General features: G+C 72.1%; 51 protein-coding genes (2 of these 51 only partly in view). 33 read left to right on the forward strand and 18 right to left on the reverse strand.

Features of this window, described 5'->3' with window-relative positions; genetic code table 11:
• Positions 1-1,055, reverse strand: the start of a protein-coding gene (locus tag ACFQRI_RS18205; protein WP_380670125.1) for a Tex family protein. Its footprint begins 1,360 nt before the window's first position; the window shows 1,055 of its 2,415 coding nt (coding positions 1-1,055); it begins with the start codon at positions 1,053-1,055; its stop codon lies off the left edge, out of view.
• A gap of 136 nt (positions 1,056-1,191) precedes the next feature.
• On the opposite strand from ACFQRI_RS18205, the gene ACFQRI_RS18210 reads away from it, so the two are divergent.
• The 5 genes from ACFQRI_RS18210 (at position 1,192) to ACFQRI_RS18230 (ending at position 9,713) form a co-directional block, all read left to right on the forward strand.
• The gene (locus ACFQRI_RS18210; RefSeq protein WP_380670127.1) at positions 1,192-2,193 is read left to right on the forward strand and encodes a Bug family tripartite tricarboxylate transporter substrate binding protein; all 1,002 of its coding nucleotides are present in this window, start codon (positions 1,192-1,194) and stop codon (positions 2,191-2,193) included.
• Positions 2,194-2,198: 5 nt separating this feature from the next.
• Positions 2,199-2,672 (forward strand): tripartite tricarboxylate transporter TctB family protein, encoded by a 474-nt coding sequence (locus tag ACFQRI_RS18215; protein ID WP_380670129.1) that lies wholly within the window; start codon positions 2,199-2,201, stop codon positions 2,670-2,672.
• Complete coding sequence (locus ACFQRI_RS18220) at positions 2,673-4,169, forward strand: tripartite tricarboxylate transporter permease (protein WP_380670131.1); 1,497 nt, start codon at positions 2,673-2,675, stop codon at positions 4,167-4,169. It abuts the gene before it with no gap.
• A 196-nt stretch (positions 4,170-4,365) separates the two neighbouring features.
• Positions 4,366-5,562: a GH25 family lysozyme gene (locus ACFQRI_RS18225; protein ID WP_380670133.1), complete on the forward strand. Its 1,197-nt coding sequence runs from the start codon at positions 4,366-4,368 to the stop codon at positions 5,560-5,562.
• Positions 5,563-5,720: 158 nt separating this feature from the next.
• Positions 5,721-9,713: a tetratricopeptide repeat protein gene (locus ACFQRI_RS18230; RefSeq protein WP_380670135.1), complete on the forward strand. Its 3,993-nt coding sequence runs from the start codon at positions 5,721-5,723 to the stop codon at positions 9,711-9,713.
• A 120-nt stretch (positions 9,714-9,833) separates the two neighbouring features.
• Here ACFQRI_RS18230 and ACFQRI_RS18235 read toward each other — a convergent pair whose 3' ends face one another.
• On the reverse strand, positions 9,834-10,100 hold the full coding sequence (locus ACFQRI_RS18235) for a hypothetical protein (RefSeq protein ID WP_380670136.1): 267 nt from the start codon (positions 10,098-10,100) through the stop codon (positions 9,834-9,836).
• A gap of 323 nt (positions 10,101-10,423) precedes the next feature.
• Between ACFQRI_RS18235 and ACFQRI_RS18240 the strand changes: the two genes are divergently transcribed.
• From ACFQRI_RS18240 to ACFQRI_RS18250, 3 genes are all read left to right on the forward strand, one after another.
• Positions 10,424-10,882 (forward strand): MaoC family dehydratase N-terminal domain-containing protein, encoded by a 459-nt coding sequence (locus tag ACFQRI_RS18240; RefSeq protein WP_380670138.1) that lies wholly within the window; start codon positions 10,424-10,426, stop codon positions 10,880-10,882.
• A gap of 2 nt (positions 10,883-10,884) precedes the next feature.
• Entirely contained in the window at positions 10,885-11,313 is a 429-nt protein-coding gene (locus tag ACFQRI_RS18245) for a MaoC family dehydratase (protein WP_380670140.1), read from the forward strand.
• A gap of 115 nt (positions 11,314-11,428) precedes the next feature.
• On the forward strand, positions 11,429-12,475 hold the full coding sequence (locus tag ACFQRI_RS18250) for an MBL fold metallo-hydrolase (protein WP_380670142.1): 1,047 nt from the start codon (positions 11,429-11,431) through the stop codon (positions 12,473-12,475).
• Positions 12,476-12,506: 31 nt separating this feature from the next.
• On the opposite strand, the gene kstR (ACFQRI_RS18255) is transcribed toward ACFQRI_RS18250, so the two are convergent.
• Complete coding sequence (kstR, locus tag ACFQRI_RS18255; protein WP_380670144.1) at positions 12,507-13,115, reverse strand: cholesterol catabolism transcriptional regulator KstR; 609 nt, start codon at positions 13,113-13,115, stop codon at positions 12,507-12,509.
• Between the two features lie 157 nt (positions 13,116-13,272).
• Between kstR (ACFQRI_RS18255) and ACFQRI_RS18260 the strand changes: the two genes are divergently transcribed.
• The 3 genes from ACFQRI_RS18260 to ACFQRI_RS18270 are packed head-to-tail and all read left to right on the forward strand — an operon-like array spanning position 13,273 to position 16,245.
• Positions 13,273-14,529, forward strand: coding sequence for a glycosyltransferase family 4 protein (locus ACFQRI_RS18260; RefSeq protein WP_380670146.1), 1,257 nt, complete (start codon positions 13,273-13,275; stop codon positions 14,527-14,529).
• Between the two features lie 2 nt (positions 14,530-14,531).
• Positions 14,532-15,245 (forward strand): class I SAM-dependent methyltransferase, encoded by a 714-nt coding sequence (locus tag ACFQRI_RS18265; RefSeq protein WP_380670321.1) that lies wholly within the window; start codon positions 14,532-14,534, stop codon positions 15,243-15,245.
• Positions 15,232-16,245, forward strand: a complete 1,014-nt coding sequence (locus ACFQRI_RS18270) for a prenyltransferase/squalene oxidase repeat-containing protein (RefSeq protein ID WP_380670148.1) — start codon at positions 15,232-15,234, stop codon at positions 16,243-16,245. Before ACFQRI_RS18265 ends, ACFQRI_RS18270 begins: the two co-directional genes overlap by 14 nt.
• Positions 16,246-16,310: 65 nt before the next feature.
• Here ACFQRI_RS18270 and ACFQRI_RS18275 read toward each other — a convergent pair whose 3' ends face one another.
• Complete coding sequence (locus ACFQRI_RS18275; protein WP_380670150.1) at positions 16,311-16,991, reverse strand: class I SAM-dependent methyltransferase; 681 nt, start codon at positions 16,989-16,991, stop codon at positions 16,311-16,313.
• Between the two features lie 94 nt (positions 16,992-17,085).
• Here ACFQRI_RS18275 and ACFQRI_RS18280 point away from each other — a divergent pair, with 94 nt between their 5' ends.
• From ACFQRI_RS18280 to ACFQRI_RS18305, 6 genes are all read left to right on the forward strand, one after another.
• Entirely contained in the window at positions 17,086-19,203 is a 2,118-nt protein-coding gene (locus ACFQRI_RS18280; RefSeq protein ID WP_380670152.1) for an acyl-CoA dehydrogenase, read from the forward strand.
• Between the two features lie 104 nt (positions 19,204-19,307).
• On the forward strand, positions 19,308-20,360 hold the full coding sequence (locus ACFQRI_RS18285; protein ID WP_380670154.1) for an acyl-CoA dehydrogenase family protein: 1,053 nt from the start codon (positions 19,308-19,310) through the stop codon (positions 20,358-20,360).
• Between the two features lie 3 nt (positions 20,361-20,363).
• Positions 20,364-21,536 (forward strand): acyl-CoA dehydrogenase family protein, encoded by a 1,173-nt coding sequence (locus tag ACFQRI_RS18290; protein ID WP_380670156.1) that lies wholly within the window; start codon positions 20,364-20,366, stop codon positions 21,534-21,536.
• A gap of 14 nt (positions 21,537-21,550) precedes the next feature.
• Positions 21,551-22,504 (forward strand): bifunctional MaoC family dehydratase N-terminal/OB-fold nucleic acid binding domain-containing protein, encoded by a 954-nt coding sequence (locus ACFQRI_RS18295; RefSeq protein ID WP_380670158.1) that lies wholly within the window; start codon positions 21,551-21,553, stop codon positions 22,502-22,504.
• On the forward strand, positions 22,501-22,914 hold the full coding sequence (locus ACFQRI_RS18300) for a hotdog family protein (protein ID WP_380670160.1): 414 nt from the start codon (positions 22,501-22,503) through the stop codon (positions 22,912-22,914). Before ACFQRI_RS18295 ends, ACFQRI_RS18300 begins: the two co-directional genes overlap by 4 nt.
• Entirely contained in the window at positions 22,911-24,074 is a 1,164-nt protein-coding gene (locus ACFQRI_RS18305) for a lipid-transfer protein (protein ID WP_380670162.1), read from the forward strand. The genes ACFQRI_RS18300 and ACFQRI_RS18305 overlap by 4 nt, the downstream gene beginning before the upstream one ends.
• A 53-nt stretch (positions 24,075-24,127) precedes the next feature.
• On the opposite strand, the gene ACFQRI_RS18310 is transcribed toward ACFQRI_RS18305, so the two are convergent.
• Positions 24,128-25,153, reverse strand: coding sequence for a 2Fe-2S iron-sulfur cluster-binding protein (locus tag ACFQRI_RS18310; protein WP_380670164.1), 1,026 nt, complete (start codon positions 25,151-25,153; stop codon positions 24,128-24,130).
• A gap of 176 nt (positions 25,154-25,329) precedes the next feature.
• Here ACFQRI_RS18310 and ACFQRI_RS18315 point away from each other — a divergent pair, with 176 nt between their 5' ends.
• Genes ACFQRI_RS18315 through hsaB form a run of 7 tightly spaced genes read left to right on the forward strand, consistent with a single transcriptional unit; the run spans position 25,330 to position 31,594 of the window.
• The gene (locus tag ACFQRI_RS18315) at positions 25,330-26,121 is read left to right on the forward strand and encodes a 2-keto-4-pentenoate hydratase (protein ID WP_380670166.1); all 792 of its coding nucleotides are present in this window, start codon (positions 25,330-25,332) and stop codon (positions 26,119-26,121) included.
• On the forward strand, positions 26,118-27,023 hold the full coding sequence (locus ACFQRI_RS18320; RefSeq protein ID WP_380670168.1) for an acetaldehyde dehydrogenase (acetylating): 906 nt from the start codon (positions 26,118-26,120) through the stop codon (positions 27,021-27,023). The genes ACFQRI_RS18315 and ACFQRI_RS18320 overlap by 4 nt, the downstream gene beginning before the upstream one ends.
• Entirely contained in the window at positions 27,020-28,078 is a 1,059-nt protein-coding gene (gene dmpG, locus ACFQRI_RS18325; protein ID WP_380670170.1) for a 4-hydroxy-2-oxovalerate aldolase, read from the forward strand. The genes ACFQRI_RS18320 and dmpG overlap by 4 nt, the downstream gene beginning before the upstream one ends.
• On the forward strand, positions 28,075-29,247 hold the full coding sequence (gene hsaA / locus ACFQRI_RS18330) for a 3-hydroxy-9,10-secoandrosta-1,3,5(10)-triene-9,17-dione monooxygenase oxygenase subunit (protein ID WP_380670172.1): 1,173 nt from the start codon (positions 28,075-28,077) through the stop codon (positions 29,245-29,247). The genes dmpG and hsaA overlap by 4 nt, the downstream gene beginning before the upstream one ends.
• Positions 29,247-30,086, forward strand: coding sequence for a 4,5:9,10-diseco-3-hydroxy-5,9,17-trioxoandrosta-1(10),2-diene-4-oate hydrolase (gene hsaD, locus ACFQRI_RS18335; RefSeq protein WP_380670174.1), 840 nt, complete (start codon positions 29,247-29,249; stop codon positions 30,084-30,086). Before hsaA ends, hsaD begins: the two co-directional genes overlap by 1 nt.
• Before the next feature lie 18 nt (positions 30,087-30,104).
• On the forward strand, positions 30,105-31,010 hold the full coding sequence (gene hsaC / locus ACFQRI_RS18340) for an iron-dependent extradiol dioxygenase HsaC (RefSeq protein ID WP_380670177.1): 906 nt from the start codon (positions 30,105-30,107) through the stop codon (positions 31,008-31,010).
• A gap of 32 nt (positions 31,011-31,042) precedes the next feature.
• Positions 31,043-31,594: a 3-hydroxy-9,10-secoandrosta-1,3,5(10)-triene-9,17-dione monooxygenase reductase subunit gene (gene hsaB, locus ACFQRI_RS18345; protein WP_380670179.1), complete on the forward strand. Its 552-nt coding sequence runs from the start codon at positions 31,043-31,045 to the stop codon at positions 31,592-31,594.
• Positions 31,595-31,716: 122 nt separating this feature from the next.
• Here the strand turns inward: hsaB and ACFQRI_RS18350 are convergent, their stop codons facing one another.
• Positions 31,717-32,847: a steroid 3-ketoacyl-CoA thiolase gene (locus ACFQRI_RS18350; RefSeq protein ID WP_380670181.1), complete on the reverse strand. Its 1,131-nt coding sequence runs from the start codon at positions 32,845-32,847 to the stop codon at positions 31,717-31,719.
• Positions 32,848-33,040: 193 nt separating this feature from the next.
• Between ACFQRI_RS18350 and ACFQRI_RS18355 the strand changes: the two genes are divergently transcribed.
• Positions 33,041-34,267: a cytochrome P450 gene (locus ACFQRI_RS18355; RefSeq protein ID WP_380670183.1), complete on the forward strand. Its 1,227-nt coding sequence runs from the start codon at positions 33,041-33,043 to the stop codon at positions 34,265-34,267.
• Positions 34,268-34,283: 16 nt separating this feature from the next.
• Here the strand turns inward: ACFQRI_RS18355 and ACFQRI_RS18360 are convergent, their stop codons facing one another.
• The 5 genes from ACFQRI_RS18360 to ACFQRI_RS18380 form a co-directional block, all read right to left on the reverse strand.
• Positions 34,284-34,727, reverse strand: coding sequence for a nuclear transport factor 2 family protein (locus ACFQRI_RS18360; RefSeq protein ID WP_380670185.1), 444 nt, complete (start codon positions 34,725-34,727; stop codon positions 34,284-34,286).
• Between the two features lie 80 nt (positions 34,728-34,807).
• Complete coding sequence (locus ACFQRI_RS18365; RefSeq protein WP_380670187.1) at positions 34,808-35,677, reverse strand: TIGR03619 family F420-dependent LLM class oxidoreductase; 870 nt, start codon at positions 35,675-35,677, stop codon at positions 34,808-34,810.
• Complete coding sequence (locus tag ACFQRI_RS18370; protein ID WP_380670189.1) at positions 35,678-36,838, reverse strand: thiolase domain-containing protein; 1,161 nt, start codon at positions 36,836-36,838, stop codon at positions 35,678-35,680.
• Entirely contained in the window at positions 36,838-37,893 is a 1,056-nt protein-coding gene (locus ACFQRI_RS18375; RefSeq protein WP_380670191.1) for a thiolase domain-containing protein, read from the reverse strand. The genes ACFQRI_RS18370 and ACFQRI_RS18375 overlap by 1 nt, the downstream gene beginning before the upstream one ends.
• Before the next feature lie 10 nt (positions 37,894-37,903).
• A complete protein-coding gene (locus ACFQRI_RS18380; protein ID WP_380670323.1) occupies positions 37,904-38,854 on the reverse strand; it encodes a Zn-ribbon domain-containing OB-fold protein in 951 nt (316 codons plus the stop codon).
• 99 nt (positions 38,855-38,953) lie between these two features.
• Between ACFQRI_RS18380 and ACFQRI_RS18385 the strand changes: the two genes are divergently transcribed.
• From ACFQRI_RS18385 to ACFQRI_RS18405, 5 genes are all read left to right on the forward strand, one after another.
• Complete coding sequence (locus ACFQRI_RS18385; RefSeq protein WP_380670193.1) at positions 38,954-39,997, forward strand: LLM class F420-dependent oxidoreductase; 1,044 nt, start codon at positions 38,954-38,956, stop codon at positions 39,995-39,997.
• Positions 39,998-40,092: 95 nt separating this feature from the next.
• Positions 40,093-41,634, forward strand: coding sequence for an acyl-CoA synthetase (locus ACFQRI_RS18390; RefSeq protein ID WP_380670325.1), 1,542 nt, complete (start codon positions 40,093-40,095; stop codon positions 41,632-41,634).
• Between the two features lie 167 nt (positions 41,635-41,801).
• Entirely contained in the window at positions 41,802-43,445 is a 1,644-nt protein-coding gene (locus ACFQRI_RS18395; RefSeq protein WP_380670195.1) for an acyl-CoA synthetase, read from the forward strand.
• A gap of 10 nt (positions 43,446-43,455) precedes the next feature.
• The gene (locus tag ACFQRI_RS18400) at positions 43,456-44,559 is read left to right on the forward strand and encodes an NAD(P)H-dependent flavin oxidoreductase (RefSeq protein ID WP_380670197.1); all 1,104 of its coding nucleotides are present in this window, start codon (positions 43,456-43,458) and stop codon (positions 44,557-44,559) included.
• Positions 44,560-44,576: 17 nt separating this feature from the next.
• Positions 44,577-46,871 (forward strand): acetyl-CoA acetyltransferase, encoded by a 2,295-nt coding sequence (locus tag ACFQRI_RS18405; protein WP_380670199.1) that lies wholly within the window; start codon positions 44,577-44,579, stop codon positions 46,869-46,871.
• Positions 46,872-47,015: 144 nt separating this feature from the next.
• Here ACFQRI_RS18405 and ACFQRI_RS18410 read toward each other — a convergent pair whose 3' ends face one another.
• Both ACFQRI_RS18410 and kstD read right to left on the reverse strand, forming a co-directional pair.
• Positions 47,016-47,816: a crotonase/enoyl-CoA hydratase family protein gene (locus ACFQRI_RS18410; RefSeq protein ID WP_380670201.1), complete on the reverse strand. Its 801-nt coding sequence runs from the start codon at positions 47,814-47,816 to the stop codon at positions 47,016-47,018.
• On the reverse strand, positions 47,816-49,552 hold the full coding sequence (gene kstD, locus ACFQRI_RS18415) for a 3-oxosteroid 1-dehydrogenase (protein ID WP_380670203.1): 1,737 nt from the start codon (positions 49,550-49,552) through the stop codon (positions 47,816-47,818). The genes ACFQRI_RS18410 and kstD overlap by 1 nt, the downstream gene beginning before the upstream one ends.
• Before the next feature lie 129 nt (positions 49,553-49,681).
• On the opposite strand from kstD, the gene ACFQRI_RS18420 reads away from it, so the two are divergent.
• From ACFQRI_RS18420 to ACFQRI_RS18430, 3 genes are read left to right on the forward strand one after another with little or no spacing between them, the layout of a single operon-like run.
• Positions 49,682-51,259: an FAD-binding protein gene (locus ACFQRI_RS18420; RefSeq protein ID WP_380670205.1), complete on the forward strand. Its 1,578-nt coding sequence runs from the start codon at positions 49,682-49,684 to the stop codon at positions 51,257-51,259.
• Positions 51,256-52,110 carry an LLM class F420-dependent oxidoreductase gene (locus tag ACFQRI_RS18425; RefSeq protein WP_380670207.1) on the forward strand — a complete coding sequence of 285 codons (855 nt, stop codon included), beginning with the start codon at positions 51,256-51,258 and terminating at the stop codon, positions 52,108-52,110. Before ACFQRI_RS18420 ends, ACFQRI_RS18425 begins: the two co-directional genes overlap by 4 nt.
• Positions 52,110-52,868, forward strand: a complete 759-nt coding sequence (locus tag ACFQRI_RS18430) for a glucose 1-dehydrogenase (RefSeq protein ID WP_380670209.1) — start codon at positions 52,110-52,112, stop codon at positions 52,866-52,868. Before ACFQRI_RS18425 ends, ACFQRI_RS18430 begins: the two co-directional genes overlap by 1 nt.
• 68 nt (positions 52,869-52,936) lie before the next feature.
• On the opposite strand, the gene kstR (ACFQRI_RS18435) is transcribed toward ACFQRI_RS18430, so the two are convergent.
• The 5 genes from kstR (ACFQRI_RS18435) to ACFQRI_RS18455 all read right to left on the reverse strand — a co-directional run.
• Complete coding sequence (gene kstR, locus ACFQRI_RS18435; RefSeq protein WP_380670211.1) at positions 52,937-53,542, reverse strand: cholesterol catabolism transcriptional regulator KstR; 606 nt, start codon at positions 53,540-53,542, stop codon at positions 52,937-52,939.
• Positions 53,539-53,814 carry a hypothetical protein gene (locus ACFQRI_RS18440; RefSeq protein ID WP_380670213.1) on the reverse strand — a complete coding sequence of 92 codons (276 nt, stop codon included), beginning with the start codon at positions 53,812-53,814 and terminating at the stop codon, positions 53,539-53,541. The genes kstR (ACFQRI_RS18435) and ACFQRI_RS18440 overlap by 4 nt, the downstream gene beginning before the upstream one ends.
• Positions 53,811-54,956, reverse strand: coding sequence for a Rieske 2Fe-2S domain-containing protein (locus ACFQRI_RS18445; protein WP_380670215.1), 1,146 nt, complete (start codon positions 54,954-54,956; stop codon positions 53,811-53,813). The genes ACFQRI_RS18440 and ACFQRI_RS18445 overlap by 4 nt, the downstream gene beginning before the upstream one ends.
• Positions 54,957-55,050: 94 nt before the next feature.
• Positions 55,051-56,145, reverse strand: a complete 1,095-nt coding sequence (locus ACFQRI_RS18450; RefSeq protein ID WP_380670217.1) for an acyl-CoA dehydrogenase family protein — start codon at positions 56,143-56,145, stop codon at positions 55,051-55,053.
• Positions 56,146-56,157: 12 nt separating this feature from the next.
• Positions 56,158-56,423: the 3' end of an acyl-CoA dehydrogenase family protein gene (locus ACFQRI_RS18455; protein ID WP_380670219.1), read on the reverse strand. The gene runs 913 nt beyond the window's last position; the window shows 266 of its 1,179 coding nt (coding positions 914-1,179); its start codon lies off the right edge, out of view; the stop codon is at positions 56,158-56,160.

Below are 56,423 nucleotides of genomic sequence, written 5' to 3' on the forward strand. Positions count from 1 at the left end.
GTGCGGTAGCCCGGGTCCAGGCCGAGGGTCGCGCGGGAACCGGCCGGGGCCGCCAGCAGCAGGTCGCGCAGGTTGGCCGCGAACACCCGCACGGCCTCGTCCTCGGCGTTCTGCCGCAACCGCAACCGCAGGTCCACGCTCAACCGGGTCAGGATCCGGGTGCGCCACGCCCAGCGGACCACCGTGGTCAGCCACGAGTCCGCGGGCCTGCCCTCGTCGGAAATGCCGAACTGCTGGGCGATCCGGGCTTCGTAGGGCGTCGGGCCCTGGACCTCGGTGCCGTCGTCGGGCTCCAGCGAGAGCTCCAGCACCTCCTCGTTCTCCCCGCGCAGCAGCGCCAGCACGCGGTGCGAGGGCAGCTCGGCGAACGGCTCGGAGAACTCGAAGTAGTCGGCGAACTTCGCGCCCTCGGTCTCCTTGCCCTCGCGGACCTTGGAGACCATCCGGCCGCTGGTCCACATCCGCTCGCGCAGCTCGCCGACCAGGTCGGCGTCCTCGGAGAAGCGCTCCACCAGGATCGAGCGCGCGCCGTCGAGCGCGGCCTGGACGTCGGCCACGCCCTTGTCGGCGTCGACGTAGCCCTCGGCGGTGGTCTGCGGATCGTTGCCCGGATCCGACAGCAGCGCGTCGGCCAGCGGCTCCAGCCCCGCCTCGATGGCGACCTGGGCCTTGGTGCGGCGCTTGGGCTTGTACGGGAGGTAGATGTCCTCCAGCCGCGCCTTGGAATCGGCGGCGTTGACCCGCGCCTCCAGCTCGTCGGTGAGCTTGCCCTGCGAGCGGATCGACTCCAGCACCGTGGCGCGCCGCTCCTCAAGCTCGCGCAGGTAGCGCAGCCGCTCCTCGAGCTGCCGCAGCTGGGCGTCGTCGAGAGCCCCGGTCACTTCCTTCCGGTAGCGCGCGATGAACGGCACGGTGGCTCCGCCGTCGAGCAGGTCGACAGCGGACTGCACCTGGCGCTCGCGTACGCCGAGCTCCTCGGCGATCTTCTGATGAACAGTCGTCACGTGGTCGTTCCGCCTTCTTCTCTGCGCTCTTCGCCAGATCCGGACGAGCATTCTGCCCGACTCCCGAGCAGCGCAAGACCGGTGCTCGTCCCCGGCGTGTCGGACGAGTCGGGAAGTGACCCTTGTCTCAACCCGGTGTTGATCTGTATACAAGCGATCAACCGTTCGAGGGAGAACGAGGCGGCTGATGCAGACGAGCAGGCTGACCAAGTGGATCCCGTGGGCCGTCGCGCTGCTGCTCACCGTTGCGGTGGTGGCCACCGCGCCCGCCGACGAGCACGAGGGCTCCGCCGCGAAGCAGATGCTGGGGGACCGCCAGCTTCGCCTGATGGCACCCGCATCGCCAGGGGGCGGCTGGGACCAGACGTCCCGGGAGATGCAGCACGCGCTGCAGGACGACGTCGGCCGCACCGAGGTCTACAACGTCAGCGGGGCCGGGGGCACGATCGGGCTCAGCCAGTTCGTGCGCCACCAGGGCGATCCGACGCAGCTGATGACCACCGGGCTGGTCATGGTCGGGGCGGTCAAGACCAACCGCTCCCCGGTGTCGCTGGACGACACCACACCGCTGATGCGGCTGACCACCGACGCCGAGCTCATCGCGGTGCCCGCGGACTCGCCGATCCGCAGCACGGCCGACCTGGTCGAGGCGATGCGCCGCGACGTGCACGGGGTCTCCATCGCCGGGGGCTCGGCCGGCGGCGCCGAGCACATCCTCGCCGGGATGCTCGCCCAGGCCGTCGGGGCCGACCCCGCCGAGATCTCCTACGTGGCGCACTCCGGAGGCGGCGAGCTGCTGTCCACCGCGCTGTCGGGTCGGGCCGACGTCGCGATCTCCGGGGTCTCCGAGATCCAGCCGCAGGTCGAATCCGGGCAGCTGCGCGCGCTGGCGGTCTCCACCGCCGAACGGGCGCCGACCATGCCCGACGTTCCCACGCTCGAGGAAGGCGGCCTGGACGTGGAGCTGGACAACTGGCGCGGGGTCGTCGCGCCGCGGGGCATCAGCCAGGAGCAGGAGCGGGTGCTCGAACAGGCCCTGCTGCAGATGAGCCGCACGCCGAAGTGGCGCGCGGCGCTGGAGGAGCAGGGATGGACCGACGCGGCGCTGGCGGGCCCCGAGTTCGAGCGCTTCGTGCGCGCCGAGCAGACGAGGGTCGCCCGGGTCCTCGACCGGATCGGACTGGGGTGAGCGCCGTGCCCACGCAAGATCGACGCACCGTGCTGGCCTCGGCCGCCTTCGGGGCGCTGATGCTGCTCGCGGCGGTGGTGGTCCTGGTCGACGCGATGCGGCTGCCGTCCACCGGATCGGCGGTCGGGCCGGCCGCGGTTTCGCTGCTGGTCGGCGTGCTGCTGGGCGTGGTCGGCGCCGGTCTGATGGTCCAGTCGCGGATGCGGCTGCCGCACGCGGTGAGCGGCAGCCCCTGGCAGCCGCGCGCGGGACTGCGGGTGCTGGCCCAGGTCGGTGCGCTGGTGGCCTTCGCGCTGCTGCTGCCGTGGCTGGGCTACGTGGTCAGCACCGCGGGCTTGTTCGTCGCGACCGCGCTGCTGCTCGGAGCGCCGCGCGCTCCGCAGGTCGTGGCCTACGGGTGGGCGCTGGCGGCCGCCGCGTTCCTGGTCTTCGACCGGTTGATCGGGTTGAGTCTGCCCAGCGGACCGTGGGGGTTCTAGGTGGAACAGCTCTCGTTGCTGCTCGACGGCTTCGCCGGGGCGCTGACCCCGACGCACCTGCTGTGGGCGCTGGTCGGCGTGACCATCGGCACCGCGGTCGGCGTGCTGCCCGGCATCGGCCCGGCGCTGACCGTGGCGCTGCTGCTGCCCATCACCTTCCGGCTGGAGGCCTCCAGCGCGCTGATCCTGTTCGCCGGGATCTACTACGGCGGCATGTACGGCGGGTCGACGACCTCGATCCTGCTGAACACGCCGGGGGAGAGCGCCTCGATGGTCACCGCCCTGGAGGGCAACAAGATGGCCCGGGCGGGGCGCGCCGCGGCCGCGCTGGCCACCGCTGCCATCGGCAGCTTCGTGGCGGCCACCATCGGCACCGTCGCGCTGACCTTCCTCGCGCCGCTGGTGGCCGGGTTCGCCACCAGCTTCGGGCCGCCCGAGTACGTGGCGCTGATGGCCGTGGCGTTCGTGACCGTCAGCGCCCTGCTGGGCCCGGACCTGCTCAAGGGCGTGGCCAGCCTGCTGGTCGGGTTGACCGTCGGGCTGGTGGGCCTGGACGCCCAGACCGGCCAGCCCCGGCTGGCCTTCGGGGTGGGCTCGTTGCTGGACGGCATCGACGTGGTCATCGTGGTGATCGCGCTGTTCGCGCTCAGCGAGGGCTTCGGGCACCTGCTCACCGGCACCGGCGGCAGCACCGTGCAGCCGGTGCGCGAGCGGGTGGTGCTCTCCCGCTCGGACCTGCGGCGGTCCTGGCCCGCGTGGCTGCGCGGGACCCTGTTCGGCTTCCCGATCGGCAGCCTGCCCGCGGGCGGCGCCGAGGTGCCGACGTTCCTGAGCTACACGGTGGAGAAGCGGCTCAGCAAGCACCGGCAGGAGTTCGGCCGCGGTGCCATCGAGGGAGTGGCCGGACCGGAGGCGGCCAACAACGCCGCCTCGGCCGGAGTGCTGGTGCCGCTGCTGACGCTGGGCCTGCCGACCTCGGCCACCGCGGCGGTGATCCTCACCGCCTTCCAGTCCTACGGGCTGCAACCCGGCCCGGAGCTGTTCGAGGAGTCCGGTCCGCTGGTGTGGACGCTGATCGCCAGCCTCTACATCGGCAACGTGATGCTGCTGGTGCTCAACCTGCCGCTGGTGCGGCTGTGGGCGAAGCTGCTGACCATCCCCGCCTACGGCATCTACGCCGGAGTGCTGGTCTTCGCCGCGCTGGGCACCTACGCCGCGGGCGGCACGACGGTGGACCTGCTGGTGCTGTGCGGATTGGGGCTGGTGGGGCTGCTGATGCGCCAGGCCGACGTCCCGGTGGCACCCGCGGTGGTGGGGCTGATCCTGGGGCCGCTGGCCGAGCAGCAGCTGCGCCGCGCGCTGACCATCTCCGAGGGCGACCCGTCGGTGCTGGTCTCCAGCCCGATCTCGATCGTGCTGTGGGTGGTGGTGGCGGTCGCCTTCGTGCTGTCCCTGGTCGGTCCGCTGCGCCGCACGCTCACCCGCAACGCCACGTGAGATCCTGGGTCCCCGGAAGTGGTGGGGGTTTGACGGGCCATTTACCCGCTGTGGTTAGGATCCACCCAGTCACCCTATTGGGTTACCGTACGTGATGGTCGGTTTGTCGGGCTGTGCACCCTGGGTGCGAATCTAGGTAGTCGCCTACGTACAAACCGCGATGTAGCGGCACGCTCCGTCGCGGAGTGTGGGGCTCGTGAAACCCGAGACCCCCGACGAACCCCGTACCCCCGAAAACGACGATCACGCCGCATCCCCGAAGCACGCGGCGACCGACCGCGGGTGGCACGCCACCGCGCAGCGGGCCGACGAGGCCCTGCGCGCCGGTGTGGATCGCGTGCGGCCGGTGACCGACCGCGTCGGCCAGTGGCTCGCACCCGTGCTCCAGCGCCTGGTGCAGTGGCTCTCGCCGCTGTTCGAGCGCATCGGTCGAGCACCCGCGGTGCGGCGCTTCCGGGAGAGGGTCGCGCCGCACGTGGCCGCCATCCAGGACAAGCTGCCCGAGGGCAGCCGGTCCCGCTCGATGCAGGTCGGTGCCGGCGTCGCCGCGGTCGGCGTCGTCGGGCTGATCATCGGCGGCGTGGCCACCAGCGGTGGCGAGCAGACCTCCTACGAGGAGGCCGCCATGGCCGCGCCGATGAAGAGCGCGCAGCACGCCGCTCCCGAGCAGCCCGACGCGCCGAAGACCCCGGCCGAGACCAACTCCCCGGCCGAGAACAAGGCCGAGGCCGAGAAGCCGGAGGCGCCGGCACCGCTGGGGCCGCCGGTCGAGGGCATCGACGTGTCCAACCACAACGGCCCGATCGACTGGAAGCAGGTCGCCGCTTCCGGCAAGAAGTTCACCTTCGTGCTGGCCAGCGACGGCATCGACTTCACCAGCCCGACCTACGACGAGCAGTACCACGGCGCCAAGGACGCCGGTCTGATCGCCGGCGCCTACCACTTCGCCCGCCCGGGCGACTCCTCCGGCGTCGACCAGGCCAACCGGTTCCTGGACGTCGCCGACTACAAGAACGACGGCAAGACGCTGCCCCCGGTGCTCGACCTGGAGGTCGACCCGAACAGCGGCGGCTGCTACGGCATGAGCGTCGAGCAGATGCACAAGTGGACCGACGAGTTCAACAACACCGTCGAGGAGCGCACCGGCCAGAAGCCCATCATCTACGCGAACCCCTCGTTCTGGTCGCAGTGCATGGGCAGCACCGACGCCTACTCCGACCACGCCCTGTGGCTGGCCTCCTACGAGGTCGACAGCCCCTCGGTTCCGTCCGGCTTCGGCGACTGGAACTTCTGGCAGTACACCGACAAGGGCTCGGTGCCCGGCATCAGCGGCAGCACCGACCTGAACCAGTTCAAGCAGGGTCAGGCCCGGCTCGAGCAGCTGGCCAGCTGACCAGCCGGTTCAACGACCTGGGAGCGGGTCGTCCGCGACAGCGGGCGGCCCGCTCCTTCGCGCGTGCGGGCGAAAGGCGCTTGCGGCCCGACCACGCCGGGGGCGAGGAAGATATTCTCGCCCCCGGTTCGGCGATCACCAGATCGAAAGGCGCGGCAATGTCACGGTGGGAGAAGCGCATCACCCAGGCACGCCAGCTGCTGCTCGACGGTGACCAGGACGGCGCGGAGCGGGAATTACGCACCGTGCTGCGGGAAGGCGACCTGGCGGCCGCCGCGCAGGCCGGGTTGCAGGTCGCGGCCATGCTGGCCGAGCGCGACGAGCTGACCGAGGCCCGCGAGATCTACCAGCGGGTGGTGGACACCGAGCAGCCCGCGCACGCCCAGTCCGCGGCGATCGCGCTGGGCAACCTGCTGCTGGAGGCCGAGGAGCTGGCCTCCGCGCAGGTGCTGCTGCGGATGGCCGCCGAAGGACCCGAACCCGACGAGGCGGGCCGCGCCGAGGTGCTGCTGGCCCAGGTGCTCACCGAGCGCGGTGACGGCGCCGGGGCGCGCGAGGCCCGCGGCCGCGCGCTGGCCTCCGGTGACCCGGGCGTGGTCGAGGCCGCCCAGCAGCTGAGCCTGCCGCCGGACCGCTCCGAGGGCGCCGAGTACCTGCAGATCGCCTACCAGCGCGCGCTGGCCATGCTGGAGCAGGGCCGCGACGGCGACGCCGAGCCGATCCTGCACAAGCTGCTCGACAGCGGTCATCCGCACTACGGGTCGCTGGGCGCGGCCAAGCTCTACGCGCTGCACGCCGACGAGGCCGCGACCGCGCGCGAGCTCGCCGACCGGATCATCGCGCTGGCCCACCCCGAGCACCTCGCGTGGGGCCACGTGCTGCGCGGCGGGGTGCTCGAAGACCTCGACGAACCCGCGGGCGCCGCCGAGGCCTACGAGCTGGCCGCGCAGGACCCGCGCCCCAAGGTGCGGCTGCACGCGCTGATCCGGCTGTCCATCCAGCTGCGGCGGACGCAGCCGCAGCGGGCCCGCGAGGTCCTGCAGCAGGTCATCGACACCCGCCATCCCGACTACGCCGTCGAAGCGCTCGGCGTGCTCGCCGAGCTGCAGCGCGACGCCGGCGACCCGGCCGCGGCCATCGAGACCTTCGGCCGGGTGGTCGACTCCGGGCACCCGGACAAGGCTCCGCTGGCGGCCTACCACCTCGGCGTCCTGCGCTACGACCAGGACGACCTCGACGGCGCGGCCGAGGCGTTCCGGCGGGCCGCGCGGGCCACCGACGCCAACCTGGCGCACCAGGCCGAGCTCGCTCTGTCCATGATGGACCCCGAGCGGGCCAGCGCCACCGACACCGCGCTGCTGGCCGCCGTCCCCGACGAGCCCGAGCTCGACGCGGGCGAACTGCTCGACCGCGCGCGCAAGGCCGCCGCCGCGGCCGACCTCGCCACCGCCCGCGACGACCACCTGCGGCTGCTCGGCGGCGAGCTGGCCGCGCAGGCCCGCATCTCGCTGGGCCTGGCCGAGGCCGCGCTCGGCGACCGCCAGCGGGGACGGCAGCTGCTGCGCGAGGCCGCGGGCGCCGACGGCTCCGCGCAGGCCCGCTACGCGGCGTTCCTGGACGCCGTGCTCGACGAACCCTCGGCGCCCGCGGTGCTTCCGGTGCTGCTGCGGGTGGAAGCCGGTGAGCCCGCGGCCGATCCGCACGAGCTGGTGGCCGTGGGCGCCGCCGCGTTCACCGGCCGGGCCCCGACCGAGGAGCTCGTCGGGCTGACCGAGTCGGTCGATTCGCTGGTGCGCACCACGGCCGGAGCGCTGCTGGCCGAGCAGCGCGTCCGGAGCGAGCGCTCCGCCGAGGCCCAACCGCTGCTGCAGCGCGTGCTCGACGAGGGCCACCCCGCCCCGCGCCCGTGGGCCGCGATCGCGCTCGGCGAGCTGCTGATGGAGCGCGGCGAGCTCGACGGCACCGTCGCGGCCTTCGAAACCGCCCTGGCCACCCGGCATCCGGCCATCGTCGGCGACGCCTTCGACAAGCTCGCCCTGATCTACCGCACCCTGGAGCGCCACGACGAGCTGCGCGACCTCTACCGGCGGACCGCTTCGGCCGGGCACCCCGAGCACGGTCCGCGCGCGGCGTTCCTGCTCGGCGAGGAACTGGTCGACGCCGACGACCTGGACGCGGCGCTGGAGCTGTTCACCCGCGCCGCGGGTTCGAACTCGACCACCGCCGCGGTCGCGGTGTTCGGCATGCGCGCGGTCCGCCAGGAGCTCGAGGCCGCGCAGGAGAGCTTCCTGGCGCTGGCCGAGGACTCCGAGCAGCGGCGCACGGCCGCGCAGCTGTGCCTGAAGCTGGCGCACCGCTACCTCGGGCGCGGCGTGCCGTCCTCCGCCCGGTGGGCGCTGCGCCTGGTCGGCGAGTCCGGGCCCGCCGAGCTGCGCCAGCAGGGATGGCTGTTCCTCGGCGCGCTGCACGTCGAGCGCGGCGAGCACGAGGCCGCGCTGCGCGCCTGGGAGCAGGCCGTCGAGGGCATCGACCCGGAGGAAGCCGTGGTCGCCAAGGTCAGCATCGCCGACCTGGTCGCCGAAACCGACCCCGACCGCGCGGTCGCGCTGCTGGAGGAGGTCGCCAGCTCGGACGCGCGCAACTCGGCCGACGCCGCGCGGCGGCTGGCCGAGCTGCGACCTCGCGAGGTGCCGTCGCAGCGCGGCGCCGACGCCGAGCCGCCGGAGGGCGAATCCGACTTCGAGCGCGCCGAGCGGCTGCTGCGCTCCGGCCACGCCGAGGCGGCCAAGGCGGTGATCGCCGGGCACTACGACTCGACCCTCCTCGCCGAGTTCTGGCACCTGGTGCGCACAAACCTCGCCTCGGCGACCGAGCTGCTCGCCGAGGCCGGCGAGGAGGACCGCCGGATCTGCTCGGAGCTGGCCCTGGAGCTGGGCAGGCGGCAGGCCGCCGCGGGCAGCCCCGAGGCGCTGGCGCGGTTCCGGCTCGTCGTCGATCACGGGCACCCGGAGGCGATCCCCAAGGCGCACCTCGCGCTGGGCAAGCACGCCGAGAAGCGCGGCGAGCACGCGATGGCGCTGAGCTGGTACCGGCGCGCGATCCACGCCGACGAGCCCGCCGCGGTGGCCCGCGCCGGCGTGCTGATGTCCCAGCTGCTCGCGCGCGTGCACGACCTGCACGGGGCGATCTCGATCGCCCGCCACTCGCACGTCGAGGGGACCGGGACCGCGGCGCTGGAGGCCGGGGTGCTGCTGGGGCACCTCCAGCACCTCGCCGGTGAGCCGGAGGAAGCCCGCCGGACCTGGGACGAGGCCGAGCAGTCCGCCGATTCCGCCGAGCAGTTCGGCACCGCGCTGCACCGCCGCATCCGAGTGGTCGGCGAAACCGCCCCGGAGGCCGAGGCGATGCTGCGGCGCGCCGCCGAGTCCGACGACCCGGCCACCTCGGCCATCGCCCTGCGGCTGCTGGCCGATCGCGCCGAGGACCCGCAGCAGGCCATCGGTCACCTGCGCGCGGCCGCCGAGGCGGACGCGCCCGCGCACGCCGAGGCCGCGCGCGGCCGACTGGCCGAAATCCTGCTGGAGCAGGGGCATTCCGAGGCCGCGGGGGAGCAGTTCGAGCGGGTGCGGCGCAGCGAGGAACCGAGCCTGGCCGCGCGCGGCGAGTTCGGGCTGGGGCTGATCCGCTACGAGTCCGGGGACCTGCCCGGCGCCGTGGTGGCCTTCGTCAAGGCCGCCGGGCACGCGCCGGAGGAAGACCTGGGCGAGGACGCGCTGAACAACGTGCGGGTGGTGCTCGACGACCAGCGCGGCAGCGGTGATCACCAGGGCGCCACCGACACGCTGCGCCGGATGACCGAGGTCGTGCCGGAGGACCACGTCGCCGAGTGGGCCCAGGAAGCGGGCGACGAGCTGCTGGGCGACGGCGATCCGGACGCGGCACTGGTCTACTTGCGCTGCGCGGTGGAGATCGGCGCGCCGGACCCGGTGCCGGACGCGGTGCTGGCGCTGGGGGAGGCGCTGCAGCGGCGCGGCGACGTCTCGGGCGCGCGCCAGGCCTACCAGCGGGTTCTGGGCAGCGGGGAGGAGCGGCTCGCGGCCGTGGCCAACCACCGGCTCAACGAGCTGGCCAGCGGTCGCAGCTTCGCCTAGGAGCTGCTCGCGCACCCCGAGCGGCTTCGGCGGACCCCGGGCGCCGCTCGTCGAGCACGCCGAAGGCGGCTCCGCCGGATTCCCGACCGGGCCGCGGGCCCGATCGGGAATCGCGCAGTGCTAGGCGGAACCGCTGCGGACCAGCGGCTCGGGCAGGGCCAGGACCTCGTCGAGCACCTGGTAGACGTCGCCGGTGGTGCGCCAGAAGGCACCGCCGGCCTCGACGCTGATCTCGCCGCGGCGCGGGACGCGCGCGGCGCGGACCTCGTCCTCGGCGATGAGCTCCACGACGTCGATGACGTCGCCCTTGGGGCGGACGTAGATCAGCGCGTCGAGCTCGCCCGCGTGGTCGCGGACCGGAGGCATCAGCTGGAAGCCGCGGGCCATCAGCTGACGCAGTCTCGCGCTGGCGTCGGGTTGCGTATCGTCCGACGAGAGCATGGCTGCCCCCCAGTGTTCTCCGCCTACTCGAATTTTCCCGTGCGTTTGCACGTGCAGATTGGACGGATGCGGACCTTACCACAGCGGAGAGCAACTAGTCGATCACGCACGGTGATTGCAGCGCCGGTTCGCAGGGCGAACAGAAAACCAAATGCTTGCTTGTTTTTTCGGTTCGGGGCTAGTCTCACCGCGAACTCCCGCATCCAGATCACGTGCGAGGGGCGGAACGGCGAGCACGACCACCATCGAGCGACGCAGGGGAGCGGTGCGTGATCAACCGGGACTACGTGGGATTCGAGTTCCACTCCGACGAGGACTACGAGGTCACCCGCGGCAAGATCCGCGAGTTCGCCGAAGCCATCGGCGATCCCAACCCGGCCTACCGAGATCCGGCCGCTGCCCGCGAGCTGGGGCACCCGGACGTGATCGCACCGCCGACCTTCGCGATCGTGGTCACCGGTGCGGCCTCGCCGAACAACCCGATCATGCGACCGGACTTCGGGCTGAACTACCGGATGGTGGTGCACGGCGAGCAGCGGTTCTCCTACCGGCGGCCGATCCGGGCCGGCGACGTGCTGCGCTCCACCGGGCGGATCGCCGACATCCGCGACGCCGGTCGCAACGAGCTGGTGCGCATCGAGACCGGCATCCGCGACGCCGAAGGCGAGCAGGTCGCCACCGCCGTGAACGTGATCATCTCCCGAGGCACCGCAGCAGGGCAGGAGTGAGCATGGCAGCCACCGTGCGATACGACGACGTCGAGGCGGGCATGAGGATCGGCCCGGTGCGCTATCCGATCGGGCGCCTGACCCTGGTGCGCTACTGCGGCGCTTCGGGTGACTTCAACAGCATTCACTGGAACGAGCGAATCGCCAAGGCGGCGGGACTGCCCGACGTCATCGCGCACGGGATGCTGACCATGGCCGAGGCGGCGCGCCTGGTCACCGACTGGGCCGGCGACCCGGGCGCGGTGGTCGACTACGGCGTGCGCTTCGCCAAGCCGGTCGTCGTCCCCGACGACGACACCGGCGTCGAGGTCGAGGTCGCCGGCGAGCTGACCGACAAGCTCGACGGCAACCGGGTCCGCATCGCCCTGACCGCCGCGGTCGACGGCGCGGAAGTGCTGGCCAAGTCCGAAGCGATCCTCCAGCTCGCCTGACCGCCCCGACCGCAACGGGCCGCACCGCCCCGTCGGACGCCGGAGTGTGATCCACGTCCGGTTCGGCACCCGATGTCGGCGTGGTAGAGGTGGGGAGGGGAAATCCCCGGTCGCGATGGGGCGAACTGCTGGAGGACGAGTGAACGACGCGCGTCACGCTTGGACCGAGCCCGGGGCCTTCGAGGTCGCACCCGGGGTGCACCGGATCCCGCTGCCCCTGCCCAACGACGGCCTGCGCGCGGTCAACGTCTACGCGGTCGAGGACTCCGACGGCCTGGTGCTCATCGACTCCGGCTGGGCGCTGGCCGACGCCCGCGGCCAGCTGGAGGACGCGCTGGGCCGCATCGGTCACGGCTTCGAGGACGTGCAGCGCTTCCTGGTCACCCACGTGCACCGCGACCACTACACCCTCGCGGTCACGCTGCGGCGGACCTTCGGCTCCAAGATCAGCCTCGGCGCCGGCGAGCAGCCCTCGATGGAGCTGCTGCTCAACGGCGGTCAGACCGACCGCGAGGTGCAGCGGCTGCAGCGCTGGGGCGCCGACCAGCTCATGGCCGAGCTCGCCGAGGCCTACGGCGAGGAGCCCGAGAAGCCCAGGAGTCCCTACGAGGCCCCGGACGAGTGGATCGAGGGCAAGGTCGAGATCCCGCTGGGCTCGCGCACCCTGCTCGCCGTGCCCACGCCGGGGCACACCCGCGGGCACGTGGTCTTCATGGACGCCGACGCGCAGGTCCTGTTCTCCGGCGACCACATCCTTCCGCACATCACCCCGTCGATCGGCGTCGAGCCCGCCCGCCCCGAGCTCCCGCTGGGCGACTTCCTCGACTCGCTGCGGCTGATGCAGTCCTACCCGGACCTGCGGATGCTGCCCGCGCACGGCCCGGTCGGCGGCAGCACCCACGCGCGCATCGGCGAACTGCTCGACCACCACGAGCAGCGCCTGGCCCAGACCCTCGAGGTGGTCCGCGACGGCGCGGGCACCGCCTACGAGGCCGCGCTGCGCTTGGGCTGGACCCGCCGCGAGAAGAAGCTGCCCGAGCTCGACCTGTTCAACCGGGTCCTCGCCGTCGGCGAGACCAGCGCCCACCTGGACCTGCTCGTCGAGCGCGGGCAGCTGAGCGCCACCCAGAACGGGGCGGTCACCGAGTACGCCGTGCGATGAAGGAGCTCGCCGCGCGCAACGACGAGCAGTTCTAGTCCTTCAGCAGCAGCCGCACGGTCAGCTCCAGGCGGGTGGTCACATCCGAGGCCGACGCCCGGCGGGTCACCCAGGCGACCAGGTTGGACAGCCACACGTCGCCGATCACCCTGGCGATGGCCTTCTCCTCGTCGGTGGGCTCGTCCTCGGTCATCGCCGCGGTGAACAGCCGCTCGACGAGCTCGGCGACCTGGTCGACCTCGTTGGCCACGGAGGTGTCGGCGAACATGAACGCCCGCGTCATCGCCTCGGTCAGCTGCGGGTTGCGCTGCAGCGCGCGGGTGGTGCGGTTGAGCACGTGCAGCACGCGCTCGTAGGAGTTCTCGCCCGGGATCCGGCTGCGTTCCAGCTTGCTCTGCTCGCGCTCGAACTCCCGGGCCAGGCCCACCACCAGCAGGTGGATCTTCGACGGGAAGTAGCGGTAGAGGGTTCCGAGCGCGACATCGGCCTTCTCGGCGACCGCGCGCATCTGCACCGCCTCGTAGCCGCCCTTGCTGGCCAGCGCGATGGTCGCATCGATGATCCGCTTGCGCCGCTCGGCTTGCGCGGCCGAACCGGACTCGGCGGTTCCGGGCGTCTGCAGAGCACTGCGTGCGCTTGCCATGTGATCGTTCCCCTCGGAAGTTCATCGCAACCACGTGGTGGTCGCCACGCGGTTCATCGCCCCGACCTACTCACGGGTTAAGGTGAGCAGGATTGTCTCGATCGAAACATGTTCCAGTCTATCCAGCCCGCGGCGCCCGGGCAGTGTGAGGTGAATCGTGCGGATCGCGTTGCTGTCCTACCGGAGCAAGCCGCACAGCGGCGGGCAGGGCATATACGTGCGCTACCTCAGCCGCGGTCTCGCCGAGCTCGGCCACCACGTCGAGGTCTTCTCCGGGCGGCCCTACCCGGAGCTCGACCCGGGCGTGGACCTCACCGCGGTGGACAGCCTCGACCTCTACAACGACGCCGCCCCGTTCCGCACCCCGCACCCGCGCGAGATCCGCGACCACGTCGACCTGCTGGAGGTCGGCACCATGTGGACCGCCGGGTTCCCGGAACCGCTGACGTTCAGCCTGCGGGCCGCCAAGCTGCTGCGCGCCCGCGCCCACGAGTTCGACGTCGTGCACGACAACCAGTGCCTCGGCTACGGGCTGCTGTCGCTGCAGCGCGCCGGAATCCCGCTGGTGGCCACCGTGCACCACCCGATCACCCACGACCGCCGCGTGGAGCTGGCCGAAGCGCGCGGCCTGCGCCAGATCACCCTGCGCCGCTGGTACGGGTTCACCCGCATGCAGGCCCGCGTCGCGCGCCGCCTGCCGCACCTGCTGACCGTCTCGAAGAGCTCCGCCGCCGACATCGCCCGCGACTTCGAGGTCGATCCCGCGCAGCTCGACGTGGTGCCGCTGGGCGTGGACGCCGAGGTGTTCGCCCCGCCGCCGGAACCCCGCGCGCCCGGGCGCGTCGTGGCGATGGCCAGCGCCGACACGCCGATGAAGGGCGTGGGCGTGCTGCTCGAAGCGGTGGCCAAGCTGCGCACCGAGCGCGATGTGGAACTGGTCCTGGTCAGCAAGCTCAGCCCCGGCGGACCGACCGAGCAGCGCATCGAGGAGCTCGGCATCGGCGACGTGGTGCGCACCGTCAGCGGCCTGTCCGACACCGAGCTGGCCGAACTGCTCGGCTCGGCCGAGGTCGCCTGCGTTCCCTCGCTCTACGAGGGCTTCTCGCTGCCGACCGTGGAAGCCATGTCCTGCGGCACCCCGCTGGTGGCCAGCCGCGCCGGAGCGATCCCCGAGGTCGCCGGACCCGACGGCGAGTGCGCCGACCTGGTTCCCCCGGGCGACGCCGAGGCGCTGGCCGCCGCGCTGTCCCGCCAGCTCGACTCGCCGCGTCGCCGCGCCGAGCTCGGCGCCAACGGGCGTGCGCGGGTGTTGGACCGCTACAGCTGGAAATCCGTGGCAGCGGCGACCGTCGACTGCTACGCCGAAGCGATCGCGCGCAGCCCGCGCGCGGGGAAGGGAGCAACGCGTTGCTGACGGTGGACTTCGACAAGCTCGGCGTGCAGCCGGGCCAGCGGGTGCTGGACCTGGGCTGCGGGGGCGGGCGGCACGCCTTCGAGCTGTACCGGCTCGGCGCCGACGTGACCGCCTTCGACCAGGACGTCGACGAGCTGGAGAACGTCTCCGCCATGTTCGCCGCGATGAAGGCCGAGGGCGAGGTTCCCGAGGGCGCCCAGGCCCAGACCGTCTCCGGTGACGCGCTGGCGCTGCCCTTCCCCGACGAGCACTTCGACGTCGTCATCGCCTCGGAGATCCTGGAGCACATCCCCTCCGACGAGAAGGCGATGGCCGAGCTGGTGCGCGTGGTCAAGCCGGGCGGGCGCGTGGCGGTCACCGTTCCGCGCGACTGGCCGGAGCGGATCTGCTGGGCCCTGTCCGACGAGTACCACCAGGTCGAGGGCGGGCACGTGCGGATCTACGCGGAATCCGAGCTCATCGGCAAGCTCACCGACGCCGGCCTGCGCTTCGCCTTTCGCCACCACGCGCACGCGCTGCACTCGCCGTACTGGTGGATCAAGTGCGCGGTGGGCACCGACAACGACGACCACCCGCTGGTCAAGGCCTACCACTCGTTCCTGGTGTGGGACATGATGCGCGCGCCGTGGATCTCGCGCACCGCCGAGAAGCTGCTCGACCCGGTGGCGGGCAAGAGCCTCGCGGTGTACCTGGGGAAGCCCCGTGCCCGCGCCTGAGATCCCGGGCATCGTCTCGGCCGAAGCGCTGGTGCAGACCGGCAAGGCCATCGCCGCGGTGCAGCTCCCCTCCGGGGAGATCCCGTGGTTCCCGGGCGGGCACACCGACCCGTGGGACCACGTGGAATCGGCGATGGCCCTGTCGGTCACCGGTTTCCGCGCCGAGGCCGAGCGCGCCTACGACTGGTTGCGCGCCACCCAGCGCTCCGACGGGTCCTGGCCGCTGCAGGTGCGCGACGGCGTCGTGGAGGACGAGGGCGCCGACACGAACTACTGCGCCTACCCGGCCGTGGGGGTGTGGCACCACCTGCTGATCACCGGCGATGCGGCCTTCGCCGAGCGGATGTGGCCGGTGGTGCGCGCCGCGATCGACTTCGTGCTCGGCGCGCAGCACGAGCGCGGTGAGGTCGACTGGGGCATCGGCGAGGGCGGGCCGACCGGGGAGGCGCTGCTGTCCGGTTCGGCCAGCATCCACCAGAGCCTGCGCTGCGCCCTGGCGCTGGCCGAGCACCTGGGGCGGCCGCAGCCGGACTGGGCCGACGCGGTCGGCAGGCTGGGGCGCGCGCTGCGCGAGCACCCCGAGGCGTTCACCCCGAAGACCCGCTACTCGATGGACTGGTACTACCCGGTGCTGGGCGGCGCGGTGCGCGGGGAGGCGGGACGCGAGCGAATCCTGGCCCGCTGGGACGACTTCGTGGTCGACAGGCTCGGGATCCGGTGCGTGGACGACCACCCGTGGGTCACCGGCGCCGAGACCTGCGAGCTGGTGCTGGCGCTGGACGCGCTGGGCGAGTCCGAGCTCGCCCACCAGCAGCTGTCGGCGATGCAGCACCTGCGCGACCCGGACGGCTCCTACTGGACCGGCTACGTGTTCACCGACGACAAGCGCTGGCCGGTGGAGCGCTCCAGCTGGACCGCGGCAGCGGTCGTGCTCGCCGCCGACGCGCTGTCGCGCACCACGCCCGCCAACGGCATCTTCCGCGGCGACGACCTGCCGTAGGCCCTCTTTCATCAGAACTCCCCACGAGCTCCGCGCGTGAGGACTTTTGATGAAAAAGGCAATTCTCACAGCGTCCCGGGAGCGCCGGTGGTGCGCCGGAGCACGCGGAGGGAACCGGTGGTCGAGGTCTCCTCGAAGACGCCGGAGTCGAGCGCTCGGCGGTAGATGCGGTACGGGGCCTGGCCGCCGTCCTCGGGGTTCGGGAAGACGTCGTGGATGACCAGCGCGCCGCCCGGGGCGATCCAGGGCGCCCAGCCCTCGTAGTCGGCGCTGGCCGCGGCGTCGGTGTGCCCGCCGTCGACGAACAGCAGGTTCAGCGGGGTGCGCCAGAACCCGGCGATGTCGGCGGAGCGGCCGACGACCGCGGTGACCTCGTCCTCCAGCCCGGCGCGGGCCAGCGTGCGGCGGAACTCGCCGAGCGTGTCGAGCTTGCCCACCTCGTGATCGACCAGATCCGGGTCGTGGTACTCCCAGCCCGGCTGGTGCTCCTCGGAACCGCGGTGGTGGTCCACGGTGACGATCCGCCCGCCGGTGGCACGCGCGGCGGCTCCCAGGTAGATGCTGGACTTCCCGCAGTAGGTGCCGATCTCCACGCCGACCCCGTCGCCGAGGTGGGACACCGCTGCCCGGTGCAGCGCGAGTCCTTCGTCGACGGGCATGAAACCGGTCGCGGCCTCGGCCAGCCGCAGCAGGTCCGCAGGCATCGACGGGTGGTGCTCGCGGGTGGTCGTCGATTCCTGCGTCACGTGCTTCCTCCAAGAGTTCCGACTGCGCGTTGCAGGTTACCCGCTGAACCGGCTAGCTTTGCTAGAACGTGTTCTAAATCTGCGAGGAGGCGCGATGCCGATCGCGATCACCGAGGAGCAGCGGGCCCTGCGGGAGTCCTTGCGCGACTGGGCCGAAGGCAGGGGAACCGAGGCCGCGCGCAAGCTGGAGACCGGCGAAGCGCCGCGCTGGCACGAGGAGTCCACCTGGGCCGAGCTGGTCGAGATCGGCCTGTTCTCCCTGCTGACCGAGGACGTGGGCACCGTCGCCGACCTGGCCGCCGGCCTGGAGCAGACCGCCGAGTCGCTGGTGCCCGGACCGGTGTGGTCCACCGCGCTCGCCGGGGCGGTGCTGCACCGATCCGGAACCGATGAGGCGCTCGTCACCGCGCTCGCCGAAGGGCGCGCCACCGTCGCGGTCGCGCTCGAACCGGGCGGTCTCGTCGGCACCCGGCAGGAGGACGGTCTCCGGGTCTCGGGCAGCGCCGGCCCAGTTCCGGCGGCGATGGGCGCCACCCATCTGCTGCTGCGCGCGCGCGTGGACGAGCAGCTCCGGTGGTTCGTCGTCGAAGCCGACCGGGCCGAGCGCACCGCGCGCAGCGCGCTGGACCTCACCCGCCCGGCCGCGGACGTGGTGCTGCGCGACGTCCTCGTCGAGGAGGTCGATGCCGAGGTCACCGACCTCGCGATCGCCCTCGCGGCGGCCGAAGCGGCCGGGCTGGCCAACTGGTGCCTGCGCACCGCCGTCGAGCACGCGCGCACCCGCGAGCAGTTCGGTCGGGTCATCGGCTCGTTCCAGGCGATCAAGCACCTCTGCGCCGGGATGCTCTGCCGCAGCGAGCAGATCACCGCGCTGGCCTGGGACGCCGCCCGAGCCGCCCAGGACGCCGACCCCGAGGAGCGCGCGCTGATCGCCTCCGCGGCCGGGGCGGTGGTCTTCGACGGGGCGGTGCAGGTGGCCAAGGACTGCATCCAGGTGCTCGGTGGCATCGGCTTCACCTGGGAGCACGACGCCCACCTGCACCTGCGCCGAGCGACCTCGCTGCGGCAGCTCGTCGGTGGCACCGGGCGCTGGCGCCGCCGCGCCGCCGAGCTCGCCGCCAGCGGCGTGCGGCGCGCGCTCAGCCCCGGCGACCTGCCCGAGCACGAGCGCGCCGAGGTGCGCGGTGCCGTCGAGTCCATCGCAGCGCTGCCCGAGGAGCAGCGGCAGGTGCGGCTGGCCGAGAACGGGCTCCTCGCGCCGCACTGGCCCCGGCCCCACGGGCTCGGCGCCGGCCCGCAGCAGCAGCTGATCATCGACGAGGAGCTCGACCGCGCAGGTGTGCGGCGGCCGGACCTCGTGGTCGGCAACTGGGCGGTGCCCACGCTGCTGGAGCACGGCAGCCAGCAGCAGCGCGAGCGCTTCGCCTGGCCCACGCTGCGCGGGGAGATCACCTGGTGCCAGCTGTTCTCCGAACCCGGAGCCGGCTCCGACCTGGCGGGTCTGCGCACGCGCGCGGAGAAGGTCGACGGCGGTTGGCGGATCAGCGGCCAGAAGGTGTGGACCTCGCTGGCCCAGGAGGCCGACTGGGCGATCTGCCTGGCCCGCACCGACCCGGAAGCGCCCAAGCACCGCGGGATCTCCTACTTCCTGGTCGACATGCGCAGTCCCGGGATCGCGGTGCGCCCGCTGCGGGAGATCACCGGCGAGGCGCGGTTCAACGAGGTGTTCCTCGACGAGGTGTTCGTGCCCGACGAGCTTCTGGTCGGCGAGCCGGGGCAGGGCTGGAAGCTCGCGCGCACGACGCTGGCCAACGAGCGCGTCGCCCTCGGCGGTTCCAGCCTCGGTCGGGACGTCGAGCGGTTGCTCGACGACGTCGCGGGCAGCGACGCGGCCTCCCGGGAGCGCCTCGGGGCGGTGGTGGCCGAAGGGCTGTCGGTGTCGTTGCTGCGGCTGCGGGCCACCCAGCGCAGCCTGCGCGGTCAGGCGCCGGGGGCGGAGTCGAGCGTGGAGAAGCTGCTCGGCGTGCAGCACCGGCAGAACGCGGCCGAGCTCGCCGTGGAGCTCCGCGGCTCGGCGGCCCTGGCGACCGACGGCCCGGCCGCCGAGGCGGTCCACGAGTTCCTGCTCACCCGGGCGCACTCGATCGCGGGCGGCACCACCCAGGTGCTGCTCGACGTCGCCGCCGAACGACTGCTCGGGCTGCCCCGCTAGGGATCGCCCGGGTGCTCGGCGGTTCCTGGCCCTTGCGCGGGCCGCCATCGGGCGGTAGAAGTAGAACAAGTTTCAGAAGTGCTCGGGCTGGTTGAGGGGGCGGGATGGAGTTCGCGCTCGACGAGACGCAGCAGGCCGTGCGGGACCTCGCCGACGAGGTGCTCGGCAGGCAGGCGCAGCAGTTCGAGCCGGATGGTGGAACCGGTTTCGATTTCGCGGCTTGGAAAGCGCTCGGCGAGTCCGGTCTGCTGTCGCTGGCCGCGCCCGAACGGCTCGGCGGCGACGGGCTCGGCCCGCTCGAGACCGGCCTGGTGCTGCGCGCGGTCGGCAGGGCCGGGGCGCGGGTGCCCGCCCTGGCGACGCTCGCCTTCGGCGTGCTGCCCATCGCCCGGCTCGGCACCCGGGAGCAGCAGGACGAGCTGCTCGGCGAGTCCGGCAGGGTGTTCACCGCGGCGCTCAACGAGCCGTCGAACCCGCTGCCTGCCACGCCGGGCGCCGCGGTTCGCGGAAACCGCGTCAGCGGGCGCAAGATCGGAGTCCTGCACGCCGACCTCGCGCGTCGGCTGCTGGTCTCGGCCAGCGGTGCCGACGGCCCGATCGCGCTCCTGGTCGATCCCGGTTCCGACGGGGTGCGGATGCACCGGGCGCCGGGCTCGCTGGGCGACGAGTGGGTCGTCGACCTCGACGACGCGCCCGCCGAAACCCTCGGCGACGGAACGGGACTCGCCGACCTGCACGCCTGCGCCCTGGCCGGGATCTGCTCGCTGGCCGACGGGGCGGTGGCCGCGGCGCTGGACCTCACCGCCGAGCACCTGCGCACGCGCCACCAGTTCGGCAAGCCGCTCGCCGCCTTCCAAGCCGTCGCGCAGCAGGTCGCCGACGTCTACGTGCTCGCCCGCACCCTGCACCTGGCCGCGCTGTCCGGCTGCTGGCGGCTGGCCACCGGGCGCGATGCCGCCGAAGACCTGGACATCGCCGCCTACTGGCTCGCCGAGAAGGCGCCCGCGGCGATGCGCACCTGCCACCACCTGCACGGCGGGCTCGGCCTGGACATCACCTACCCGCTGCACCGGCACCACTCGCAGATCAAGGACCTCGCCCGACTCGTCGGTGGCGCCGGCCACCGGCTCGACGCCGTCGCCGCGCACGGGGGATAGCCGATGTTCATCGAACTCACCGAGGCCCAGCGCGCGCTGCAGGCCGAACTGCGCGACTACTTCGCCGATCTCGTCACGCCCGAGGAGCGCAGCCGGCTCGCCGTCGACCGCCACGACCAGGCCCACCGCGACGTGGTGCGCCGGATGGGCCGGGACGGCTGGATGGGCGTGGGCTGGCCGGTCGCCTACGGCGGCAAGGGGTTCGGCGACGTGGAGAACCACGTCTTCGCCGACGAGGCCTCCCGCGCCGACGTGCAACTGCCCTCGGTGACCCTGCAGACCGTCGGTCCCACGCTGCAGGCGCACGGCACCGAGGAGCAGAAGGCGCACTTCCTGCCGAAGATCCTCGCCGGCGAAGTGCACTTCGCCATCGGCTACACCGAACCCGAGGCCGGAACCGACCTCGCCTCGCTGCGCACCACCGCGGTGCGCGACGGCGACGAGTTCGTGGTCAACGGGCAGAAGATCTTCACCACCGGTGGCCACGACGCCGACCACATCTGGCTGGCCTGCCGCACCGATCCGGAAGCGCCCAAGCACAAGGGCATCTCCATCCTCATCGTCGACACCCGCGACCCCGGCTACTCCTGGACGCCGATCATCACCGCCGACGGCGCCCACCACGTCAACGCCACCTACTACAACGGCGTTCGCGTCCCGGCCTCGATGCTGGTCGGCGAGCTGAACGAGGGCTGGAAGCTGATCACCACCCAGCTCAACCACGAACGCGTCATGCTCGGGCCCGCGGGGCGCATCGGCGGCATGCGCGAACGCGTCCGCGGCTGGGCGGCCGACCGCACCGCGCCCGACGGCACGCCGCTGCTGAGCCTTCCCGACGTGCGCGCGGCGCTCGCCAGGGCGCGCGCCTGCGAGCGCGTCAACGAACTGCTGAACTGGCAGGTCGCGGCCTCCGCCGCGCTCGGACCGGTCGAGGTCGCCGACGCCTCGTCGACCAAGGTGTTCTCCTCGGAAACGCTCCAGGAGATCGGCCAGGAGCTCGAAGAGCTCGTCGGCCGCCACGGCGACCCGGGCGATGCCGCGACCGCCGAGCTGCTGCGCTGGCTGGACGTGCAGGCCAAGCGCAACCTCGTGCTGACCTTCGGCGGCGGGGTCAGCGAGGTGCAGCGCGAGCTCATCGCCACCGCCGGACTCGGACTTCCACGAGTACCGCGTTGACCAGGGGAGCACCAGTGAGCGACGAGGACATCCGCGCCGAAGCGCAGCGCATCGCCGAGAAGGGTCCCAGCGCACCGCGATCCGCCCGCGACCCGGTGAACCAACCGATGATCAACAACTGGGTGGAGGCGCTCGGGGACGCCAACCCGGTCTACACCGACGACGCCGCCGCCGCGGAATCCGTCCACGGTGGACTCGTCGCGCCGCCGGCCATGGTGCAGGTGTGGACCATGGGCGGGTTGCACCCCGACCGCGATCCGGACGACCCGCTGCACGCGATGATGAGCGCGCTCGACGAAGCCGGGTTCGCCGGCGTGGTGGCCACCAACTGCGATCAGGTCTACCACCGGTACCTGCGGCACGGGGAGCGCGTCTCGGTGTCCACCCGGCTGGAATCGGTGGTGGGGCCCAAGCGCACCGGGCTCGGCGAGGGCTGGTTCGTCACCACCCGCAGCACCTGGTGCGTCGGCGAGGAACCGGTCGCCGAGATGATGTTCCGGGTGCTGAAGTTCCGCCCCGGCGCGCAGGGGTCCGAAGCGGACGGCAGCGCCGCCGAGGTCGTCGAGCAGGTGATCCGCCCCGCGATCAACCGCGACACCGCGTACTTCTGGGAGGGCACCGCCGAGGGCGAGCTGCGCATCCAGCGCTGCGGCGGCTGCGGCCTGCTGCGGCACCCGCCGGGGCCGATGTGCCCGGAATGCGGCGCCACCAAGCCCACCCACCTCGTCTCCGACGGGCTCGGCGAGATCTACAGCTACGTGGTGCACCACCGCCCCGCCATCCCCGGCAAGGAGCTCCCGCTGGTCATCGCCCTGGTGGAGCTCGACGAAGGGGTGCGGGTGCTGGCCGAGCTGCGCGGCTGCGAGCCCGAGGACGTGGCCATCGGGCAACGCGTCGAGGTCGGCTACCAGCGCGTCGACGAGGAACTCACCCTGCCGTACTGGAAACCCGTGGGGAGCAGGTCATGACACGAAAAGCCGCCGAGGTGACCGTCGGCGACGCCCTGCCCGAGCAGCGCATCGAGGCCACCCCGACGTTCGTCATCAGCACCGCGCTGGCCACCCGCGACTTCCAGGACGTCCACCACGACCGCGACCTCGCGGTGGCCAAGGGCTCGAAGGACATCTTCGTCAACATCCTGACGACCACCGGCCTGGTGCAGCGCTACGTCACCGACTGGGGCGGCCCGAACGCCCTGGTGCGCGGGGTGTCGGTCGAGCTCGGGGTGCCCTGCTACGCCCACGACACCCTCACCTTGCACGGCCAGGTGCTCGAATACGACGAGCAGCAGTTCGCGGTGGAGGTCCTCGGCCGCAACCGGCTCGGCACGCACGTCACGGCCACCGTCCGCGTGGAGCTGCCGGAGGTGGGCGCATGATCTCCGGCAAGACCGCGATCGCCGGCATCGCGGCCACCGAGTTCTCCAAGGATTCCGGGCGCAGCGAACTGCAGCTGGCCGCCGAGTGCGTTCGCGGCGCCATCGAGGACGCCGGTCTGGAGCCCGCCGAGGTCGACGGGCTGGTCACCTTCACCATGGACACCAACACCGAGACCGCGGTCGCCCGCGAGGTGGGCATCGGCGAGCTGAGCTTCTTCAGCCGCATCGGCTACGGCGGGGGAGCGGCCTGCGCCACGGTCCAGCAGGCCGCGATGGCGGTGGCCACCGGCGTGGCCGAGGTCGTGGTCTGCTACCGGGCGTTCAACGAGCGCTCCGGGCAGCGCTTCGGCCAGTTCAACGCGGGCCTGAGCGGGCAGCCGACCTCCACCGGGCTGGACAACAGCTGGAGCTACCCGGCGGGACTGGGCACCCCCGCCGCGCAGGTGGCCATGTTCGCCCGCCGCTACATGCACGAGTACGGCGCGACCAGCGAGGACTTCGGGCGCGTCGCGGTCGCCGATCGCAAGCACGCCGCGACCAACCCGAACGCCTGGTTCCACCAGCGGCCGATCACCCTGGCCGACCACCAGGACTCGCGCTGGATCACCGAACCGCTGCGGTTGCTGGACTGCTGCCAGGAGAGCGACGGCGGGGTGGCGCTGGTGGTCACCTCGCTGGAACGCGCCCGCGACCTGGCGCACCCGCCCGCGGTGGTGGCCGCGGCGGCGCAGGGCAGCGGCACCGACCAGTTCACGATGACCAGCTACTACCGCGACGAGCTGACCGGCCTGCCCGAGATGGGGCTGGTCGCCCGGCAGCTGTGGCGGCAGGCCGGGGTGGGGCCGCGAGACGTGCAGGTCGGCATCCTCTACGACCACTTCACCCCGTTCGTGCTGGTGCAGCTCGAAGAGCTCGGGTTCTGCGGGCGCGGCGAGGCGCGCGAGTTCATCGCCGACGGCAACATCGAGCTCGGCGGCGGGCTCCCGCTCAACACCCACGGCGGGCAGCTCGGCGAGGCCTACATCCACGGGATGAACGGCATCGCCGAGGCGGTCCGCCAGATCCGGGGGACCGCGGTCAACCAGGTCCGCGGTGCCGAGACCGTCCTGGTCACCGCGGGCACCGGTGTGCCCACCTCGGGCCTGGTGCTGGCGGCCTGACGACCGCGGTCGGGCCGGAAAGCGCGCCTCCCGGGTTTCCCGGCCCGCTGCGGCTACTCGTCGTAGGTGATCTCGACGTCGTCGGTGACCGGGACCGACTGGCAGCCCAGGACGTAGCCCTCGTCGAGGTCCTCCTGCTCGAGGATGTTGTTCTGCAGCATCTTGACCTCGCCGGATCTGACCAGGCAGACGCAGGCGCTGCAGCGCCCCTCGCGGCAGGAGTAGGGCGCGTCGAGGCCCTCGTCGAGCAGCAGGTCCAGCAGCTTGGTCTCCTGCGGCCAGGTCATCTCGTGGTGCTCGCGGTCGAGCTGGAGCCTGAGCCGCGCCGCGGCCGCGGACTCGGCGGCCGGGGTCGGCGGCGCGGGGGCGTGGCGGTCGAAGGGGTTGCCCGCCAGCGAGGTGAACCGCTCGGCGTGGACGCGCTTGCGCGGCACCTCCAGCGCCCGCAGCGCCGCGGTGACCGCGTCCATGAACGCCGGGGGGCCGCAGGTGTAGATCTCCGAGTCGGTGAACGGCCGCAAGGTCGCCGCCAGGGTCTCGGGGCCGGGCAGGCCCTGCAGGGTCTCCAGCCAGTGCACGACGGTGAGCCGCTCGGGGTGCTGCGCGACGAGCTCGCGCAGCTCGTCGCGGAAGATCACCGAGTTCTCGTCCCGGTTGGCGTAGAGCAGCACGATCCGCCCCCGGCCCGCGGCCAGCGCGGACTTGGTGATCGACATGATCGGGGTGATCCCGCTGCCGGCCGCGACCAGCAGCAGTTCGCCGTCGAGGCTCTTCGGGGTGAACTTGCCCGACGGGGGCAGCACGTCGAGCTCCAACCCGGGGCGGGCCTGCGCGCACAGCCACGCCGAGCCCGGCCCGACGCTCTTGACGGTCACCTTGAGCAGCGCGTCGGTGTGCGGCGAGCTCGACAGCGAGTAGCAGCGGGCCATCGACCCGCCGTCCTCGCCGGGCACGCGCACGGTCAGGAACTGCCCGGGCCGGTAGTCCCAGCCCCGCGGCGGCTGGAACACCAGGGATCGGCTGTCCGGGGTCTCGGCGACCACGTCGTGCACTGTCAGGCGGAGTGGGCCGTCGGTCATGGGCTCCTCGCTTCGCTCGACGCGGGATCCGGAACTCCCGCGAACCGACTGAAACATGTTATAGATTTTAGCGCCATCGGCGCTATGATGTAGCCCAGAGCTGGACATCAATCCTCCCGCCAGTCGAGAGGAACCTGTTCCAGTCGTGAGGCGCCGGTGCCTACCCTGGAGGTCGCATGCTCAGCGCCGATCAGCGCACCGAACTGGCCGGTTCGCTGCGGCGGGCCGAACGCGAGCGCTCGCCGATCCCACCGCTGGTTCGCACGAACCCGGACATCGACACCGCCGACGCCTACGAGATCCAGCTGATCAACGTCCGGCGCCGCGGCGAGGAGGTCGTAGGCCACAAGGTCGGCCTGTCCTCACCGGCGATGCAGCAGATGATGGGCGTCGACGAGCCCGACTACGGCCACCTGCTGGCCGGGATGCGGCTCGGCGACGACGAACCCGTCGACACCGAGCTCTACTGCTGCCCGCGCGTGGAGGTCGAGGTCGCCTTCCTGCTGGCCGAGGACGTCCCCCCGGACGTCGACGAGGAAGGAGTCCTCGCCCGCACCCGAGCCCTCGCCCCGGCCATCGAGCTCATCGACAGCCGCATCGCCGACTGGCGGATCAGCATCGCCGACACCATCGCCGACAACGCCTCCTCGGCCGCGTTCGCGCTCGGCCAGCAGCGGGTCGATCCCTCCCGGCTCGACCCGCGCGGCATCGACGCCGAGCTGCACCGCAACGGGGAGGTCGTCGAACGGGGACGCTCCGACGCGGTGCTGGGCAACCCCGCCACCGCCGTGGCCTGGCTGGCGCGCAAGGTCGCCGGCTACGGGGTGCGGCTGCGCGCGGGCAACGTCGTGCTCCCCGGCTCCTGCACCCGCGCGGTCGACCTGCGTCCCGGCGACGAGTTCCGGGCGGACTTCGCCGGTCTCGGCAGCGTCGGGCTCGTCGCCAAACCCCCGAGGGAGGTCCCATGACCGTCAAGGCCGCCATCGTCGGGTCGGGAAACATTGGCACCGACCTGCTCCACAAGCTCAGCCGATCACCCGACGTCGAACCTGCGTGGATGGTCGGCATCGACCCGGCCAGCGACGGGCTGCGCCGCGCAGCCGAACTCGGCGTCGAAGTCGTCGACGAGGGCGTGGAGAAGCTGCTCGACGCCGAAACCCCGGACCTGGTCTTCGAAGCCACCTCCGCCGGGGTGCACCGGGCCAACGCCCCGCGCTACGCCGAGCGCGGCATCCGCGCCATCGACCTGACCCCCGCCGCGCTCGGGCCCTACGTGGTGCCGCCGGTCAACCTCGGCGAGCACCTCGACGCGCCGAACATCAACCTGATCACCTGCGGCGGGCAGGCCACCATCCCCATCGTGCACGCGGTCTCGCGCATCACCGAGGTCGACTACGCCGAGATCGTGGCGTCGGTGGCCTCGGTGTCGGCCGGGCCGGGAACGCGGGCCAACATCGACGAGTTCACCCGCACCACCTCCGCCGGCATCGAGCTGCTCGGCGGCGCCGCGCGCGGCAAGGCCATCATCGTGCTCAACCCGGCCGACCCGCCGATGATCATGCGCGACACCATCTTCTGCGCCATCCCCGAGCACGCCGACACCGAGGCCATCGCGGCCTCCATCACCGAGATGGCCGACGACATCGCCGAATACGTGCCCGGCTACCGGCTGCTGTCCGAGCCGCAGTTCGACCCGCCATCACCCGCCACCGGCGGGCGCGCCCGGGTGGCGGTGTTCGTCGAAGTCGCAGGCGCCGGGGACTTCCTGCCCGAGTACTCGGGCAACCTCGACATCATGACCGCCGCCGCCGTGCGGGTGGGCGAGCAGCTCGCCCGCACCGGCGCACTGGCCGAGGAGGTCGCGCGGTGAGCAACCAGCAGATCCCACCCACCAAGACCTACGGCCCCGACCTCGACCTGCGCATCACCGACACCTCGCTGCGCGACGGCTCGCACCACAAGCGCCACCGGTTCACCACCGCCGAGGTCCGCGACGTCGTCACCGCCCTCGACGGGGCGGGCGTGCCCGTCATCGAGGTCGCCCACGGCGACGGGCTCGGCGGATCGTCGTTCAACTACGGCTTCTCCACCACACCCGAGCAGGAACTCATCACCACCGCCGCCGAAACCGCCCGCGACGCGAAGATCGCCGTGCTCATGCTGCCCGGCGTCGGCGTCACCGACGACATCCTCATCGCCCGCGACAACGGCGCCGGCGTGTGCCGGATCGCCACGCACTGCACCGAAGCCGACGTGTCCGCCCAGCACTTCGGGCTCGCCCGCGAGCACGGCATGGAAACCGTCGGATTCCTCATGATGGCCCACTCCCAACCACCCGAAGTCCTCGCCGCGCAGGCGCGCATCATGGTCGACGCGGGCTGCCAGTGCGTCTACGTCGTCGACTCCGCGGGCGCGCTGGTGCTGGAGCAGGTCTCCCAGCGCGTCGAAGCCATCGAAGCCGAGATCGGCTCGCAGGCGCAGATCGGCTTCCACGGGCACGAGAACCTCGGGGTGGCCGTGGCCAACTCCATCGCCGCCTTCCGCGCCGGAGCCGTGCAGATCGACGGCAGCGCCCGCCGGTTCGGCGCCGGAGCCGGGAACACGCCCGTGGAGGCGCTGGTCGGCGTCTGCGACAAGCTCGGCTACCGCACCGGCGTGGACTTCTTCGCCGCGGCCGACGCCGCCGAGGACGTCGTGCGCCCCGCCATGCCCGAGGAATGCCTGCTCGACCGGTCCGCGCTGACCATGGGCTACGCCGGGGTCTACTCCAGCTTCCTGAAGCACGCCGCCCAGCAGGCCCAGCGCTACGACGTGCCCGAAGCCCAACTGCTGGTCCGCGCCGGGCAGCGCAAGCTCGTCGGCGGCCAGGAGGACCAGCTCATCGACATCGCCCTCGAACTGAGAGCAGAACGGAGCCAGGCATGACCGAGCGGGACAGCACCGAAGTCCTCGACGCGGTGCACAAGCTGCTGCCCGGAATCCGGGACCGCGCGCAGCAGGCCGAGGACGAACGCCGGATCCCGGCCGCCACGATCGCCGAGCTCACCGAGGCCGGTTTCTTCGCGCTGCTGCAGCCCGCCCGCCACGGCGGCTGCGAAGCCGACCCGAGCAGCTTCTACACCGCGGTCAAGCAGCTCGCCGCCGCCTGCGGCTCCACCGGATGGGTCGCCTCCATCCTCGGCGTGCACCCGTGGCACCTGGGGCTGTTCGACCAGCGCGCCCAGGACGAGGTGTGGGGCGACGACCCCGACACGCTGATCTCCTCGTCCTACGCGCCCATGGGCAAGGCCCGGGTCACCGACGGCGGGTACCGGCTCACCGGGCGCTGGAGCTTCTCCTCCGGCTGCGACCACGCCAGCTGGGTGTTCCTCGGCGGCCCGGTGCTCAAGGACGACAAGGCGGTCGACTTCTGCACCTACCTGCTGCCGCGCTCGGACTACCAGATCGCCGACGTGTGGGACACCGTCGGACTGCGCGGCACCGGCAGCAACGACGTCATCGTCGAGGACGTGTTCGTCCCGCAGCACCGGGCGCTGAGCTTCCTGGCCATGTCGCAGACCCGGTGCCCCGGACACGAGGTCAACACCGCTCCGCTGTACCGGCTGCCCTGGGGCACCGTGCACCCCTCGACGATCACCGCACCGATCATCGGCATGGCCCAGGGCGCCTACGACGCGCACGTCGAGCACCAGGCGGCCCGCGTGCGCGCCGCCTACGGCGAGCAGACCAAGGACGACCCGTTCGCCAAGGTGCGCATCGCCGAGGCCGCCAGCGAGATCGACGCCGCCTGGCTGCAGCTCACCGGCAACATCGCCGAAGAGCTCGCGCTGCTGCGCGCCGGCGAGGACCTCCCGATGTCGCTGCGCCTGCGGGCCCGCCGCGACCAGGTCCGCGGCACCGCGCGGGCCATCGAAGCCGTCGACCGGCTCTTCGAGAACTCCGGCGGGCGCGCGCTGCAGCGCGGCACGCCGATCCAGCGGTTCTGGCGCGATGCCCACGCCGGCCGCGTGCACGCCGCCAACGACCCCGAGCGCGCCTACACCATGTTCGGCAGCGGCGAGTTCGGCCTACCGGTGAAGGATTCGATGGTCTGATGATCACCAGCCAGGACGTGAAACTGCCCTCCGGCCTGCGCCTGCACTACCACGAGGCGGGCCGGGACAACGAGCGAACCGTCGTCATGCTGCACGGCGGCGGGCCCGGCGCGGCGGCCTGGAGCAACTTCAGCCGCAACATCGAGGTCTTCGCCGAGGACTTCCACGTGCTGGCCGTCGACCAGCCGGGATTCGGCAAGTCCGACAAGCCCGCCGAGCACGGCCAGTACTTCACCCACAGCGCCACCGCGCTGCACGAGCTCTTCGACGAGCTCGGCGTCGGCAAGGCCGACCTGCTGGGAAACTCGCTCGGCGGCGGCACCGCGGTGCGGTTCGCGCTGAACTTCCCCGATCGCGCCGGGCGGTTGGTGCTCATGGGCCCCGGCGGGTTGAGCCTGAACGTCTTCGCGCCCGACCCCACCGAGGGCGTGCAGCGGCTGGCCGGCTTCGGCGCGGCCCCGAGCAAGGAATCGCTGGCGGCCTTCCTGCGCACCATGGTGCACGACCAGTCGCTGATCACCGACGAGCTCGTCGAGGAGCGCTACGCGGCGGCCAGCACGCCCGAGTCGCTGGCCGCGATGAAGGCCATGGGCCGCTCGTTCGCCCAGGCCGAGACCTTCGAGGAAGGGCTGCTGTGGCGGGAGGCCCACCGGTTGCGCCAGCGGGTGCTGCTGATCTGGGGCCGCGAGGACCGCGTCAACCCGCTCGACGGGGCGCTGGTCGCGCTCAAGCTCATCCCGCGCGCGCAGCTGCACGTCTTCGGCCGCTGCGGGCACTGGGCGCAGCTGGAGAAGTTCGCCGAGTTCAACCGAATCACCAGGGATTTCCTGCTGGACTGACCGAGGGAGATGGTTGCCATGGGTATTCGCTCGCTCGGATACCTGCGCATCGAGGCCACCGACATCGACGCCTGGCGGGTGTTCGCGCTCAAGGTCCTGGGCATGGTCGAGGGCAGCGGTGCCGACCCGGACGCGCTCTACCTGCGCATGGACGACTTCCCGGCGCGGCTGGTGATCGTGCCGGGCGAGACCGACCGGCTGGCGGCCGCGGGCTGGGAAGCGGCCAACGAGGCCGAGCTGCAGGAGGTGCGCGACGCGCTGAGCGCCAACGGCATCCCGTTCAAGGAGGGCACCGCCGCGGAGGTCGCCGACCGGCGGGTCGCCGAGCTGATCCGCTTCGCCGACCCCTCCGGCAACGAGCTGGAGGTCTTCCACGGCGCTGCGCTGCAGCACCGCCGCGTGGTCAGCCCCTACGGGCACCGGTTCGTCACCGGCGAGCAGGGCCTGGGCCACGTGGTGCTGTCCACCCACGACGACGAGGCCGCGCTGCGCTTCTACCGCGACGTGCTGGGCTTCCGGCTGCGCGACTCCATGCGGATGGCCCCGGAGCTGGTCGGCAGGCCCGCCGACGGCGAGCCGGCGTGGCTGCGGTTCTTCGGCTGCAACCCGCGGCACCACAGCCTGGCGTTCCTGCCGATGCCCACGCCCAGCGGCATCGTGCACCTGATGGTCGAGGTCGAGGACGTCGACGACGTCGGGCTGACCCTGGACCGCGCGCAGCGGCGCGGGGTGCCGCTGTCGGCCACGCTGGGCAGGCACGTCAACGACCTGATGCTGTCGTTCTACGTCAAAACCCCCGGCGGCTTCGACGTGGAGTTCGGCTGCGAGGGCCGCCAGGTGGACGACTCGGACTGGATCGCCAGGGAATCCACCGCGGTCAGCCTCTGGGGCCACGACTTCTCGGTGGGGCACCACGCGCAGTAGGGCGGAACGACGAGGGCCGGAGGAGGTCTCGCATGGATCAGGTGGTGGCCGCGCAGGACATCGACAGCCGCACGTTCCGCCGCACGCTCGGGCACTTCTGCACCGGCGTGACCGTGGTGACCGGAACCGACGGGCAGCGCCCGGTCGGCTTCGCCTGCCAATCGTTCGCGGCGCTGTCGCTGGACCCGCCGCTGGTGCTGTTCTGCCCGGGGCGCTGGTCGCGCACCTGGCCGCTGATCGAGCGCTCCGGCGTGTTCGGCGTCAACGTGCTCACCGCCGCGCAGCGAGACGTCAGCTCGGTGTTCGGCCGCAGCGGCGAGGACAAGTTCGCCGGCCTGAGCTGGAGGCGCGGGCCGGCGGGCGCGCCGATCCTCGACGGCGTGCTCACCTGGCTGGAGTGCGCCGTGGAGTCGGTGCACGACGGCGGGGACCACGACGTCGTCATCGGCCGGGTCCACGCGCTGGGGCCCACCGCCGAAGCCCCACCCCTGCTGTTCCACCAGGGCGCCTACACCACGGTGGCCCCCGACCCGTCCCCGGCTCCCGCGGACTTCCTCACCTGGGACGCCGACGACTGGCTCTGACCACCCAACACGCCGAAACCACCCCACCCCGACCCGGTGAACCTCGAAGAACCATGGAATTCGCCCGGCGGAAGAGCAGGTATTTCCGCCCGGCGAATTCCATGGTTCTTCGTCGGGGTGGGTCAGAGGCGTTCGAGGATGGTGGCGGTGGAGAGGGCTCCGCCCGCGCACATGGTGACCAGGGCGGTGCCCGCGTCGGTGCGTTCGAGCTCGTGCAGGGCCGAGGTGAGCAGGCGGGCTCCGGTGCTGCCCACCGGGTGGCCCAGGGCGATGGCGCCGCCGTTGGGGTTGACCCGCGCCATGTCCGGTTCGTGCACCGAGGCCCAGGACAGCACCACCGAGGCGAACGCCTCGTTGACCTCGAAGACGTCGATGTCGCCCGGTTTCATCCCGCTGCGCCGCAGCACCCGCTCGGTGGCCTGCACGGGCCCGTCCAGGTGGTAGTAGGGCTCGGAGCCCACCAGGCACTGCGCCAGGACGCGGGCGCGGGGACGCAGCCCCAGCGCGCGGGCCCGCTCGGCGTCCATCAGCAGCAGCGCGGCGGATCCGTCGGAGATCTGCGAGGACGTGCCCGCGGTGTGCAGGCCCCCGTCGAGAACGGGTTTCAGCCCGCCGAGAGCCTCCAGGCTCGTCTCGCGCAGGCCCTGGTCGCGGGTGACCTCGCCGCCGGCGGTGGGCACCGGGACGATCTCGCGGTCGAAGTGGCCCCGCTGCCAGGCCCGCTGCGCGCGCTGCTGGGAGCGCAGCCCGAAGGCGTCCAAGTCGTCGCGGGTCAGGCCGCGGTGCGCGGCGATGCGGTCGGCGGCCTGGTACTGGTCGGGCAGGTCGATCTGCCAGCTGTCCGGCTTGGGCCGGCCCACGTCGGTGCTCAGGTTGCTGCCGAGCGGTACCCGGCTCATCGCCTCCACCCCGCAGGCGACCCCGGCACCGATGGCGTCGGCGGCGATCAGGCCCGCGATCAGGTGGGTGGCCTGCTGCGCCGATCCGCACTGGGCGTCGATCGAGGTGCAGCCGACCTGCTGGGGCAGCTCGGAGTGCAACCAGGCGGTGCGGGTGATGTTGCCCGCCTGCTCGCCCGCCTGGGTCACGCAGCCGCCGATGACCTGCTCGACCTCGGCCGGGTCGATGCCGGCGCGGTCGAGCAGGCCGCGCTGCGCGGCGCCGAGGACCTCGGCGGCGTGCAGCGCGGACAGCTCGCCGCGACGCTTGCCGATCGGGGTTCGCACCGCCTCGACGATCACCGGAGTGCCCACCTGAACCTCCCTACCACGACTGCCGTCGACTCAAACCTAGAACATGTTCACCTCGACGAACAACCACGCGCGCGTGCTGATCGCGAATTTCCGTGCTCTGGCACGATTCATGCAGGGTTGCAGGGGTTTACCGGGGCGGCATCATGTGGTTCTCTTCACATAGAACTCGTTTCAGTTCTTGCTGGAGGTAGCCGTGGCCTCACCGAGCCTTCCGGACGGTTTCGACTTCACCGACCCGGATCTGCTAGCCGAGCGCGTCCCCCTCGAAGAGTTCGCCGAACTGCGGCGCACCGCTCCGATCTGGTGGAACGAACAACCCTTCCGGATCGGGGGGTTCGAGGACACCGGCTTCTGGGTCGTCAGCAGGCACGCCGACGTCAAGGAGGTCTCGCGCCGCACCGACGTGTTCTCCAGCCGGGAGAACACCGCGATCATCCGGTTCAACGAGGAGATGACCCGGGACAAGATCGAGATGCAGCGCTTCATCATGCTCAACATCGATCCGCCCGAGCACACCAAGATCCGGCGGCTGGTGGCCCGCGGCTTCACCCCGCGGGCGATCAACGGGCTGCGCGAGGTGCTGCACGAGCGCGCCGAGCGCATCGCCACCGGGGCGCTGGAGAGCGGCACCGGCGACTTCGTCACCGACATCGCCTGCGAGCTGCCGCTGCAGGCCATCGCCGAGCTGCTGGGCGTGCCGCAGGAGCACCGCAAGGACCTGTTCGACTGGTCCAACCAGATGGTGGCCTACGACGACCCCGAGTACGAGGTCGAGCCGGAGGCCGCATCGGCGGAGATGCTCGGCTACTTCATGAACGTCGCCGAGCAGAAGCGCAAGTGCCCGATGGACGACATCGTCACCAAGCTCGTGGAAGCCGACGTCGACGGCAGCGAGCTCAGCTCCGACGAGTTCGGGTTCTTCACCATCCTGCTGGCCGTGGCGGGCAACGAGACCACCCGCAACGCCATCAGCCACGGCATGCACGCGTTCATGCAGCACCCCGAGCAGTGGGAGCTCTACAAGCGCGAACGCCCGGAGACCGCCGCCGACGAGATCGTGCGCTGGGCGACTCCGGTGGTGTCGTTCCAGCGCACCGCGATGGCCGACACCGAGCTGGCCGGCCAGGCGATCAAGCGGGGCGAGCGGGTCGGGATGTTCTACAGCTCGGCCAACTTCGACCCGGAGGTCTTCGAGGAACCCGAGAAGTTCGACATCCAGCGCGACCCGAACCCGCACGTGGGCTTCGGCGGCACCGGCGCGCACTACTGCCTGGGCGCGAGCCTGGCCAGGCTGGAGATCGCCCTGATCTTCAACGCCATCGCCGACCGCATGCCCGACATCCGCCAGCTCCAGGAACCGCGCAGGCTGCGCTCCGGCTGGCTCAACGGCATCAAGGAGTACCGCGTGCAGTACGCGTGAACGACGACGGCCACCCTCACCCCGCGGGGGTCAGGGTGGCCATCGCGCGGTCGAACTCCCAGAACGCCCGGATCGCCAGGACGCGACCGGCCTCGTCGACCCGGTAGGAGAACACGCCCTCGGCGGTCATCGCGCTGCCGTCGGGCAGGAACGTCACGATCCGGCCGGTGTTGGCGACCTCGCTGCCGCAGGCGAACGAGTCGTCGATGTGGAACTCGATGCGCCGGGCCTGGGCGATCGCGAGGTCCCAGAACGCCGAGATCCCCTCGCGCCCGCGGTGACCGCTGCCCTCGGGATCGAAAGCCGAAGGGCCGACGGGATCCTCGACCACGGCCTCGGGCGCGAACAGGTCCAGCCAGCCGTCCTTGTCGCCGCGGGCGACCGCGCTGATCGAGGCGAACGCCGCGTCGCGCGCCGGATGCGACTCGCCGGTGGCCTTCCAGAAAACACCTTCACCCATGGTTCTCCTCCTGCGAGAGCTCGTGCCTCTTCTCATCAAAAGTCCATGCGCCAACGCATGGACTTTTGATGAGAAGAGGCTCAGCAGTGCGCGATGACCTCGGTGGCGAACTTCCGGATGGAGTCCTTCTTCGCCTCGATCGGGGCGTCGAAGCCGTGGCCGTCGAACATCCAGGGCACGGTGATCGCATCGGTCACCCCGGCCTCGGCCTGCTCCAGGTAGCCCTCCAGCCCGAAGCGGTCCACGCACACCGCCTGGATCTCGAACGGCTCGTCGTCGCGGTCGTGCGCCGCGCGCAGCTCACCCAGCCGGTCCACGGTCTCGCGGATCTCGGAGAGCTTCATCATCGCCGAGGCCCAGCCGTCGCCGAGCCTGGCGGCGCGGTCGAGCGCCGGCTCGCTGTGCCCGCCGACGTAGATCGGCATCCGCTCGGAGGGCGCCGGGGAGATCTGCAGGCGGTCGAAGTCGAAGAACCGCCCGTGGTGCTCGACCATCCCGCCGTCCAGGATCCGGCGGATGATCCCGATCATCTCGTCGACCCGCGCGCCGCGCCGGGCGTACGGGGCCCCGCACCACTCGAACTCCTCGGGCGCCCAACCCAGCCCGACGCCCAGCCCGAAGCGGTCGCCGGTCATCGAGCACACCGAGGCCAGCTGGCGCGAGAGCAGCACCGGGTTGCGCGGCCCCAGCTTGAGCACCGAGGTGTAGAAGCGGATCCGCGAGGTCACCGCGCCCATGGCGGCGGCGGCCACCAGCGGATCCACCCACGGCGTCTCGGCGTCCCACATCCGCGAGCCGTCGGGCGTGTAGGGGTACTCGGCCGAGACCTGCTCGGAGTAGAACAGCGAATCCGGCAGTGCGATCGAGGTGAACCCGCACTCCTCGGCCGTCCTGGCCAGCTCCGGAAGCTGGTCCAGCGGGCTCATGGCCACCGACATCGTGAACTTCATCTAGCCTCCCGGCTTGCTCGAACCGACCACCCACATCGAGAAGTACTGCGAGCCACCGCCGTAGGCGTGACCCAGCGCGATCCGCACGCCGTCGACCTGGTTGTCCCCCGCGTCACCGGTGACCTGCCGCGCAGCCTCGGCGAAGCGCAGCAGGCCGGAGGCGCCGATCGGGTTCGACGAGAGCACCCCACCGGAGGGGTTGACCGCCAGCCGCCCGCCGATCGCGGTCTCACCGGCCTCGGTGAGCTTCCAGCCCTCGCCCTCGGCGGCGAAGCCCAGGTTCTCCAGCCACATCGGCTCGAACCAGGAGAACGGCACGTAGATCTCCGCGGCGTCGACCTCGTCGAGGGGGTCGGTGATGCCCGCCTGCCGCCACAGCGCCGCCGCGGCGTCCTTGCCCGCCTGCGGGTTGACCTGGTCGCGGCCGGCGTAGGTGGTCGGCTCGGTGCGCATCGCCGTGGCGTGGATCCAGGCGGCCTTGCGCCCGGCCGCGCTGGACTCGTCGCCGATGACCACCGCGCAGGCGCCGTCGGAGGACGGGCAGGTCTCGTCGTAGCGGATCGGGTCCCACAGCACCTGGGAGGCCAGCACGGACTCGACGGTGATGTCGGGCTGCTTGAGGTGCGCGAAGGGGTTGCGGCTGCCGTTGCGCCGGTCCTTGGCCGCCACCATCGCCCCGGTGTGCTCCGGGGCCCCGCTGCGGCGGATGTAGGAGCGCACGTGCGGCGCGAAGTAGCCGCCCGCGCCCGCGCCCACCGGCATGCTGAACGGCGGCACGATCGACAGCGCCCACATCGCGTTGGACTCCGACTGCTTCTCGAAGGCCACCGCCAGCACCCGCCGGTGCTCGCCGCCCTGCACCAGGCTGGCCGCCACGTTGCCGGTCGAACCGCCCACCGAACCGGCGGTGTGCACCCGCAGCAGCGGTTTCCCGGTGGCGCCCAGCGCGTCGGCCAGGTGCAGCTCGGGCATCATCACGCCCTCGAACAGGTCCGGCGCCTTGCCGAGCACCACCGCGTCGATGTCGTCCCAGTCCACCCCGGCATCGGCCATCGCGCGGTCGACGGCCTCGCGGCACAGGCCCGCGATGGACACGTCGTGGCGCTTGGTGGTGTGGTGGGTCTGGCCGGTGCCCAGCACGGCCGCCAACTGCTTGCCCATCAGTCCCGTCCCTCCATCACGCACACCAGGTTCTGCTGCAGCGCCGGCCCGCTGGTGGCGTGCGCCAGCGCGCGCTCCGCTCGACCGCGCCGCACCCGTTCGGCCGCCTCCCCGATGCGGGCCAGCCCGGCGGAGAACATGGGGTTCGCGCACAGCGCCCCACCGGAGGGGTTGACCACGACCTCCTCGGGCAGGCCCAGCGCGCGGCGCAGCAGGATCTCCTGGTGGGTGAACGGCGCGTGCAGCTCGGCGACCTCCACGCCCGAGAGGTCCAACGCCCGCCCCGCGGCCTCGGTCGATGCCGACCGGCGCAGGTCGCGCGCACCGAGACTGCCCGACTCGACGAGGTGCTGGATGCCGGTGATCCAGGCGGGGCGCTCGGCGATCTCGCGCGCCCGGTCCCCGGCGGCCAGCACGATCACCGCCGCGCCATCGCTGATCGGCGCGCAGTCGTGCGCGCGCAGCGGTTCGGCGACGTAGGGCGCGCCGAGCAGCTCCTCGGGCTCGACCGCGCCGGAGAGCTGCGCGCGCGGGTTGTCCGCGGCGCCGGCGCGGCTGCGCGCGGCGACCTCGGCCATGTCGCGGGCGGTGTAGTCGCCGGCGTCCAGGCCCATCCGGGCCTGCAGCCCCGCGATGCTCACCGAGTCCGGCCACAGCGGTGCGGCCGAGTACGGGTCGAGCTGCAGCGCCAGGGTGCGCCGCAGGTTCCCGGCCGAGGACTTGCCGAACCCGTAGACCAGGGCGGTGTCGACCTCGCCGGTGCGGATCTTCACCCACGCCTCGTAGAGCGCCCAGGCGGCGTCCATCTCCACGTGCGATTCGTTGATCGGCGGCACCGCGCCGATCGCGTCGACCGCGGCGATGAACGAGAACGCCCGCCCCGCCAGGTAATCGGAGGATCCCGAGCACCAGAACCCGATGTCGTGCTTGGACAGCCCGGTCTCGGCGAAGACCTCCTGGAAGATCGGCACCAGCATCTCGACGCCGTTGGTGGTGCCCTGCGTGCTGCGCACGTTGGGCGCCTGCGCGAAGCCGACCACGGCCACGTCTGTCACGGCAGCTCCTTCACAGGTGGTGGGCGTAGGACTCGAACGGCGCGTCCGGTTGCCCGGTGGGCTCGAAGTGGTCGATGTTCTCCAGCGTGTGCCCCCACTGCTCGCGGGGCTTCCACGCGGCCCGGACCCGCATGCCCATCCGCACCTCGCTGGCCTCGCAGCCCAGCACCAGGTGCAGGAAGGCGATGTCGGCTCCGTCGAGCAGCACGTAGGCGGCCACGTAGGGCGGCTTGATGCGCTGCCCCAGGAAGGGGACGTTGACGATGCAGAAGGTGGTCACGATCCCGGTGTCGGGCAGCTCGACCTCCTGCTCGGTGGGCACCCCGTCGGTGGGGCAGGCCCCGCGCGGCGGGATGTAGACCTTCGCGCAGACCGGGCAGCGCTGGCCCAGCATCCGGCCTTCGGCGAGCCCGCGAAGGTAGCGGCTCTCCTCGGGGGAGGCCGAGTGCTGGTAGCCGAGGTTGATCGGCGTGGTCAGCATGCTCACCGCCTCCGATCCGGCGGTCCCGGTCGGCTGCGCGGGGGCGTCCCCGGGTTCGAAGCAGGCGATGTCGCGGATGCCGCCGCCGCGCTCGGCGGCCCAGCGCACCCGCACCCGCATCCCGGTGGCCATCTCGCCCGGCGTGCCCGCGTCCACGGCGTGCAGCAGGGGAGTGTCGGCGCCGTCGAGGCGGATCAGCGCCCAGGCGAACGGGTGCGCGAGCGGCTGGCCCTCGACGGGGTCGGGCATCCAGGTCCAGGACACCACGGTTCCGGTGGTGCCGACCTCGACGAAGTCGTCCAGGGCGGCGGCGGTTTCCGGGTCGTGCTCGACCGGCGGGACGTGCACCCGGCCGTCGCTGCCGCGCACGCCCAGGACGCGGCCCTCGCGCAGACCGGAGGCGAACCTGCTGAGCACGGGGCCGAGCGAGCGGGTGTAGTCGAAGCCGATGTCCAACGGGGCGCTGAGCGGTTCGGAGATCCCAGTCACAACCGGAAGTGAAACATGTTCTCGCAATTGCGGCAATATCCGGTGCACCATGGGCGCAGGCCACCGCGCGCCGGGAAACGGAGGTTCACCGTGAAAGTCGGATTGCAGCTCGGGTACTGGGGTGCTGCCCCGCCGTCCAACGCGCAGGAACTCGTTCTCGAAGCCGACCGGTGCGGGTTCGACGGCGTGTTCGCCGCCGAGTCGTGGGGTTCGGACGCCTTCACCCCGCTGGCGTGGTGGGGTTCGCAGACCCGGCGGGTGCGACTGGGCACCTCGGTCGCCCAGATCTCCGCCCGATCGCCGGCCTCGCTGGCCATGCACGCGATGACCCTCGACCACCTCTCCGGCGGGCGGGCGGTGCTGGGGCTGGGCGTGTCCGGCCCGCAGGTGGTCGAGGGCTGGTACGGCCAGCCCTTCGCCAAGCCCCTGGCGCGCACCCGCGAGTACGTCGACGTCGTGCGCCAGGTGCTGGCCCGCGAAGCGCCCGTGCGCAACGACGGGGTGCACCACCGGCTGCCCTACGACGGCCCCGGTTCGATCGGGCTGGGCAAACCGCTCAAGCCGATCACGCACCCGCTGCGCGCCGATCTGCCGATCTGGCTGGGCGCCGAGGGGCCGAAGAACGTCGCGCAGACCGCCGAGATCGCCGACGGGTGGCTGGCGGTCTACTACTCGCCCCGGGTGGGTCCGATGTACGAGGACTGGCTGGCCGAGGGCTTCGCGCGGCCGGGCGCGCGGCGCACCCGGGACGACTTCGAGATCGCCGCGAGCTGCCAGGTCGTGGTCACCGACGAGCCGGTGGCCGAGCGGGCCAAGCTCAAGCCCTCCACCGCCCTCTACATCGGTGGAATGGGCGCTCCGGGCATGAACTTCCACGCCGAGCTCTTCCGGCGGATGGGCTACGGCGAGGCCGTGGCCGACGTCGAGCGGCTCTTCGCCGAGGGGCGGCGGGAGGAGGCCGTGGCCGCGGTTCCCGACGAGGCCGTCGAGGACGTCTCGATCATCGGCGATGCCGACTACGTGCGCGAGCGCGTGGCCGAGTGGCAGAAGTCCGGGGTGAACACGTTGCTGGTCGGGTGTCGTGATGCCGAGCAACTGAGCTCGGTGAGCCGGGTTCTCGACCTTGCCGCATAACTGAAACACGTTCTATGTTGGTGCTGCCCGCCGCCGCGCCCCGCGGCGGGTCGGGCGCAGCTGTCACCGTGGACAGGAGTCGTGCCGTGGCCGATATGGGACTGTGGAAGATCGCCGAGCAGCAGCCGGAGCGCACGGCCGTGATCACGCCGGAAGGCCGCGCGGTCGCGTACGGCGAGCTGGCCGCGACCGCCGACCGCTACGGGCGCGGGCTGCAGGCCATGGGCCTGCGGCCCGGTGACGCCGTCGTGCTCATGCTGCCCAACGGCGCCGATCTGGTCGCCGCCTACTTCGCCGCGCTGCAGACCGGGCTGTACGTGGTGACGGTCAACTGGCACCTGGTCGGTGCCGAGGTCGCCTACATCGCCGAGGACAGCGGGGCCAAGACCTTCATCGCCCACGAGCGCTTCGCCGAGGCCGCCGCAGACGCCGCCGCGGGGAGCGGGCTGCCCGCCGAGGCGTGCTTCGCGGTGGGCGAGGTGCCGGGGTTCCGCCCGCTGGCCGAGCTCGGCGCCGACGAACCGCGCACCCGCCCGGACATCCGCACCGCCGGGTCCCCGATGCTCTACACCTCGGGAACCACCGGCCGCCCCAAGGGCGTGCGCCGGCCGCTGACCGGAGCCGATCCCGACGAGGTGCCGGTGGCCAGCACCTGGTTCTTCAGCATCTTCGGGCTGGAGCCCTTCGACGACCACGTGCACCTGTGCGGCTCGCCGCTGTACCACACCGCGGTGCTCAACTTCGTCGGGATCTCCCTGCAGCTCGGGCACGCCGCGGTGCTCATGGACCGCTGGGACGCCGAGGAGATGCTGCGGCTGATCGAGCGCCACCGGGTCACGCACAGCCACATGGTGCCCACCCAGTTCCGCCGGTTGCTCGCGCTGCCGGAGCCGACGCGCCAGCGCTACGACGTGTCCTCGCTGCGGGCGATGATCCACGGCGCCGCGCCGTGCCCGCCGGAGGTCAAGCGCGCCATGCTGGACTGGTGGGGTCCGGTGGTCATCGAGTACTACGCCGCCACCGAGGGCGGGGGGACCGTCATCCCCGCCGAGGAGTGGCTGGCCAAACCCGGCTCGGTGGGCAGGCCCTGGCCCGGCTCGGTGGTCACGATCCTCGACGACGACGGCCAGGAGCTCCCCGCGGGCGAGATCGGCACGGTCTACATGCGGATGGGCTCGTCGAACTTCGAGTACCACAACGACGAGGCCAAGACCCGGCAGGCGCGCGTCGGCGACCTGTTCACCCTCGGCGACGTCGGCTACCTCGACGAGGACGGCTACCTGTTCCTCTGCGACCGGCGCAACGACATGATCATCTCGGGCGGGGTGAACATCTACCCGGCCGAGATCGAGAACGAGCTGTCGGTGCACCCGAAGGTCGGCGACGTGGCGGTCTTCGGCGTTCCGCACGACGACTGGGGCGAACAGGTCAAGGCGGTGGTCCAACCGGCCGATGGCGTCGAGCCGGGGGAGGCGCTCACCGAGGAGCTCCTGGTGCACGCGCGCGCCCGGCTGGCCGGGTTCAAGGTGCCGCGCAGCGTGGACTACCTCGACGAGCTCCCGCGCGATCCCAACGGCAAGCTCTACAAGCGCAAGCTGCGCGACCCCTACTGGGCGGGCCGCGACCGCGCCATCTGAATCGCTTCGCCGAGCGACGACACCGCGCGCGCTGATCAACTCCGGTCGGCGCGCGCGGTGTCGTGCTGCGCGCACCTCTTCCGGCGAGCGGAAGGCCGGGCGGATTCCCGATTTTCGACCCCTTCCGGACGCTTGCGAGTGGCGATAACACGTTCTACTTTTTTCGAGTGGCACTCAACATCGCAGATCTCTTCGAGCACGCAGTCGACCTGACCCCCGAGCGCGTCGCCGTGGTCTGCGGCGAGCGTCGGGTGACCTTCGCGGAGCTGGAGAAGCGCTCCAACCAGCTGGCCCACCACCTCGCCGGGCGAGGCGTCGGCCGGGGCTCGCACATCGGCGTGTACTCGCGGAACTCCATCGAGGCGGTGGAGGCGATGCTCGCGGCCTACAAGCTGCGCGCCGTGGCGATCAACATCAACTACCGCTACGTCCCCGCCGAGCTCGAGTACGTCTTCACCAACGCCGACCTGGTCGCGCTGGTGCACGAGCGCCGCTACGCGCCCAACGTCGCGGAAGTGATGGATCGGGTTCCGGAACTGAATCATGTTCTAGTTGTCGAGGACGGGACCACAGAGGACTTCGCCGAGTGCGGCGGCGTCGCATACGAATCCGCGCTCGCCGCTCAGTCCGGTGAGCGCGATTTCGGCGAGCGGTCCGCCGACGACCTCTACCTGCTCTACACCGGCGGCACCACGGGAATGCCGAAAGGCGTGATGTGGCGCCAGGAAGACGTCTGGCGCGTCCTGGGCGGCGGGATCGACTTCATGACCGGCGAGTACCTCGCCGACGAGTGGGAGCAGGCGCGCACCGGCGCCGAGGACGGCGGCCTGGTGCGACTGCCCTGCGCGCCGTTCATCCACGGCGCCGCCCAATGGGCCACCTTCGGAAACCTGTTCGCCTGCTCCCCAACGGTCTTCGTGCCGCAGTTCGACCCGCACGAGATCTGGCGGGCCATCGAGCGCGAGAAGGTCAACGTGCTGGCCATCGTCGGCGACGCCATGGCCCGCCCGCTCATCGAGGCCTACCACGAGGGCGACTACGACGCCTCCTCGCTGGTGGCGATCTCCAGCACCGCCGCGCTGTTCTCCACCTCGGTCAAGCACCAGTACCTCGACGCGCTGCCCAACGTGGTCATCACCGACGCGATCGGCTCCTCGGAGACCGGCTTCGGCGGCATCGGCATGGTCACCCGCGACGGCGTGCACAGCGAAGGCCCCCGGGTCAAAGCCGATTCCGGCCTGCTGGTCATCGACGACGACAACCGGCCCGTGCAACCGGGAAGCGGCCAGATCGGCTGGCTGGCCAAGACCGGGCACGTGCCCATGGGGTACTACAAGGACGAGGAGAAGTCCGCCTCGGTGTTCGTCGAAGTCGACGGCAAGCGCTACGTGGTCCCCGGCGATCACGCCCGCCTGGAGGCCGACGGCTCGGTCACCCTGCTCGGCCGCGGCGTGATGTCCATCAACACCGGCGGGGAGAAGGTCTTCCCCGAAGAGGTCGAGGGCGCGCTGAAATCGCACCCCGACGTCTTCGACGCGCTGGTGGTCGGCGTTCCCGACGAGCGCATGGGCCAGCGGGTCGCCGCCCTGGTGCAACCGCGCCCCGGCACCGCGCCGCAGCTGGCCGACCTCGACGCCCACTCCCGCGAGGTCATCGCCGGTTACAAGGTGCCGCGCAGCCTGTGGCTGGTCGACGAGATCGGCCGCCTGCCCAGCGGGAAGCCCGACTACACCTGGGCCCGCAGGCACACCGAGACCACCGAACCCACCGCAGCGCAGGACACCGCGCGGCGCGAAGGCGCAGCGGGCTGAGAGGAACACGATGCGAACCACCTTGTGCGACCAGCTCGGCATCGAGCACCCCGTCGTCGCGTTCACCCCCTCCGAGCACGTCGCGGCCGCGGTCAGCCGGGCAGGCGGGCTCGGGGTGCTGGGATGCGTGCGGTTCAACGACGCCGACGAGCTCGACCGAGTGCTGGACTGGATGGACGCCAACACCGGCGGCAAGCCCTATGGCGTCGACGTGGTGATGCCGGCCAAGGTGCCCACCGAGGGCAGCGCCGGCGACATCGACAAGCTCATCCCCGCCGAGCACCGCGATTTCGTCGACCGGACCCTGAAGCAGCTCGGCGTGCCCGAGCTGCCGCAGGGCGAGCAGCGCGACGGCGTGCTGGGCTGGCTGCACTCGGTGGCCCGCTCGCACGTCGACGTCGCGCTGCGCCACCCGATCGCGCTGATCGCCAACGCGCTGGGCTCACCCCCGGTGGACATCATCGAGCAGGCCCACGCCCACGACGTGCAGGTCGCCGCGCTGGCGGGCAAGGCCGAGCACGCGGTGCGGCACGTGGACAACGGCGTGGACCTCGTGGTCGCCCAAGGCCACGAGGCGGGCGGGCACACCGGTGAGATCGCCAGCATGGTGCTCGTGCCCGAGATCGTCGACGCCCTCGCCGGGCGCGCTCCGGTGCTGGCCGCCGGCGGCATCGGATCGGGCAGGCAGGTCGCCGCCGCGCTGGCGCTGGGCGCCTCGGGCGCGTGGATGGGCTCCTACTGGCTGACCACCTCCGAGTACGCCCTGTCGATGGGCGACGGGGTCACCCAGCAGGCGCTGCTGGCCGCGAGCTCCAGCGACACGGTCCGCTCGCGCATCTACACCGGCAAGCCCGCGCGGCTGCTCAAGACCAAGTGGACCGAGGCCTGGCAGGACCCCGACGCGCCAGAGCCGCTGCCCATGCCGTTGCAGAACATCCTGGTCAGCCAGGCGCACCAGCGGATGATGCGGGCCGACGACCCGCAGGCGGTGTCCATGCCGGTCGGGCAGATCGTGGGCCGGATGAACGAGATCCGGCCGGTCGCCGAGGTGTTCGCCGATCTGCTGCGCGAGCTCGAGGAGACCTTCACCGCGCTCGACGAGCTCCGGGCCTAGCGATTCGCGGGGAGAGCATGCACGACGAGCGCACGCCCGTCCTGGTCGGGGTCGGGGAGTTCTCCGAACGGATCGACGACCCGGAGTACCGCGCCCTCCCGGCGGTCGAGCTGGCCGCCGAGGCCGCGCGAAGAGCCCTGGCCGACACCGGGGTTCGCGGTCCGGCCGGCGCGATCGACGTCGTGGCGGGAACCCGGCAGTTCGAGAACTCCGACCCGTTCACCCCGGCGCCCTTCGGGCGCTCGGACAACTTCCCGCGTTCGGTGGCCGCCCGCGTGGGTGCCGAGCCGCGGCGCGCGGTGCTGTCGGTGGCCGGCGGGCAGTCCCCGCAGGCGCTGGTCAACGAGATGGCCGGGGCCATCGCCGCGGGCCGGCACCGGGCGGTGCTGCTGTGCGGCGCCGACGCGGCCTCCACCCACGACCACCTGCGCAAGACCGGTCAGCCCGCCGACTTCGCCGAACGGGTCGGCGGGCAGCTGGAAGATCGCGGGCACGGGCTGGAGGGCATCGTCACCGGCATGATCGCGCTGCACGGGCTGGTCGAGCCCGCCAGCCAGTACGCGCTGGCCGAGAACGCGCGCCGCGCCCGGCTGGGCCTCTCGCGCGCCGATCACGCCCGCGCCATGGCCGAACTGCTGGCTCCCTTCAGCGAGATCGCCGCCGCCAACCCGCACGCGGCCTCCCGGGTGATCCGCGGCGTCGACGAGCTGGCCGAACGCAGCGGCGAGAACCGCCCGATCGCCGAGCCGTACCTGCGCTACGCCTGCGCGCGGGAGAAGGTCAACCAGGGCGCCGCGCTGCTGCTGACCTCGGTGGGGGAGGCCAGGCGCCTCGGCATCGCCGAGGACCAGCAGGTCTTCCTGGCCGGGCACGCCGACCTGCGCGAGCGGGAACTGCTCGACCGGCCCGACCTGAGCACCGCGCCCGCCTCGGTACGAGCGGTGCGGCACGCGCTGGAGCTCGCCGGGATCGAGACCGACGAGCTGAGCACCCTCGACCTCTACAGCTGCTTCCCGATCGCGGTGTTCACCATCTGCGACGCGCTGGACCTGGCGATCGACGATCCGCGCGGGCTCACCGTCACCGGCGGGCTGCCCTTCTTCGGCGGGGCGGGCAACAACTACTCGATGCACGCCATCGCCGAGACCGCGCGGCGGCTGCGCGCCCGGCCGGGCTCGTTCGGGCTGGTGGGCGCCAACGGCGGCATCCAGAGCAAGTACTCCGCAGGCGTCTACGCCAGCGCACCGGTGCGCTGGCGGGAGTCGCGCAGCGCCGAGCTGCAGGCCGCCGTCGACTCGGAGCCCGCGGTCGAGCACGTCCAGCGGGCCGACGGTTGGGCGCGGATCGAGACCTACACCGTCCGGTACCGGCACGGCCAGGGCGTGGTGATCGGCCGGTTGGAGCGCGACGGCCGCCGGTTCATCGCCACCGCCGACCCCGAGCTGCTGGCCGGCGAGCAGCCCATCGGCCGGCTCGTCCACGTGCGGTCCACCGACGAGGGAAACCTGGTCACCCGGGAGCGCCCGGCCGCCCGACCCGCGGAGTTCCGCGACGCCTACGAGCACCTCGAGGTGCGCCGGGACGGGGCCCTGCTGGAAGTCGTGATCAACCGCCCGGAGCACCGCAACGGCCTGCACCCGCCCGCGCACGCCGAGCTCGACGAGGTCTTCGACGCCTACTTCGCCGACGGCGAGCTGCGGGTGGCGATCCTGACCGGCGTCGAGGACGTGTTCTGCACCGGAGACGACCTCGCGCACCGCGCGGGCGGGATGCCCTGGTGGATGCCACCGCGCAACGGTCATGCCGGGCTCACCGCGCGCGAGCGGCTGCCGAAACCGGTCATCGCGGCGGTCAACGGCGCCGCGCTCGACGGCGGGCTGGAGATCGCGCTCGCCTGCCACCTGGTCGTGGCCGACCCGGCGGCGGAGTTCGCCCTGGCGCAGGCCCGTTCCGGGCGGCTGTCCGACGCCGGCGGCCTGGTGCGCCTGCCCAGGCAGATCCCGCCGAAGCTGGCTCACGACATGATCCTGACCGGGGCGCCGATGACCGCCGAACGAGCCTGCGCCAGCGGTCTGGTCAGCCGGGTCTCCGAGCCCGGCAAGGTCCTCGAGGCCGCGCGCACCGCGGCGGCCGAGATCCTGGCCGCCCCACCCCGCGCGATCGAGCTGAGCCTGCGGGTCCTGGCCGACACCGAGGACGATCCGGCGGCGACCGGCGGCCCGCACCCGGCGCACGATCACCTCGCGCTCTGCCCAGACCACCTGGCCGCGCTGCGCGCCCACACCGGGGGCGAGCCCCGCAACGACACCTGACCCCCACAACCCCAACACGTCGAACCCCCACCACCCGTTCCGGCGAACCTCGAAAAACCCTCGAATCACCGGGCGAAGTTCGAGGGAATTGGAGGGGGCGAACTCCCTCGAACTTCGCGTCCGGGGTGGGGGAGGGGTGGGTGGTCAGCGGCCTTCGAACTCGGGGGGTCGCTTCTCGGCGAAGGCCTTGGGGCCCTCCTTGGCGTCCTGGCTGGCGAAGACGTTCATGCCCAGTTCGGCGTCGATCTGGAAGGCGTCGTTCTCCGGCATGCCCTCGGTGTCGCGCATCGTGCGCAGGATCGCCTGGACGGCCAGGGGGCCGTTGGCCGCGACGAGGTCGGCCAGCTCCAGGGCCTTGTCCAGCGCGCCGCCGTCCTCGACGACGTGGCCGACGAGCCCGATCTCCTTGGCCTCCGGTGCCTTGATGTGGCGGCCGGTGAGCAGCAGGTCGGCCGCGACGGTGTAGGGGATCTGGCGAGGCAGCCGCACAGCCGAGCCGCCGAGCGGGAACAAGCCCCAGCGCGGCTCGGAGACCCCGAAGCGCGCGCTCTCGCCGGCGACCCGGATGTCGGTGGCCTGCAGGATCTCGGTTCCTCCCGCGATCGCGGGCCCCTCGACCGCGGCGATGAGCGGTTTGGTGAGCCGACGCCCCTTGAGCAGCCCCTCGATGCGGGCCGGGTCGAACTCGCCGCGCCGGTCGCCGGGGTGGTTGCCGCTCATGCTCTTGAGGTCCGCGCCCGCGCAGAACGCCCCGCCCGCGCCGGTGAGCACGCACGCGCGGATGTCCGGGTCGGAATCCACCCGGTCCCAGGCCTCCACCATGATCGAGATCATCTCGCCGGTCAGCGCGTTCTTGGCCTGCGGGCGGTTGAGCGTCACCACCAGCACGCCGCCGCACCGCTCCACCAAGCAGTGGGGTTCGGTCTGCGCGCTCGTCGAGGTCATCAGCGGTCCCTCCAGATTCGCGGTCGCGGCACCGCCGAGTCCGTCGGCGGCGCCGTGCTCTGGTCGTTCTCGGCGATGCTGCGGGCGGCCAGGTAGCCGAAGACCATGGCCGGCCCGATGGTGGCCCCGGCGCCCGCGTAGGTGTTGCCCATCACCGCGGCGCTGGCGTTGCCGGCCGCGTGCAGACCCGGGATCGGCGAACCGTCCTCGCGCAGCACGCGAGCATCGGCGTCGGTGCGCAACCCGCCCTTGGTGCCCAGGTCCCCCGGCACGATCTTGACCGCGTGGAAGGGAGCGACCTCCAAGGGCGCCAAGCTCGGGTTCGGCAGCCGCGGATCGCCGTAGTAGTGGTCGTAGGCCGATTCCCCGCGGCGGAAGTCCTCGTCGTGGCCGCGGCGCGCGAACCCGTTGAACCGCTCCACCGCGGCGGTCAGCTCTTCGGCGGGGACCTCGATCGCCTCGGCCAGCTCGCGCAGCGTGCCCGCCGAGCGCACCACCCCCGCCTTGTACCAGCGGCCCGGGAAGCGCTGCCGCGGCGGCAGCCCGGCGAAGGTGTAGCGGTTGCGGTAGCGCTGGTCGGCGATCAACCAGCACGGGATGTGCGAAACCCCGGTCTCGTTGCCCGCGTACATCGCGTGCACCGCGTCGACGTACGGGGTGGCCTCGTTGACGAACCGCCTGCCCGCGGCGTTGACCACGATGCAGCCGGGCAGCGTTCGCTCGGACAGGCAGAAGTACGGTCCGCCGGTCAGCGGGATCGAGGGGCCCCACCACGCGTCGTCCATCAGCTCCACCGCCGCGCCGAGCCGCTGCCCGGCCTCGATGGCGTCCCCGGTGTTCTCCTGCGCGCCCACGGTCCACTCGGTGCCGATCGGCTCGCGCTGGTACTGCTTGCGCATCCGCTCGTTGCGCTCGAAACCGCCCGCGGCCAGGACCACCCCGCGCCGCGCGCGCAGCCGCACCTCGGTGCCGCCGCGCAGCACCACCGCACCGGTGACCCGATCACCGGTGGTCTCCAGCTCCACCAGCTGGGTGGACAACCACACCGGCACCTCGGCGCGCTGCAGCCCGGCGCGCAGTCCGGCGACCAGGGCCTGGCCCAGCGCCAGCAGGGGACGCTTGCGGGCGAGCGAGATCATCCGCCGCACCGCCACCCGAGCCGCGGTCAGCACGCCGCGTGGGTGGCGGGCGATGAGGTTCATCCACTTGTACTCGGCAGCGGTGACGGTCATCCCGGCGGGCGCGGCGAGGTAGGGCGGTTGCAGGTTGGCCAGTTCGGCGCCGAGCGCCCGGCCGTCGAAGGGCCTGGGCTCGACGGTGCGCCCGCCGGCCAGCCCGCCCGGCAGCTCCGGGTAGTAGTCCGAGTAGCCCGGTATCCACTCGAGCCGCACCGGGGTGCGGCGCAGCACCAGGTCGAGCATCGCGGGCCCGTGCTCCAGCAGCGCGCGGCGGCGGTCGGCCGAGACCTGCTCGCCCACCAGGTTGTCCAGGTAGGTCGCGGCCAGCTCCGGGCTGTCGCCTGCCCCGGCGCGGCGCAGCACTTCGTTGTCCGGCACCCAGATGCCGCCGCCGGAGCGCGCGGTGGAGCCTCCGTAGTAGCGGTCCTTCTCGACGACCACGACCGACAGCCCGAGGTCCGCGGCGGTCAGCGCGGCGGTCATGCCGGCGGCTCCGGAGCCGACCACGACGACGTCGAAGGTGGTCTCGCTGGCGGGTTCGGATTCGGCCGCGGTCATGGCACCTCCACTGTCTGACACTGAAACACGTTACAGTTTTGCCCCTCGGGATGCTACTGTTCGATTGTCTTCCAGTGGCAGCATCGATGCCGACTTCCGAGAACTTGTTGCATTCAGCGGGGGTGCCTCATGGTTCAGTGGGACGACGAGGCCGACGTGCTCGTCGTGGGCTTCGGCGGGGCGGGCGCCTGCGCGGCGATCGAGGCCGCCGACCACGGCGCCGCGGTGCTCGCGCTGGAGCGCTTCGACGGCGGCGGAGCGACCGCGATCAGCGGCGGCGTGGTCTACGCGGGCGGCGGCACCGCGCAGCAGAAGGAAGCCGGGTTCGACGACACCCCCGAAGCGATGCTGCGCTACCTGCGCGTCGAGACAGCGGGCGCGGTGTCCGACGAGACCCTGCGCGAGTTCTGCGAATCGAGCAACGACAACCTGGAATGGCTGCAGCGGCAAGGAGTCCCGTTCGACTCCAGCTTCTGCCCCTACAAGACCTCGTACCCGACCAACCGGCACTACCTGTACTACTCGGGCAACGAGATCGTCCCGCCCTACCGCGACGAAGCCGAGCCCGCCCCGCGCGGCCACCGCGTGCGCGGCAAGGGCACCTCCGGGAAGGGCCTCACCGACAACCTGGAAGCCGCCGCGCGCAGCAGGGGAGTGCGGGTGTGGCGGCAGACCGCGGTCACCGAGCTGATCACCGACGACCAGGGCCGGGTGGCGGGTCTGCGGTGCAGGCAGGTGCCCGGCGGGCTCAAGCGCGCGCTGCACCGGCTGCTGTCGCGCTGGAACCGCAAGCTCAACATCTACTACCGGCCGCTGGGCAAGCGCCTGGACGCCCCGATCCGGCGACTGGAGCGCTCCGGGACGTTCAAGCGCGTGCGGGCGCGGCGCGGGATCGTGCTCGCCGCCGGGGGATTCGTGTTCGACAAGGCCGCCCTCGCCGAGCACGCGCCCGCCTACCGCGCGGGCTCACCGCTGGGCACCATCGGCGACGACGGCAGCGGAATCCGCCTGGGGCAGGCCGCGGGCGGGGCCACCACCCGGATGCACCGGGTCTCGGCGTGGCGGTTCATCAACCCGCCGGTCGCGCTGTCCAAGGGCGTGCTGGTCGACCGCGCGGGAGAGCGGTTCGTCAACGAGCTGGCCTACGGCGCCAAGGTCGGCGAGCGGATGGTCGAGCAGCACGACGGGCGCGCCCACCTCATCGCCGACCAGCGCATCGTCGACGAGGCCCGGCGCCAGCTGCCGCGGCAGTGCCTGTGGTTCCAGCGGCTGCAGATGGAGTACCTGCTGCGCGCCGGGCACATCGAGGCCGACAGCGTCGAGGAGCTCGCCCGGCGCACCGGAATCGACCCCGACGGCCTGGCCCGCACGCTGGCCGCCTACAACTCCGGTGAACCCGACGAGTTCGGCAAGGCCGAGGACCACCGGCAGACCATCGGCCCCGGCCCGTACTACGCCTTCGACTGCTCGCTGCGCACCAAGCGCGGATACCCGTGCCCGATGATCACGCTCGGCGGGTTGACCGTCGACGAGCGGACCGGCATGGTCACCCGCGCCGACGGCAGCGGCATCGACGGGCTCTACGCCGCCGGGCGCAACGCCACCGGCATCTGCTCGGAGTCCTACGTCAGCGGGCTGTCCATCGCCGACTGCGTGCACTCCGGGCGCCGCGCGGGCCGGCACGTCGCGGAAGGGATCCGCCGATGAGGTTCGGCATCGTGCAGTTCACCAGCGACACCGGCCCCTCCCCGGTGCGCGTGGCAGCGGCCGCCGAGCGCGCCGGCTTCGACTCCTTCTGGGTTCCCGAGCACACCCACATCCCGGTGGCCCGCCAGGCCGCCCACCCCGGAACCGGCACCAGCGAGCTGCCCGACGAGCGCTACCTGCGCACCCTCGACCCGTGGGTGGTGCTGTCGATGATCGCCGCGGTCACCCGGCGCATCCGGCTGTCCACCGCGGTGGCGCTGCCGGTCGAGCACGACGCGATCGCGCTGGCCAAGACCATCGCCACCCTCGACCACCTCACCGGCGGGCGGGTCACCCTCGGCGCCGGGTTCGGCTGGAACACCGACGAGCTCGCCCACCACGGCGTGCAGCCGCGACACCGCCGCACCGCCCTGCGCGAGCACCTCGAAGCCATGCAAGCCCTGTGGTCCCAGCAGGAAGCCTCCTACCGCGGCGAGCACATCTCGTTCGGGCCCAGCTGGGCGTTCCCCAAACCCGCGCAGCAGCCCCGCGTGCCGGTGCTCATCGGTGCGGGCGGCACCGGGAAGACCTTCGCCTGGATCGCGCGCTGGGCCGACGGGTGGATCACCACGCCCACCGAGGGCGAGCTCGACGACAAGATCGCGCTGCTGCGCAAGACCTGGCGGGAGGCCGGGCGCGAGGGCGAGCCGCAGATCGTGGCCCTGGCGGGGAAACCGGACCCGCAGGTGCTGGCGCGCTGGGCGGAGCTGGGCGTCACCGAGGTCGTATTCGGCGTCCAGCACAAACCCGCCGACGAGGTGGAGCCCTTCCTCGCGCGGCTGGCGGGAAAACTCGGAATCCAGGAGGGATGATGGGACGGCTTTCCGGCAAGGTCGCGCTGGTCACCGGCGCGGCGCGCGGCCAAGGAGCCGCGATCGCACGCGGCTTCGTCGCCGAGGGCGCCTCGGTGGTCATCGCCGACGTGCGCGAGGAGCTCGGCAAGCAGCTCGCCGACGAGCTCGGCGACGCAGCGGTGTTCCAGCGGCTCGACGTCTCCGACGAGGACGACTGGAACGCGGCGGTCTCGGCGACCACCCAGCGCTTCGGGCGGCTCGACGTGCTGGTCAACAACGCGGGCGTGCTCACCTTCGCCGCCCTGGAGGACATGCCGCTGGCCGAGTACGAGCGCATCGTGCGGGTCAACCAGTTCGGCACCTTCCTGGGCATGCGCGCCGCGGTGCCCGAGCTGGAGGCCGCGGGCGGCGGTTCGATCGTGAACTTCTCCTCGGTCGAAGGCCTCGGCGGCATGCCCAACCTGGTGGCCTACACGGCCAGCAAGTTCGCCATCCGCGGCATGACCAAGGCGGCGGCCACCGAGCTCGGCCGCCGCGGCATCCGGGTCAACTCGGTGCACCCCGGCATGGTCGACACCGGCATGATCCGCGACTTCACCGGCGACGGCGACATCTCACCGATCGGCGACATGGTGCCGCTGGGCCGCCCCGGGCGGCCCGAGGACATGGTGGGCCTGCTGGTGTTCCTGGCCTCCGACGAGAGCGCCTACTGCACCGGCGCGGAGTTCGTCGCCGACGGCGGCGCCACCGCGACCCACGCCTTCTACCGGCCCTGAACCCGACCCGGAGCGAACGCGACGTCCTCGCACCGGACGAGGACTCGCGCTCGCCCGCGGACCGGTGCTCAGCGCAGCAGCAGCCGGACGGTGAGCTCCAGGCGGTTGGACACGTCCGTGGCGGTGGCACGGCGGGTCACCCAGGCGACCAGGTTGGACAGCCACACGTCCGCGATGACCCCGGCCACGGCCACCTCCTCGTCGGTGGGCGAGCCCTCCGAGAGCACCGAGATGAACATCGACAGCATCAGCTTGTTGGCCGCGTCGACCTCCGCGGCGGCCGAGGCGTCGGCCGACATCAGCGCCCGCGTGACCGCCTCGGCGAGGTTCGGGTTGCGCTGGAAGGCCCGGGTCAACCGGCCCAGCACCACCAGGATCCGGTCGTAGGGCGAATCCCCGCGCACCGGGGAGCGCTCCAAGCGGTCCTGGATGCGCTCCAGCTCGCTGGTCAGGCCGGCCACCAGCAGGTGCACCTTCGACGGGAAGTAGCGGTACAGCGTGCCCAGCGCCACGTCGGCCTTCTCGGCGACCGCGCGCATCTGCACCGCGTCGAACCCGCCCTTGTCGGCCAGCGCGAGCGTCGCGTCGACGATCCGCTTGCGGCGGTCGCGCTGGCCGTCGCTGGGCTCCTCGTCGGCCAGCGCGCCGAACGCGTCGCCGCGCGGGACGGTCACCGGCTCGCCTCGGAGACCGGCAGCTCGCCCTCGCCGATGGCCCGCTCGATGCTGCTGCGCAGGTTCGGGCAGGTGTCCACCAGCGCCGGGTGCTGCCCGCCGGCGGCCCGCTCGGAGATCTCCGGGCACGTCTCGGTCGAGCCGGTCCACTGGATGCTGGTCTGCTCCGGGCTGAGCTTCTTGACCAGCACCCGCGCACCGCAGGTCCGGCAGGCCAAGGGGCGCAGACCGCCGTCGAGGTACTCGCGGCGGTCGGACTCGGTGCTGGTCACGACGAGCTCCCCGCTTCCCGCGCGGCGAGGTTGGCGGCCACCTCGGCCTCCCAGGCCTGCACCGCGCGGGTGGTGTCGACCTCGAACTCGAAGCGCGCTGTCATCTCGTCGGTGACCTGGGCGACGTCGGTGTAGAACTGGTCGTACCAGCGGCGCAGCTGGTAGACCGGCCCGTCCTCCTCGACCAGCAGCGGGTTGTCGATGCGGGTCTTGTTCCGCCAGATCTCCACGTCCTGCATGAACCCGACGCCGAAGGACTTGGCGAACTTCTCGGCCACCACGTCGGCCTGCTCGTCGTCGAGACCGGGCAGCTTCTTGACCGAAACGCCCCACTGCAGCACGAAGCTCGTCGGCGATACCGGGTAGTGGCAGTTGATCAGGTAGGCGTCGATGGGCGTGCCCCGGAAGTCGGTCCACAACCGGTTGATCATGTAGGCCGGACCGTAGTAGCTCGCCTCCGAGCGCAGCTCGGTGTCCTCGCCGGAGTAGTTGCCCTCGCCCACGTCCGGCCGCCCGCGCGAGCGCAGGTGCTGGGTGGCCACGTGGCCCTCGAAGATGTTCTTGAAGTAGGTCGGGAAGGCGTAGTGCACGTAGAAGAAGTGCGCCATGTCCACGACGTTGTCGATGATCTCCCGGCAGTTGGAGTCGTCGATGCGCACCCGGTCCCAGGTCCAGTTCGACCACTCGTCGGTGAAGACCTCGTCGATGCGCGGCACGACCACGTCCTCCGGCGGCGGGTTGCCCTCCGGGTCGTGGTAGATCAGCAGCTGCTTGTTCTCCTCCAGGGTGCGCCACGAGCGGGTGCGGGCGCGCGGCGGCACCCGCTTGGCGTAGGGGATCGAGGTGCAGCGGCCGTTGCCGCCCCAGCGCCAGTCGTGGAACGGGCACGCGACCGCGTCGCCCTTGACCTCGCCCTGGGTGAGATCGCCGCCCATGTGCCTGCAGTAGCCGTCGAGCACGTGCAGCTCGCCGGCGCTGTCGGCGAAGACCACCAGCTTGGTGCCGAAGGCCTCCACCGCGTGCGGCTCGCCGTCGCGGAACTCCTCGGCCAGGCCCAGGCAGTGCCAGCCCCGGGCGAATCGTTGCGGCGGGGCACCGGCATCGATCGCGCGCACCCCGTGCTCGCGTTCCGTCCCGCTCATCGCGTCCCTCCATCGAAAATTCTGTGGAACAGGTTATAAGAATGGGCACGTCGTCCGCTATCGGTTGGGAACAACATGACTAGAACGAGTTGCACTACTTGGCGGCCAGTCGAGCGCCGACGCGGCGCAGCCACGTCGTGGCGCCACCCAGGGCGAACTCGTTGCGCTTGGCGGCCACGAAGTAGCGGTGCAGCTCGTGGTCGAGATCCAGGCCCACCCCGCCGTGCACGTGAACCGCGGTGTGGGCCACCCGGTGCCCGGCCTCGGCCGCCCAGAACTTCGCGGTGGCCACCTCGGTGTCGCACGGCAGGCCCTCGCCCGCGGACCACGCCGCCTGCCACATCGTCAGCTGCGCGGCCTGGACGTCGATGAAGGCGTCGGCCAGCCGCTGGGCCACCGCCTGGAACGAGCCGATCGCCCGGCCGAACTGCACCCGCTCGGCGGCGTGCTCGGCGGTGCGCCGCAGCGCGTCCGAGAGCACTCCCACCTGGTGCGCGCACACGCCGATCGCGCTGCGCCGCAGCAACTCCTCCAGCGCGCCGGCTCCGAGCACCTCGGCCTCGGGGACCTTCACGCCGGTGAGCTCCAGGTGGCCCTCGCTGTCGGAGTCGACGACCTCCTGGCGGCTGATCCGCAGCCCCGGAGAGCGCGGTTCGACCGGGAACACCCGGGGGCCGCGGGCGGTCATGGCGGGCACCAGCAGCAGGTCGACCACACCGATCACCGGGACGTTGGTCTTCTCGCCGGTGAGCACCCAATCGCTCCCGGCGCGCTCGGCGCGGGTGATCGGCGCTCGCGGATCGGCCGACGGCTCGGCCAGCGCGGCGGTGAGCACCACCTCGCCGCGGGCGGCCGGGGCGACCCAGCGGCGCCGGTGGTCGGTGCCGCCGAACTCCGCGAGCACCGAGGCGCCCGCGGTGATCGAGGGCAGGTAGGGAACCGGCGCCACGGCCCGCCCGATCTCCACCAGCACCCCGCACTGCTCGACCAGGCCCAGCCCGCCGCCCTCCGGCGCGGGCAGCGCGGCCCCGAGCACGTCGGCCTTGCCCAGCTCCTGCCACAGCTCCGGGTCGAAGCGCTCCGCGCCGCCCTCGATCTCGCGCAGCCGCTGGTTGGTCACCCGGTCGGTGAGGATCCGGGCGCTCAGCGCGGCCAGCTCCCGGTGCTCCTCGCTCGGCTCGAAGTCCATGTCGCCTCCTGGTCAGCGGTTGGCGTGCGGCAGGCCGAGGCCGACGGCGGCGATGATGTCGCGCTGGACCTCGTTGGTCCCGCCGCCGAAGGTCAGGATCAGCGCCGAGCGGTGCATGCGTTCGATGCGCCCGGCCAGCGCGGCGCCCTTGGACCCGCCCCGCACGTGGGCCGCCGTGCCGAGCACCTCCATGAGCAGGCGGTAGGCCTCGGTGGCGAACTCGGTGCCGTGGACCTTGGTCGCCGAGGCCGCCGCGGGCGCCGGGTGCTGCTCGGCGG

Source organism: Saccharopolyspora griseoalba (assembly GCF_042665275.1).
In the GTDB taxonomy this organism is placed as follows: domain Bacteria; phylum Actinomycetota; class Actinomycetes; order Mycobacteriales; family Pseudonocardiaceae; genus Saccharopolyspora; species Saccharopolyspora griseoalba.

What these genes read in the sequence shown, in the direction of transcription:
- ACFQRI_RS18210 (WP_380670127.1), top strand. Translation starts at nt 1,192, where the DNA reads ATGCAGACGAGCAGGCTGACCAAGTGGATCCCGTGGGCCGTCGCGCTG.
- ACFQRI_RS18230 (WP_380670135.1), top strand. Translation starts at nt 5,721, where the DNA reads ATGTCACGGTGGGAGAAGCGCATCACCCAGGCACGCCAGCTGCTGCTC.
- ACFQRI_RS18235 (WP_380670136.1), bottom strand. Translation starts at nt 10,100, where the DNA reads ATGGCCCGCGGCTTCCAGCTGATGCCTCCGGTCCGCGACCACGCGGGC.
- ACFQRI_RS18245 (WP_380670140.1), top strand. Translation starts at nt 10,885, where the DNA reads ATGGCAGCCACCGTGCGATACGACGACGTCGAGGCGGGCATGAGGATC.
- ACFQRI_RS18250 (WP_380670142.1), top strand. Translation starts at nt 11,429, where the DNA reads ATGGGGCGAACTGCTGGAGGACGAGTGAACGACGCGCGTCACGCTTGG.
- kstR (WP_380670144.1), bottom strand. Translation starts at nt 13,115, where the DNA reads ATGGCAAGCGCACGCAGTGCTCTGCAGACGCCCGGAACCGCCGAGTCC.
- ACFQRI_RS18280 (WP_380670152.1), top strand. Translation starts at nt 17,086, where the DNA reads ATGCCGATCGCGATCACCGAGGAGCAGCGGGCCCTGCGGGAGTCCTTG.
- ACFQRI_RS18285 (WP_380670154.1), top strand. Translation starts at nt 19,308, where the DNA reads ATGGAGTTCGCGCTCGACGAGACGCAGCAGGCCGTGCGGGACCTCGCC.
- ACFQRI_RS18290 (WP_380670156.1), top strand. Translation starts at nt 20,364, where the DNA reads ATGTTCATCGAACTCACCGAGGCCCAGCGCGCGCTGCAGGCCGAACTG.
- ACFQRI_RS18300 (WP_380670160.1), top strand. Translation starts at nt 22,501, where the DNA reads ATGACACGAAAAGCCGCCGAGGTGACCGTCGGCGACGCCCTGCCCGAG.
- ACFQRI_RS18305 (WP_380670162.1), top strand. Translation starts at nt 22,911, where the DNA reads ATGATCTCCGGCAAGACCGCGATCGCCGGCATCGCGGCCACCGAGTTC.
- ACFQRI_RS18310 (WP_380670164.1), bottom strand. Translation starts at nt 25,153, where the DNA reads ATGACCGACGGCCCACTCCGCCTGACAGTGCACGACGTGGTCGCCGAG.
- ACFQRI_RS18315 (WP_380670166.1), top strand. Translation starts at nt 25,330, where the DNA reads ATGCTCAGCGCCGATCAGCGCACCGAACTGGCCGGTTCGCTGCGGCGG.
- ACFQRI_RS18320 (WP_380670168.1), top strand. Translation starts at nt 26,118, where the DNA reads ATGACCGTCAAGGCCGCCATCGTCGGGTCGGGAAACATTGGCACCGAC.
- hsaA (WP_380670172.1), top strand. Translation starts at nt 28,075, where the DNA reads ATGACCGAGCGGGACAGCACCGAAGTCCTCGACGCGGTGCACAAGCTG.
- hsaD (WP_380670174.1), top strand. Translation starts at nt 29,247, where the DNA reads ATGATCACCAGCCAGGACGTGAAACTGCCCTCCGGCCTGCGCCTGCAC.
- hsaC (WP_380670177.1), top strand. Translation starts at nt 30,105, where the DNA reads ATGGGTATTCGCTCGCTCGGATACCTGCGCATCGAGGCCACCGACATC.
- hsaB (WP_380670179.1), top strand. Translation starts at nt 31,043, where the DNA reads ATGGATCAGGTGGTGGCCGCGCAGGACATCGACAGCCGCACGTTCCGC.
- ACFQRI_RS18360 (WP_380670185.1), bottom strand. Translation starts at nt 34,727, where the DNA reads ATGGGTGAAGGTGTTTTCTGGAAGGCCACCGGCGAGTCGCATCCGGCG.
- ACFQRI_RS18365 (WP_380670187.1), bottom strand. Translation starts at nt 35,677, where the DNA reads ATGAAGTTCACGATGTCGGTGGCCATGAGCCCGCTGGACCAGCTTCCG.
- ACFQRI_RS18370 (WP_380670189.1), bottom strand. Translation starts at nt 36,838, where the DNA reads ATGGGCAAGCAGTTGGCGGCCGTGCTGGGCACCGGCCAGACCCACCAC.
- ACFQRI_RS18390 (WP_380670325.1), top strand. Translation starts at nt 40,093, where the DNA reads ATGGGACTGTGGAAGATCGCCGAGCAGCAGCCGGAGCGCACGGCCGTG.
- ACFQRI_RS18400 (WP_380670197.1), top strand. Translation starts at nt 43,456, where the DNA reads ATGCGAACCACCTTGTGCGACCAGCTCGGCATCGAGCACCCCGTCGTC.
- ACFQRI_RS18405 (WP_380670199.1), top strand. Translation starts at nt 44,577, where the DNA reads ATGCACGACGAGCGCACGCCCGTCCTGGTCGGGGTCGGGGAGTTCTCC.
- ACFQRI_RS18410 (WP_380670201.1), bottom strand. Translation starts at nt 47,816, where the DNA reads ATGACCTCGACGAGCGCGCAGACCGAACCCCACTGCTTGGTGGAGCGG.
- kstD (WP_380670203.1), bottom strand. Translation starts at nt 49,552, where the DNA reads ATGACCGCGGCCGAATCCGAACCCGCCAGCGAGACCACCTTCGACGTC.
- ACFQRI_RS18420 (WP_380670205.1), top strand. Translation starts at nt 49,682, where the DNA reads ATGGTTCAGTGGGACGACGAGGCCGACGTGCTCGTCGTGGGCTTCGGC.
- ACFQRI_RS18425 (WP_380670207.1), top strand. Translation starts at nt 51,256, where the DNA reads ATGAGGTTCGGCATCGTGCAGTTCACCAGCGACACCGGCCCCTCCCCG.
- ACFQRI_RS18430 (WP_380670209.1), top strand. Translation starts at nt 52,110, where the DNA reads ATGGGACGGCTTTCCGGCAAGGTCGCGCTGGTCACCGGCGCGGCGCGC.
- ACFQRI_RS18445 (WP_380670215.1), bottom strand. Translation starts at nt 54,956, where the DNA reads ATGAGCGGGACGGAACGCGAGCACGGGGTGCGCGCGATCGATGCCGGT.
- ACFQRI_RS18450 (WP_380670217.1), bottom strand. Translation starts at nt 56,145, where the DNA reads ATGGACTTCGAGCCGAGCGAGGAGCACCGGGAGCTGGCCGCGCTGAGC.